At 65.1% G+C, this 57,671-nt stretch carries 48 protein-coding genes (2 of these 48 running past the window's edge); 27 read left to right on the top strand and 21 right to left on the bottom strand.

Annotated features, from left to right (window positions below; all coding sequences use genetic code 11):
• Positions 1-741 carry the end of a carboxyl transferase domain-containing protein gene (locus R4P57_RS10590; RefSeq protein WP_317802814.1) on the top strand. The gene continues 4,737 nt to the left of window position 1, outside the view, so only the last 741 of its 5,478 coding nucleotides appear in the window; its start codon lies off the left edge, out of view; its stop codon occupies positions 739-741.
• A 141-nt stretch (positions 742-882) separates the two neighbouring features.
• On the opposite strand, the gene R4P57_RS10585 is transcribed toward R4P57_RS10590, so the two are convergent.
• Genes R4P57_RS10585 through R4P57_RS10575 form a run of 3 tightly spaced genes read right to left on the bottom strand, consistent with a single transcriptional unit; the run spans position 883 to position 4,283 of the window.
• Entirely contained in the window at positions 883-1,767 is an 885-nt protein-coding gene (locus R4P57_RS10585) for a pseudouridine synthase (protein ID WP_317802768.1), read from the bottom strand.
• Between the two features lie 2 nt (positions 1,768-1,769).
• Positions 1,770-2,612, bottom strand: a complete 843-nt coding sequence (locus R4P57_RS10580) for a rhodanese-related sulfurtransferase (RefSeq protein WP_317802767.1) — start codon at positions 2,610-2,612, stop codon at positions 1,770-1,772.
• An 18-nt stretch (positions 2,613-2,630) separates the two neighbouring features.
• Complete coding sequence (locus R4P57_RS10575; RefSeq protein WP_317802766.1) at positions 2,631-4,283, bottom strand: alkaline phosphatase D family protein; 1,653 nt, start codon at positions 4,281-4,283, stop codon at positions 2,631-2,633.
• 127 nt (positions 4,284-4,410) lie between these two features.
• On the opposite strand from R4P57_RS10575, the gene R4P57_RS10570 reads away from it, so the two are divergent.
• Positions 4,411-5,883, top strand: a complete 1,473-nt coding sequence (locus R4P57_RS10570; protein WP_317802765.1) for a cryptochrome/photolyase family protein — start codon at positions 4,411-4,413, stop codon at positions 5,881-5,883.
• 484 nt (positions 5,884-6,367) lie between these two features.
• Positions 6,368-7,798, top strand: coding sequence for an HNH endonuclease signature motif containing protein (locus R4P57_RS10565; RefSeq protein WP_317802764.1), 1,431 nt, complete (start codon positions 6,368-6,370; stop codon positions 7,796-7,798).
• Positions 7,799-7,973: 175 nt separating this feature from the next.
• On the opposite strand, the gene R4P57_RS10560 is transcribed toward R4P57_RS10565, so the two are convergent.
• Entirely contained in the window at positions 7,974-9,023 is a 1,050-nt protein-coding gene (locus R4P57_RS10560) for an iron-siderophore ABC transporter substrate-binding protein (protein ID WP_317802763.1), read from the bottom strand.
• 101 nt (positions 9,024-9,124) lie between these two features.
• Between R4P57_RS10560 and R4P57_RS10555 the strand changes: the two genes are divergently transcribed.
• Together R4P57_RS10555 and R4P57_RS10550 are read left to right on the top strand one after the other, a co-directional pair.
• Positions 9,125-9,949, top strand: coding sequence for an SDR family oxidoreductase (locus R4P57_RS10555; protein ID WP_317802762.1), 825 nt, complete (start codon positions 9,125-9,127; stop codon positions 9,947-9,949).
• Positions 9,946-10,440: an SRPBCC family protein gene (locus R4P57_RS10550; RefSeq protein ID WP_317802761.1), complete on the top strand. Its 495-nt coding sequence runs from the start codon at positions 9,946-9,948 to the stop codon at positions 10,438-10,440. Before R4P57_RS10555 ends, R4P57_RS10550 begins: the two co-directional genes overlap by 4 nt.
• Positions 10,441-10,443: 3 nt before the next feature.
• Here R4P57_RS10550 and R4P57_RS10545 read toward each other — a convergent pair whose 3' ends face one another.
• Positions 10,444-10,953, bottom strand: coding sequence for a mycothiol transferase (locus R4P57_RS10545; protein WP_317802760.1), 510 nt, complete (start codon positions 10,951-10,953; stop codon positions 10,444-10,446).
• A 100-nt stretch (positions 10,954-11,053) separates the two neighbouring features.
• Between R4P57_RS10545 and R4P57_RS10540 the strand changes: the two genes are divergently transcribed.
• Positions 11,054-12,088 (top strand): NADPH:quinone reductase, encoded by a 1,035-nt coding sequence (locus tag R4P57_RS10540; RefSeq protein WP_317802759.1) that lies wholly within the window; start codon positions 11,054-11,056, stop codon positions 12,086-12,088.
• A gap of 1 nt (position 12,089) precedes the next feature.
• On the opposite strand, the gene R4P57_RS10535 is transcribed toward R4P57_RS10540, so the two are convergent.
• Positions 12,090-12,563, bottom strand: a complete 474-nt coding sequence (locus R4P57_RS10535) for a phosphoribosyltransferase (RefSeq protein ID WP_317802758.1) — start codon at positions 12,561-12,563, stop codon at positions 12,090-12,092.
• 83 nt (positions 12,564-12,646) lie between these two features.
• Between R4P57_RS10535 and R4P57_RS10530 the strand changes: the two genes are divergently transcribed.
• The 3 genes from R4P57_RS10530 to R4P57_RS10520 all read left to right on the top strand — a co-directional run bounded on the left by R4P57_RS10530 (position 12,647) and on the right by R4P57_RS10520 (position 15,340).
• Positions 12,647-13,315 (top strand): class I SAM-dependent methyltransferase, encoded by a 669-nt coding sequence (locus tag R4P57_RS10530; protein WP_317802757.1) that lies wholly within the window; start codon positions 12,647-12,649, stop codon positions 13,313-13,315.
• Between the two features lie 9 nt (positions 13,316-13,324).
• Positions 13,325-13,687, top strand: coding sequence for a VanZ family protein (locus tag R4P57_RS10525; RefSeq protein ID WP_317802756.1), 363 nt, complete (start codon positions 13,325-13,327; stop codon positions 13,685-13,687).
• A gap of 153 nt (positions 13,688-13,840) precedes the next feature.
• Entirely contained in the window at positions 13,841-15,340 is a 1,500-nt protein-coding gene (locus R4P57_RS10520; protein WP_317802813.1) for a stealth family protein, read from the top strand.
• Here the strand turns inward: R4P57_RS10520 and R4P57_RS10515 are convergent.
• Positions 15,337-16,248, bottom strand: coding sequence for a phosphodiesterase (locus tag R4P57_RS10515; RefSeq protein WP_317802812.1), 912 nt, complete (start codon positions 16,246-16,248; stop codon positions 15,337-15,339). The two genes, R4P57_RS10520 and R4P57_RS10515, sit on opposite strands and share 4 nt — an antisense overlap.
• 178 nt (positions 16,249-16,426) lie before the next feature.
• Between R4P57_RS10515 and R4P57_RS10510 the strand changes: the two genes are divergently transcribed.
• Positions 16,427-17,236, top strand: a complete 810-nt coding sequence (locus tag R4P57_RS10510) for an alpha/beta hydrolase (protein ID WP_317802755.1) — start codon at positions 16,427-16,429, stop codon at positions 17,234-17,236.
• An 80-nt stretch (positions 17,237-17,316) separates the two neighbouring features.
• Here R4P57_RS10510 and R4P57_RS10505 read toward each other — a convergent pair whose 3' ends face one another.
• Together R4P57_RS10505 and R4P57_RS10500 are read right to left on the bottom strand one after the other, a co-directional pair.
• On the bottom strand, positions 17,317-18,444 hold the full coding sequence (locus tag R4P57_RS10505; protein WP_317802754.1) for an acyl-CoA dehydrogenase family protein: 1,128 nt from the start codon (positions 18,442-18,444) through the stop codon (positions 17,317-17,319).
• A 16-nt stretch (positions 18,445-18,460) separates the two neighbouring features.
• Positions 18,461-19,636, bottom strand: a complete 1,176-nt coding sequence (locus tag R4P57_RS10500) for an acyl-CoA dehydrogenase family protein (protein WP_032403843.1) — start codon at positions 19,634-19,636, stop codon at positions 18,461-18,463.
• Positions 19,637-19,714: 78 nt separating this feature from the next.
• Between R4P57_RS10500 and R4P57_RS10495 the strand changes: the two genes are divergently transcribed.
• From R4P57_RS10495 to R4P57_RS10480, 4 genes are read left to right on the top strand one after another with little or no spacing between them, the layout of a single operon-like run.
• A complete protein-coding gene (locus R4P57_RS10495; RefSeq protein WP_317802753.1) occupies positions 19,715-20,269 on the top strand; it encodes a histidine phosphatase family protein in 555 nt (184 codons plus the stop codon).
• A gap of 14 nt (positions 20,270-20,283) precedes the next feature.
• A complete protein-coding gene (locus tag R4P57_RS10490) occupies positions 20,284-20,766 on the top strand; it encodes a RidA family protein (protein WP_317802752.1) in 483 nt (160 codons plus the stop codon).
• A gap of 39 nt (positions 20,767-20,805) precedes the next feature.
• On the top strand, positions 20,806-22,296 hold the full coding sequence (locus R4P57_RS10485) for an ABC transporter permease subunit (RefSeq protein ID WP_317802751.1): 1,491 nt from the start codon (positions 20,806-20,808) through the stop codon (positions 22,294-22,296).
• Complete coding sequence (locus R4P57_RS10480; protein WP_317802750.1) at positions 22,293-23,039, top strand: amino acid ABC transporter ATP-binding protein; 747 nt, start codon at positions 22,293-22,295, stop codon at positions 23,037-23,039. Before R4P57_RS10485 ends, R4P57_RS10480 begins: the two co-directional genes overlap by 4 nt.
• A 108-nt stretch (positions 23,040-23,147) precedes the next feature.
• Here the strand turns inward: R4P57_RS10480 and R4P57_RS10475 are convergent, their stop codons facing one another.
• The 4 genes from R4P57_RS10475 to R4P57_RS10460 form a co-directional block, all read right to left on the bottom strand.
• Complete coding sequence (locus R4P57_RS10475; RefSeq protein ID WP_317802749.1) at positions 23,148-25,211, bottom strand: xanthine dehydrogenase family protein molybdopterin-binding subunit; 2,064 nt, start codon at positions 25,209-25,211, stop codon at positions 23,148-23,150.
• Positions 25,208-26,203 carry a xanthine dehydrogenase family protein subunit M gene (locus R4P57_RS10470; RefSeq protein ID WP_317802748.1) on the bottom strand — a complete coding sequence of 332 codons (996 nt, stop codon included), beginning with the start codon at positions 26,201-26,203 and terminating at the stop codon, positions 25,208-25,210. Before R4P57_RS10470 ends, R4P57_RS10475 begins: the two co-directional genes overlap by 4 nt.
• The gene (locus R4P57_RS10465) at positions 26,200-26,700 is read right to left on the bottom strand and encodes a 2Fe-2S iron-sulfur cluster-binding protein (protein WP_317802747.1); all 501 of its coding nucleotides are present in this window, start codon (positions 26,698-26,700) and stop codon (positions 26,200-26,202) included. The genes R4P57_RS10470 and R4P57_RS10465 overlap by 4 nt, the downstream gene beginning before the upstream one ends.
• 98 nt (positions 26,701-26,798) lie before the next feature.
• The gene (locus R4P57_RS10460) at positions 26,799-28,607 is read right to left on the bottom strand and encodes a DEAD/DEAH box helicase (protein ID WP_411742342.1); all 1,809 of its coding nucleotides are present in this window, start codon (positions 28,605-28,607) and stop codon (positions 26,799-26,801) included.
• A gap of 277 nt (positions 28,608-28,884) precedes the next feature.
• On the opposite strand from R4P57_RS10460, the gene R4P57_RS10455 reads away from it, so the two are divergent.
• Positions 28,885-30,672 (top strand): long-chain fatty acid--CoA ligase, encoded by a 1,788-nt coding sequence (locus R4P57_RS10455; protein ID WP_317802746.1) that lies wholly within the window; start codon positions 28,885-28,887, stop codon positions 30,670-30,672.
• 60 nt (positions 30,673-30,732) lie between these two features.
• Here R4P57_RS10455 and R4P57_RS10450 read toward each other — a convergent pair whose 3' ends face one another.
• The gene (locus R4P57_RS10450; RefSeq protein WP_317802745.1) at positions 30,733-31,350 is read right to left on the bottom strand and encodes an alpha/beta hydrolase; all 618 of its coding nucleotides are present in this window, start codon (positions 31,348-31,350) and stop codon (positions 30,733-30,735) included.
• An 80-nt stretch (positions 31,351-31,430) separates the two neighbouring features.
• Here R4P57_RS10450 and R4P57_RS10445 point away from each other — a divergent pair, with 80 nt between their 5' ends.
• Positions 31,431-34,880 (top strand): TM0106 family RecB-like putative nuclease, encoded by a 3,450-nt coding sequence (locus tag R4P57_RS10445; protein ID WP_317802810.1) that lies wholly within the window; start codon positions 31,431-31,433, stop codon positions 34,878-34,880.
• Here R4P57_RS10445 and R4P57_RS10440 read toward each other — a convergent pair.
• Both R4P57_RS10440 and R4P57_RS10435 read right to left on the bottom strand, forming a co-directional pair.
• A complete protein-coding gene (locus R4P57_RS10440) occupies positions 34,850-36,064 on the bottom strand; it encodes an alanine racemase (RefSeq protein WP_317802744.1) in 1,215 nt (404 codons plus the stop codon). The genes R4P57_RS10445 and R4P57_RS10440 overlap by 31 nt on opposite strands.
• Positions 36,065-36,154: 90 nt before the next feature.
• Positions 36,155-36,796: a TetR/AcrR family transcriptional regulator gene (locus R4P57_RS10435; RefSeq protein WP_317802743.1), complete on the bottom strand. Its 642-nt coding sequence runs from the start codon at positions 36,794-36,796 to the stop codon at positions 36,155-36,157.
• A 100-nt stretch (positions 36,797-36,896) separates the two neighbouring features.
• Between R4P57_RS10435 and R4P57_RS10430 the strand changes: the two genes are divergently transcribed.
• Complete coding sequence (locus R4P57_RS10430) at positions 36,897-38,210, top strand: D-arabinono-1,4-lactone oxidase (protein ID WP_317802742.1); 1,314 nt, start codon at positions 36,897-36,899, stop codon at positions 38,208-38,210.
• Between the two features lie 19 nt (positions 38,211-38,229).
• Positions 38,230-39,717 carry a molybdopterin-dependent oxidoreductase gene (locus tag R4P57_RS10425; protein WP_317802741.1) on the top strand — a complete coding sequence of 496 codons (1,488 nt, stop codon included), beginning with the start codon at positions 38,230-38,232 and terminating at the stop codon, positions 39,715-39,717.
• Positions 39,718-39,785: 68 nt separating this feature from the next.
• Here R4P57_RS10425 and R4P57_RS10420 read toward each other — a convergent pair whose 3' ends face one another.
• Both R4P57_RS10420 and R4P57_RS10415 read right to left on the bottom strand, forming a co-directional pair.
• The gene (locus R4P57_RS10420; RefSeq protein ID WP_317802740.1) at positions 39,786-40,727 is read right to left on the bottom strand and encodes an adenosine deaminase; all 942 of its coding nucleotides are present in this window, start codon (positions 40,725-40,727) and stop codon (positions 39,786-39,788) included.
• Between the two features lie 10 nt (positions 40,728-40,737).
• Positions 40,738-41,529, bottom strand: coding sequence for an enoyl-CoA hydratase/isomerase family protein (locus R4P57_RS10415; RefSeq protein WP_317802739.1), 792 nt, complete (start codon positions 41,527-41,529; stop codon positions 40,738-40,740).
• Positions 41,530-41,618: 89 nt separating this feature from the next.
• Between R4P57_RS10415 and R4P57_RS10410 the strand changes: the two genes are divergently transcribed.
• On the top strand, positions 41,619-42,764 hold the full coding sequence (locus R4P57_RS10410; RefSeq protein WP_317802738.1) for an acyl-CoA dehydrogenase family protein: 1,146 nt from the start codon (positions 41,619-41,621) through the stop codon (positions 42,762-42,764).
• 61 nt (positions 42,765-42,825) lie between these two features.
• Here R4P57_RS10410 and R4P57_RS10405 read toward each other — a convergent pair whose 3' ends face one another.
• The 3 genes from R4P57_RS10405 to R4P57_RS10395 form a co-directional block, all read right to left on the bottom strand.
• Positions 42,826-44,280 carry a DHA2 family efflux MFS transporter permease subunit gene (locus tag R4P57_RS10405; RefSeq protein WP_317802737.1) on the bottom strand — a complete coding sequence of 485 codons (1,455 nt, stop codon included), beginning with the start codon at positions 44,278-44,280 and terminating at the stop codon, positions 42,826-42,828.
• Entirely contained in the window at positions 44,277-44,894 is a 618-nt protein-coding gene (locus R4P57_RS10400) for a PadR family transcriptional regulator (RefSeq protein ID WP_317802736.1), read from the bottom strand. Before R4P57_RS10400 ends, R4P57_RS10405 begins: the two co-directional genes overlap by 4 nt.
• Positions 44,895-45,170: 276 nt before the next feature.
• Positions 45,171-45,374 (bottom strand): cold-shock protein, encoded by a 204-nt coding sequence (locus R4P57_RS10395; protein ID WP_008714360.1) that lies wholly within the window; start codon positions 45,372-45,374, stop codon positions 45,171-45,173.
• A 173-nt stretch (positions 45,375-45,547) separates the two neighbouring features.
• Between R4P57_RS10395 and R4P57_RS10390 the strand changes: the two genes are divergently transcribed.
• From R4P57_RS10390 to R4P57_RS10355, 8 genes are all read left to right on the top strand, one after another.
• Entirely contained in the window at positions 45,548-46,300 is a 753-nt protein-coding gene (locus tag R4P57_RS10390) for a GNAT family N-acetyltransferase (RefSeq protein WP_317802735.1), read from the top strand.
• 56 nt (positions 46,301-46,356) lie between these two features.
• On the top strand, positions 46,357-47,373 hold the full coding sequence (locus R4P57_RS10385) for a glutathione S-transferase family protein (RefSeq protein WP_317802734.1): 1,017 nt from the start codon (positions 46,357-46,359) through the stop codon (positions 47,371-47,373).
• Between the two features lie 47 nt (positions 47,374-47,420).
• Positions 47,421-48,140, top strand: coding sequence for a hypothetical protein (locus tag R4P57_RS10380; RefSeq protein WP_317802733.1), 720 nt, complete (start codon positions 47,421-47,423; stop codon positions 48,138-48,140).
• Positions 48,141-48,183: 43 nt separating this feature from the next.
• Positions 48,184-49,023, top strand: a complete 840-nt coding sequence (locus R4P57_RS10375; RefSeq protein WP_317802732.1) for an LLM class F420-dependent oxidoreductase — start codon at positions 48,184-48,186, stop codon at positions 49,021-49,023.
• Positions 49,024-49,146: 123 nt separating this feature from the next.
• Positions 49,147-50,187 (top strand): ABC transporter ATP-binding protein, encoded by a 1,041-nt coding sequence (locus tag R4P57_RS10370; RefSeq protein WP_317802731.1) that lies wholly within the window; start codon positions 49,147-49,149, stop codon positions 50,185-50,187.
• A complete protein-coding gene (locus R4P57_RS10365; protein ID WP_317802730.1) occupies positions 50,184-50,954 on the top strand; it encodes an ABC transporter permease in 771 nt (256 codons plus the stop codon). Before R4P57_RS10370 ends, R4P57_RS10365 begins: the two co-directional genes overlap by 4 nt.
• A gap of 258 nt (positions 50,955-51,212) precedes the next feature.
• Positions 51,213-54,947, top strand: coding sequence for an ABC transporter ATP-binding protein (locus tag R4P57_RS10360; RefSeq protein WP_317802809.1), 3,735 nt, complete (start codon positions 51,213-51,215; stop codon positions 54,945-54,947).
• Positions 54,948-55,057: 110 nt separating this feature from the next.
• Positions 55,058-57,671 carry the 5' portion of a multifunctional oxoglutarate decarboxylase/oxoglutarate dehydrogenase thiamine pyrophosphate-binding subunit/dihydrolipoyllysine-residue succinyltransferase subunit gene (locus R4P57_RS10355; RefSeq protein ID WP_317802729.1) on the top strand. It continues 1,208 nt past the right edge of the window, so the window shows 2,614 of its 3,822 coding nt (coding positions 1-2,614); the start codon lies at positions 55,058-55,060; its stop codon lies off the right edge, out of view.

The raw sequence follows: 57,671 nt of genomic DNA, 5'->3' as shown, positions 1-57,671 counted from the left end.
TCCGTGGTGTTCGACGCCCACCTCGCCGGCATCCCCGTCAGCGTCATCGGCATCGAATCGCGGGCCATCCCCCGCAAGGGCTGGTTCCCGTCCGACGGCCCCGATCAGTGGACCTCGGGCACCCTGTTCCCGAACTCGTCGAAGAAGACAGCACGCGCCATCAACGCAGCCAGCGGAAGCCGGCCGATCGTGGTGCTGGCCAACCTCTCCGGCTTCGACGGATCACCGGAATCGCTGCGTAACATCCAGCTCGAATACGGTGCCGAGATCGGCCGTGCCATCGTCAACTTCGACGGACCGGTTGTGTTCTGTGTCGTATCGCGTTACCACGGAGGCGCTTTCGTGGTGTTCTCCGGAGCGCTCAACGACAACATGGAGGTCCTCGCAGTGGAGGGCTCCTTCGCCTCCGTGCTCGGTGGTGCCCCGGCAGCAGCAGTGGTGTTCACCCGCGACGTCAACGCCCGCACCGCAGCGGATCCGACCGTCAAGGAACTCGAGACTGCGCTGAACACCGCCACCGGCGACGCCACCCGCTCGGCCCTGCGCGTCGAGCTCGCCACCGTGCGAGCGAACGCCCGCAACGCCAAACTGGGTGAAGTGGCAGCCGAATTCGAGGCAATCCACAACATCCAGCGTGCGCAGAACGTCGGATCGGTGCACCACATCGTCCCCGCCGCCGAACTACGCCCGCAGCTGGTCGCCGCAATCGAACGCGGAATGGCGCGGTCGCTGGCGAAGTAGGGCCTGGCTGGACGCGAACGCGCGTGCGTTTGCTGGATGCTCGCGGCATGGTTACCTATTCCGCGAGCGTCTGGCGAATGCGCGCGCGTTTGTCGGGTCGGGAGCAGAGTGGGCCAGCGAGCGGGAGCCGGCGACGACGACTCAGGGCATAAGGGACTGGAGGGTTCGGGCGCTGACGAAGCGCCGCGGTTCGCCGGTGAGTGGGTCCGTGAAGTTCAGAGCCCGGGCGAGAAGCTGCAACGGCCGGGTGAAGTCGTCGGCCGGGACTGATGTGTACATCGGATAGTACGGGTCGTTCACGATGGGAATTCCCAACGACGACAGGTGGATTCGAAGCTGGTGGGTCTTGCCCGTCTTGGGGAAGAGTCGATATCGGGCGGACGTGCCGAACGTGTCGACCAGTTCGATCAGGGTCTCACTGTTCGGCTCCCCCGGCTCCTCGTATGCCGTCATGACCCCGTGCTCTTTGAGGATTCGACTTCGCACGACGCGCGGAAACTCCAGCGCTGCATCGAATCCCGCAACTGCCTCGTATTCCTTGGTGACCTTGCGCGAGGAGAAGAGTTCCTGATACGGCCGTCGGGCATGCTTGGTCTTGGTGAAGAGCAACACCCCGGCGGTGGCGCGATCGAGTCGGTGCGCGGGCGTCAGGTCCGGGCAATCGAAGTGCCTGCGGAGCCGCACTGTCGCTGTTTCGGTGACGTGCCGGCCGCGCGGGATGGTGGCGAGGAAGTGCGGCTTGTCGACCACCAGCAGATCGTCGTCCTCGTGCAGGATGCCGATCTCGAACGGCACCGGAACTTCCTGCGCTGGAACGCGATAGAAGTACACCTGGCTGCCGGCGCGGTACCGCGTATCGACGGAGATGGGCCTGCTCTTCTCGTCGACCACTTCGGCGTCGAACACGGCCCTCCGCCAGTCGTCGTCGGGCATCTCACGTTCGAGATACTCCACGATGGTGGTGGCCGAATCACCATGCGGCAACAGCAGTCTCAGCGGAGCGAGACCGTCCCGGAAGGGCAGCATCGTCAGGCGCAGTCGAGGCAGATCAACCGCAGACCACGGCCGGCGTCGCCGTCGAAGTCCTGGTACCGGGACGTCGGATTGCCGCAGGCACTGCAGCGACCGATGACGGCGGTGTGGTCGGAGAAGTTCTGCGCCATCCGCTTGTCGAAGACGAACAGCGAACCCTCCCAGAGCGCGTCGTCGCCGAAAGTCTCTGCATACCGAACGATTCCGCCGTCGAGCTGATACACCTCTTCGAACCCACGGGCGACCATCAAGGACGAGAGCACTTCGCACCGCACTCCCCCGGTGCAGTACGTGACCACAGGGGACTGCTTCAGATGGTCGTAGGCACCGGAATCGAGTTGGGAGACGAAATCCTTGGTCGTCTCGACGTCGGGCACCACCGCATTCTTGAACTTGCCGATCTCCGCCTCGAAGGCGTTGCGGCCGTCGAAGAAGACGACGTCCTCGCCGCGGGAATCGACGAGCTCGTGCACCTGCTCCGGGCTCAGATGGGTGCCGCCGCCCACCACTCCGTCGGCGTCGACCTTCAACTCACCGGGGGCACCGAACGTGACGATCTCGTTCCGTACCCGCACGCTCAGGCGCGGGAAGTCGTTGCCCAGTCCCTCGGACCACTTGATGTCGGCCGTCGCAAAAGCGGGATAGCTGCGGGTGCCGCGGACGTACCTCTTGACGTCGTCGACGTCACCGCCGACCGTCGCGTTGATCCCGTGCTCCGAGATGAGGATGCGTCCGGTCAGGTTGTTGGACGCGGCCAGCGTCTGTTGCCACAGCCGGATCGCTTCGGGATCGGGTAGCGGAGTGAAGACGTAGAACAGGACGATTTTCGGTACAGCCACGCCGACCAGTATGGCGCGCTATCCGGCAGGCGGTGCCGCCGCCCGGACACGCTGGGTGCCCGAGTCGACGGTGAAGCCCGCTCCCCAGTACACGCCGGTCTGCGGATCCTCCTTGGCGGTGAGGAACCAATGGTCCATCCGAGCGGCCGATCGGGTGACCTCGAAGACGCCGAAACCGTGACTGTCGAGGTCCACGAACTTCACGTGCTGGTTGAGCGCCTTGAACGCCTCCTCGGCGACGCGGCCCAGCGTGTGCGGCGGAGTACGCGTCAGGTCGTCGATGTTGGCCGAGCTCACCGAGGTGACGACGAGCTCCGTGGCAGCGGGCTCGGTGGTTGCGTACTGCGCCGCGTCGAGGGGTACCTCGCAGGCCCATGCCGAGTGGATGTCGCCGGTGATGAAGACAGTGTTGTCGACGCCGGCGTCGACAATGGCACCGAGCAGCTTGCGGCGGTCGGCGGTGTAGCCGTCCCACGGATCGGCGTTGTACGGCAGACCGCCCTCCGGGATCCCAAGAAGCGAGGTGACTGCTCTGGCCGCGTCCCGATCGAGCGGAGGAATCAGCGTGGGCGTGATCATCACCGGGTTGCCGACGATCTTCCACTGCGTCGGCGACGACACGATGCCGTCGGTGAGCCACTGCATCTGCTCCGCGCCGGTGATGGTCCGGTTGGGCGAATCGACCTCGGGCCCGTTGAACGGCAACACCTGCTGCGAGCGGTAGGTCCGCAGATCCAGCATCGACAGCTCGAGAAGGTTGCCGAACCGGAGCCTGCGGTACAGGTGACGGTTGGTCGCGGTGCCTGCGGCGCGCACCGGCATCCACTCGTAGTACGCCTTCTCCGAATTGGCTTTGCGGGTGTACCAATCACCCTCGGTGGCCGGTGTGTGGTTCTCGGCACCGCCGTCGTACGCATCGTTTGCGGACTCGTGGTCGTCCCACGTGCAGATCCACGGCACGTCGACGTGCGCGGCCTGCAGATCGGGATCGGACTTGTACTGACCGTGGCGCTGACGGTAGTCGGCGAGCGTGACGATCTCGTGGGTGGGCGAATGCTGCCGGATCACCCCGTCGCGGCCCGGGAACCCGCCTGTCTCGTACTCGTAGATGTAGTCACCGAGATGGACGATGGCGTCCAGGTCTCCTCTGGCAGCAAGATGCCGATAGGCACCGAAGTAGCCCGACTCCCAGTTGGAGCACGAGACGACTCCGAAGCGCATCGAATCGATGTCGGCATCGTTGGCCGGAGCGGTGTGCGTGGTGCCGACGGCCGATGCCGCGTCGCTCGTCCGGAAGTCGTAGAAGTACGTGGTGTCTGCAGCGAGGCCGTCCACGTCGACCTTGACGGTGTGATCGGTGTCCGGACCGGTGGAGACGGTTCCGGAGGAGACGACGTCACCCATGTCTGCGCTGCGGGATATCCGCCACGTCACCGATACCTGCGGGCCGACGCCGGAACCCGGGGTGGCGTCGGGCGTGGGGGTGAGCCGAGTCCAGAGGACGATCGCGTCGGGCAACGGATCTCCCGACGCCACCCCGTGCAGAAAGCCTCGATCGCTGCCCTGCGCGTGTGCGGTGGCCGGCAGTGTCGTGACGACTCCGGCCACCGCGACGGCCACCGACGACGAGCGAAGAAACGTCCTTCTGGAAAGCGCAGACTCAGCGTGCATCGGGTCAGTCCATGCGATGGATGGTCGGTGGTCAAGTAAGGCGCACCTGGGTCGGCCACAGTGTTCACCGGCCGGCCATGTGCCGGATGCTGGTTTGCCGGAGCGGAGGCGGGAGAACACTCCGAGAATGGACGCTCTGTGGTTGTTCGGTGATCAGCTCGGTTCGCACTTTCATTCGGTCGACGCGCATGCCGAGCGAGACGTGCTGATGATCGAGTCCCGGCGCGTGTTCCGGCGTCGGCGATACCACCGACAGAAGCTGCATCTCGTGTTGTCGGGCATGCGTCATCTGGCCGACGAGCTGGGCGATCGCGTCACCTACCTGCAGACCGAGACGTATCGCGAAGGGTTGGCCGAGTACGGCAAACCCGTCGTGGTGTTCGAGCCCACCTCGCACGCGGCGGAGAAGTTCGTCGCCGCACTGCACGAGGAGGGCCTGGTCTCGGAGATTCTGCCGACCCCGATGTTCGCGCTTCCCCGCGCCGATTTCGCGGAGTGGGCAGCCGAGCGCGGCACATTTCGGATGGAGACGTTCTACCGCGAGCAGCGCAAGAAGTTCGGGGTGTTGATGGACGGTTCCGAACCGGTCTCCGGAAAGTGGAACCTCGACGCCGAGAACCAGTCGCCGCCGCCGAAGGGACGTCTGACCCTCGGCGTGGAGGAACCGTGGTGGCCGACCGAGGACGCCATCGACGAGCACGTGCGCGCCGACCTCGACGACTGGGACCTCGACACCGTAGGAGTGGACGGGCCCCGAGTGTTCGCGGTGACGGAGTCGGAGGCGTCGGAGGCGTTGGCACACTTCGTGAATTACCGCTTGGACGATTTCGGCAAGTACGAGGACGCGGTGATGGCCGACGACTGGACGATGTCGCACTCACTGCTCTCGGTTCCGCTGAACCTCGGCCTGCTGCAACCACTGGACGTGGCGCACGCAGCCGAGGAGGCCCACCGAGACGGCACGCCGCTGGCGAGCGTGGAGGGTTTCGTTCGGCAGATCCTCGGCTGGCGCGAGTACGTGTGGCACCTGTACTGGCATCTGGGGCCGGAGTATCTCGAACGCAACAAGCTCGAAGCCCATGAGCCACTACCGAATTGGCTGACGGACTTGGATGGTGATGCCGTGGTGGCGAAATGCCTGTCCAGCACTGTGGACGGCGTGCGCGAGCGCGGCTGGGTGCACCACATACCTCGACTGATGATCCTGGGAAACTTTGCGCTGCAACATGCCTGGGATCCGCGAGCGTTGACCGACTGGTTCGCAACGGCTTTCGTCGACGGGTTCGCCTGGGTGATGCCGGTGAACGTGATCGGCATGAGCCAGCATGCGGACGGCGGCGTGATTGCGACCAAGCCCTACGCCTCGGGCGGGGCATATCTGAACCGCATGACCGATTACTGCAAGCCGTGCGAATTCAACCCGAAAAAGCGACTGGGCGACGACGCCTGCCCCTTCACCGCCGGCTACTGGGCTTTCGTCCACCGGCACCGCGAGATGTTGGCGCTCAATCACCGCACGGCGCGGCAGGTGTCGTCGATGAACAGACTCAGCGACCTCGAGCAGGTGTTGGAACAGGAGCGGCAGCGCGAGGTGTACTGATGCGCCGGATGCCTGAACCGAGGATTTCCGAACTTCGAGAGCGTCGCGCTCTGTGACGAATCGCCGCCGCGGTCGCCACCACTTTCGCTCTTCGCTATTGCGATGCAACTGGAACGACGCGCCAACTGGGGTGCGACGAAACGCCACATCGGTCCGATGGCCGTACGTTGGGCGAATCTGCATGCGCGACGCTCCCCACATGGTCGCGGACCGCCCGCGCGGCAGATGAACCGCCACGAAGACACCCAAGTAACGCCAGCGGCGGATGGGAAAGAGTTGGCGCTGGTCATATTAGGCGTAAGAAATCGAAATAGTCACCGCGCTGCTCGGACTGGAATCGCTGCAGCGATCACCATCTGGAAACGGGCTCCGCGCTCCTACCACAAGCTACCGACAAGTTCTGATTCGCGAATCTTTATGCACACCAATAGTTTTCGATTGCACTATCATTGCGTATCGAACACCCGTTCGATACACTTGGTCCATGACGACGGGGATCTGGCAACTGAGCGAGAGTGAACTCCTCGCCGACGCTGCCGCGGTCTCCCACAAAATCCAACTGCTCGAAGCCCGGCGGATCGCCCTCGTCGGCGAGATCGACACCCGCGTCTCCCGCGAAAAACTCGGCTTCCCCGGTCCCGCCGGCTGGCTGACCTCCACCACCCTGCTCTCGCCCTCCAAAGCCAACAAGATCGTCGCCCTGGGCCGCGGCATGAAGAACTTCCCCGACATCGCCGACGCCGTCAACACAGGCGTCATGACCGTCGACCACGCCGCCCTGATCCTCACCTTCGCAGAAACACCCCCGAAGAACCTCCCGCAAGTCGGGCAGGACATCGCCCGTAAGGCCATGATCAAGGCTGCGACCGGACCGCAAGCGCGTACCGGCCGCATCCGCGAAGCGATCACCAAGCTCAGCGACAGATTCGGCGGCAACAAACCACCTCCAGAAGACACCGACCGCAACGAACTCTTCGCCTCCAAGACCTTGAACGGCCGGTTGGTACTCAAAGGAGACGTCGATGCGATCACCGGAGAAAAACTCCTCACCGCACTCTCACCCCTGACCGAACCCCGACCCGCCGCCGACGGCACCGAAGACGACCGCAGCCCCGCCAGGCGCCGAGCCGACGCCTTCGGGCACATCCTCGACCAATACCTCGCCTCCAGTAACCGCCCCATCGAAGGCGGTGAACGCCCGCACCTGAACCTGCACATCCGGTTGCAGGACCTCACCGACCTCCAGAGCCGCGGCGACGAAGACGACATCACCGACGACGAAACCTCACGCGCAGCAACAGAATCCGGAACCGACACAGTCGATCCGGTCGACATCAACACCGGCGTACCGATTCACCCCGACACGGCAGAGTCAGACACCGGAACCGCCCACACTGACAGTGACACCGGCAGTGACACCGGCAGTGACCGCTGTGCAGCGGATCCTGGCGCGTATCGCGACTTGTTCGGCGACGGCACCACGGTCGGGTGGCTGCCGTGGATGGGACCGCTCTCCCGCAACACCTCCCGCCAGTTGGCGTGTGATTGTGTCCTCACTGCCATCGTGATGGACGAGCACGGCAACCCGTTGAACCTCGCCCGCACCGCACGCACCGTCACCGCCAAACAACGCAAAGCCCTCATCGCCCGCGATCACGGTTGCGCCTTCCCCGGCTGCGGAAAACCCGCCGCCTGGACCGAAGGACATCACATCTGGCACTGGGGCGACGGCGGCCCCACCGACATGAACAACCTCGTCCTGCTCTGCGGATTCCACCACCGCCTCATGCACCACTCCGACTGGGAAGTGTTCATCGGCGAAGACAACCACCCCTGGTTCGTACCACCGGCCACCGTCGACCCCTACCGACAACCCCGACCATCCCACGCCCGCGCAGGCCCCCACATCGCCTGAGCCCGCCCACACGCCATCCACCAACGACACCAGCCCCGCACCGAGAACACGGTGCGGGGCTGGACGAGATTGTTCGACAGGCTGATTCGGTCGAATCAAGGATCAAACACCGCGGTCGTGCCACATCACCTCGAGCAGGTGTTGGAACAGGAACGACAGCGCGAGGTCTACTGACCTAGTTCGCGTCGAGCTTCGCGATCGCCTCGTCGATCATCGGCACGTATCGCTCGAGTGCCCACGGCACCGTCAGGGGATTGATGATGGACGAGCCGGTGACGAACGACTGATTCGTCGGTGCCACGACCGAGCCACGGGATACCGCCGGAATCTGCTGGTATGCAGGCTGATTCTCGGTTTCGGTGCGGTTCTGGGGATCCGAGTAGAAGGTGAAGATCAGGTCCGAGTCGTTCAACAGATTCGCGTTCTCCAAACCGATGACCGCCGAGTCGGTGCCCTCGGTCTCGTCGAGGGTGTTCACCACCGGATCGACCTGCAACCCGAGCGCGCGGACCATCGCGACGCGCTGCTCGTCGGCGAGGAACACCCCGAGCGTCCCCGGACCGGTGTTGTAGATGTACGAGAAGCTCACCCCCGCGTATTCGGGGTGCTCGCTGGTGGCGTCGGCGAAGCGTGCCTTGATCTTGTCGATCTCCTCCGCTGCCTTCTGCTCCTCACCCATCGCCTTGCCGATGACGGTGATCTGGTCGTCCCAGGTGATCGTCCACGGCTGCTCCTCGTAGGCGACCACCGGCGCGAACTCGCTCATCTTGTCGAACTGATCCTGCGTCACTCCCGACCACGGAGCCAGGATGAGATCCGGTTCGAGGGCAGCAACGGCTTCGATGTTGAGTTCGGTTCCACCGGTGAATTGTTCGGGAAGTTCGGCACCCAGCTCGGTGACTGTGTCGTGAACCCACGGCAGATACCCCGATTCGTCGGCACCCCACGAGTACTCCTCGACGCCGACCGGGACGGTACCCAGCGCGATCGCCGTCTCGGCCGAGCCCTGACCGAGAGTCACGATGCGCTCGGGCTTCTCGGTGATGACGGCCTGCCCCAGAGCCGAATCGATGGTGACGGCGGCAAAGTCGCCATCACCGGCCTGTTCGGGCTCGGCAGTATCGGCAGACGAGCACCCACCGACCACCAGGGCCGACACAGCGAGCGCGGACAGCAGGGACGCACGGCGAGCGAAACGTCGACCGGCCGTTGGAGCAGAGAACATGGATACCTCTCGACAGACTGGCGGGTTAGAAGTAAGTAAAGGCTAACCTACAAGAGCGGCTCGAATGCACTGCACAGCGGGCGTTCGCTACGGTGGGAGCCATGAGCCTTCCTCGTCCCGCCCCTGATCGGACAGCCGTCGTGACCGGAGCGTCCTCGGGAATCGGAGCCGCGATCGCCCGCGTGCTCGCATCCCGCGGCCATGGCGTCACCCTCGTCGCCCGGCGTGCCGACAAGCTCGAAGAGTTGGCACAGGAGATCCGAGCACGGGGAGTCCGAGCCGAAGTGCTCGCAGCAGACCTGTCCGATCGCAGCGCTCGCGCCGAACTACTCGGCCGCATCACCGAACTCGGCCTGATCCCGGACATTCTGATCAACAACGCCGGGCTTTCCACACTCGGTCCGGTAGCAGAATCGGATCCGGATGCGGAAATGAACATGATCGAGGTCGACGTGGTGGCCGTCGCGGACCTCTGTACCCGTTTCCTCCCCGGAATGACCGAACGCCGACGCGGCGCACTGCTCAACGTCGCCTCGACCGCCGCATTCCAGCCCCTACCCGGACAGGCGGGCTACGGCGCATGCAAGGCGTTCGTGCTCTCCTACACCCAGTCTCTGACCGGCGAACTGCGCGGAACGGGAGTGACCGCGACCGCGCTGTGCCCCGGACCGGTGCAGACCGGATTCGGTGAGGCCGCGGGCTTCGCGAAAGACGATGCAGAGAAGGCACTTCCATCGATCATGTGGGTGTCGGCAGAAACGGTGGCCAGAACTGCCGTCGACGACATGGCCAAGGGACGCATGGTATCGATTCCCGGGCCCGCCAACCGCATCGGATCGATCTTCGCGCAGATCACCCCGCGGACACTGTTGGTGCCCATGCTCACTCGTATTCATCCCGGTCTGAAGAATGGTGCAACGTCGTGAAACGCGAACTCCTGGTCTCCGACAGTATCGTCGTGAACGCCGACGCCGACACTCTCTACGCTGCGATCAGCGACCCCACCAAGATGGGGCAGTGGAGCCCAGAGAACACCGGTGCCACCGTGCACGAACCTCGCGAGAGTGCCTACGTGGGAATGGTGTTCGACGGAACCAACAAGCGCGGCCGGGCGAAATGGGTCACTCGCTGCACCGTGACTGCCGCCGACCCGGGCAAGACCTTCGAATTCCGCGTCCACGCCATCGGCAAGAGCGCTCCGAAGATCAAGGGCGCGAACGCAACCTGGCGATACGACTTCGAGCCGGCCGCGGGCGGTACGAAAGTCACCGAAACCTGGACCGACGACCGGACGAGGTGGCCCGACGCGTTGGCCCTCGTGTTCGACAAGATCGTCACCAGCGGTAAGACGTTCCCGCAGTTCCAACGTCGCAACATCCGTAAGACGCTGGAGAACCTGCAGAAGCTATACGCCTGACGGCTAGGCCTGCCGGATATACAGGCCGAGAACGTACGACGCCTGCCCCGCGTGCTGGAGGTCGTCGGACAGGACCGAGACCAGCCTGGTACCCAGGGTGACCGGCGGGTTCCAGTTCTCGTCGACGATCCGGTCCAGATCGTCGGCCCCGACACTGCCCAGGTACGCAATGGTTTTCGAGTGCACAGCGTCGTAGTACTCGCGCAGTAGCTCAGCACTCGAGGCGACCTCCGCGACGTCGGAGGAGGACTGGCCGTACCCGATATCGGACTTGTCGAACGGGAGGCCGAAGCGCTCGAACCACGAGTCCGACGTCCAGACCTGTTCGCTCCCGGCCACACCCGCGATGTGGTCGTCCTGCACCCGGGTGAGGTGCCACACCAACCAGGCGATGCTGTTGGCATCGGCGTCCGGTCGATAGGTCAACGCAGCCGCGGGAATGTCGTCCAATACCGAGTGGACGAGTTCTTTGATTCGGCCGAACGCGTCGGTGAGCACTTCGTTGTGATTCATAAAAGATCCATCTCTTCTCTGACAGCACTGATGACCACTCATGCTTACCCCGATGTGGCCGCAGGGAACATCGGGGCGGCCCGAGCGCGTTGGACCTGACATGACTGCTCCAGCAATTGTGTACACCCGCACCGGCGATTCGTCCGTCCTGGAACTGAAAGATCGTGAGGTGACCGAGCCCGCCGCAGGCGAAGTGCGCGTTCGCATCGTGGTCTCGGGCGTCAATCCAACGGACTGGAAGAACCGAACCGGCTCCGGGCCGGGTGAGAAGCTGGCATTCGACGAGGTGGTACCGAACCAGGACGGTGCCGGAGTGGTCGACGCAGTCGGCCCCGAGGTCGACGGCGTCTCCGTCGGAGATCGCGTCTGGGTGTACCTGGCCCAGCATCAGCGCCCAACCGGAACAGCGCAGTCTTTTGCAATCCTGCCCGCCTCCCGGGTGGTTCCTCTGCCCGACGGAGTCGGTTTCGATGTGGGTGCGAGCCTCGGAGTACCCGCGATGACAGCGCACCGCGCACTGACGGTCTCCGAGGACGGACCCACGCGGCTGCACCCGGGCGCGTTGGACGGCAAGTCGGTCCTCGTCGCCGGTGGTGCAGGCGCTGTCGGTCATGCTGCGATTCAGTTGGCCCGATGGGCGGGTGCGACGGTGGTGACGACGGTCAGCGGACCGGAGAAGGGCGCGCTGGCCACCGCTGCCGGCGCTCACCACGTTGTCGACTACAAGGCAGGCGACGCCGCCGCCGAGATCCGCGAATTGATTCCCGCAGGGATCGATCTCGTGGTCGAGGTGGCTCCCTCACAGAACGCCGCGCTCAATGCCGCCGTGGGAGCGAACCGCGCCTCGGTTGCCATCTACGCCAACAACGGCGGCGATACCGTGACCCTCGACGTCCGGCCGAACATGGTGCTCAACACTCGCTACCAGTTCGTGCTGCTCTACACCGTCGGCGACGAGGCACTGCGGAACGCCGAGGCGGACGTCAGCGCGGCTGCAGCAGCAGGTGTGCTCGAGGTGGGCGAAGCCACCGGCCTACCGCTGCACCGCTACTCGCTGAGCGAGACCGCAGCAGCACACGACGCCGTCGAGAACGGTGCGGTCGGCAAGGTGCTGATCGACGTCTCCAGCGAATAACTCAGGTGATGACCGGCAACGTGGACCACGGAAAATTGATCCATTTGTCGGTCTCTCGCCACGAATAGTCGGGCTGCACAATGGTTCTGGGCTTGGTGTAGATCACGGCCGACCGCACGTCGGGGGTGTGCGCCTTCAACAGGTCGATGACCAGAGCCAGGGTGCGGCCGGAATCGGCGACATCGTCGACGACGAGCAACTTCTTGCCGACGATCGAGTCGGTATCCAGAAGAGGTTCGAGGACAACGGGATCGGGCAGCGTCTCCTCGATGTCGGAGTAGAACTCGACATTGAGGGTGCCTGCGGCCTTGACGCCCATCGCGTAGGAAATCGCACCCGCGGGGATGAGTCCGCCGCGAGCGATCGCGATGACGATGTCCGGGACGAAGCCGTCGTCGACGATCTGCTTGGTGAGTTCGCGCGAGGCGTCCCCGAACGTCGCCCAGGTCAGTACTTCGCGTTCCGGTTCGGTCATGGGGCATCACTCTACCCAAAAACTACTTTGCTGCTCCAGCAAAATTGTTTGCGTAAGTCGTCGCAAACGGGCAGTCTCGAACCATGGCCGACCACACGCACGCTCACACTCATGCCGCCGACCGGACCCCCGCAGAGCCGGATTTCGAGAACGGTGCCTTCGACGAAGCATTCTGGGACGACCTCTACAACCAGCGCACCGCCATCTGGAGCGGAAATCCCAACGCCGTGTTGGTTCAGGAAGCGTCCGTGCTGACTCCGGGACGCGCCCTGGACATCGGTTGCGGGGAAGGTGCCGACTCTCTGTGGCTGGCCGGTGAAGGCTGGAACGTCACCGGCGTCGATATCTCCGATGTCGCCCTCGGCCGCGCTCGCGCAGCACAACAGGCCCTCGAACCGCTCACCCTCGCGGTGAACTGGCAGCAGGAAGACGTTCTGGACTGGACTCCCCCGGCCGCGGCGTTCGATCTGGTGTCGGTGCACTTCCTGCAGGTGCCACCGGACGAACTGGAATTGACCACCCGCAGGTTCGCCGCAGCGGTCGCACCGAAGGGGCGTCTGCTGATCGTCGGCCACAGTCCCAGCGACAGCCATGCGTCACAGCATCCGGCCAAGCACAGGCTGTTCGCACCGGAACCGGTCGTCTCTGCGGCGGGCGACGGGTTCGAGGTGATCCACGCCGAACATCGCACCCGTACGACGCCGGACGGCGATGAGCGCATCGACACGGTCGTGGTGCTGCAGCGCCGGTAAACTCGGGCGGTGTTCTCACAGTCGACGTATCGAATTCCCCTGGCAGTCACGTTCGTCGTCGCCTTGATCGTGCTGTTCACCCCTGCGTCCGGGGTGCCCTCGGGTTTCGAGCACAGCGACAAGATCATTCACTTCGCGCTGTTCGCTGCTCTCGCGTACACCTCGCGCATGGCCGGCATCGACTGGATCAGGACCGCACTGTGGGTGCTGGCGTTCGCAGTGGTGTCGGAGTTCCTGCAGGCGATCCTGCCTCTGGGACGCTCCGGATCGATCGCCGACGCTCTCGCCGACGCCGCCGGAGTTGCTGTGGGCCTGGTCGCAGCGAGTCGGGTTCTTCCGCAGCGCGTCGAACAAGCCTCGGACCTGCACTAGACTGACCGAGCACCGAGGTTCCTCGGCCAGCGCGCACACTCCGGAAGGAACGCCATCACCTCGTCTTCTGCCCCGCACGATATCTACCTCGTTCCACCGGAGCACGAGACCAACGATGCCGCCACCCGAGAGTCTGCAGCATCCGCCGCACGCCTGAGCGAACGATCCGACGTGGTCAGCCACGACGGCCGCTACGCACTGACGATCACCTCCACCACCCCGCACCAGGCGATGGTCGAGGATCTACTGTTCGTCCGCGCCGTTCTCGACGCGGCACGTATCAAGTACCTGCTCGTTCGCGGCAACGACGAACGCCCGGTCATTGCCATCGAGTTGGCGGCCCGGGACGCGTTGACCACGGCATTGGTGCACGCGTGCCGCGCCGAGCCGTTCTACTCCAAGACCGTCGACGCCCGCGGAAAGGCAGTACTGGTGGCCGACGGTTCGCTGTCGCCGTCCGCGAACGCACGAATCGTGCGCCTGTACCGACCGCGCGTCGAGCCGTTCAGCGGTCTGTACTACGGCGCGTCGACGGCAGTGCAGATCGAACTGTGGTCGTTCTCGCCGTCGGAGATCGTGCTGCCGATCGAGAACTCCCTGACCCGACGCAACATCCGTCCCGACGAGGCCGTCCGCGGCACCGTCGAACGCTTCGGCCGAACGTGGCCGACCATCGAGAACATGTTCGCCGACCACGCGTCGGACATCAATTTCGACATCGACATCGTCTTCTCCTGGGTCGACGGCTCCTCGGCCGAATTCCAGGCGCAGCGCGCGCGACGGATGGCGAACTACGTCGTCGGTGAGGGTGACGATTCCGCTGCCCGTTATCGGCAGATCGACGAACTGAAGTACGCGCTGCGGTCGATCCACCTCTACGCACCATGGATCAGGCGCATCTTCGTCGCTACCGACTCGCCGAGGCCTGCGTGGCTGGCCGACCATCCCAAGGTGACGTTCGTGCCGAGCGAGGCCTTCTTCGTCGACACATCCGTTCTGCCGACCCACAATTCGCAGGCCGTCGAAAGCCAGCTGCACCACATCCCCGGATTGTCCGAGCACTTCCTGTACTCGAACGACGACATGTTCTTCGGTCGACCGGTCAGCCCGTCGATGTTCTTCTCCCCCGGCGGAATCAGCATGTTCATCGAAGCGACAACGCGAATCGGGTTGGGCTACAGCGACGCCGACCGCAGCGGCTTCGAGAACGCGGCGCGCGTGAACCGTCGAATCCTGCAGGACCGATTCGGGATGACCACCACCCGGCATCTCGAACATGCAGCAACCCCGTTGCGGCGCAGCGTGATGCAGGAAATGGAAAACGAATTTCCGGACGAGTTCGCCTCCACTGCAGCGAGCGCGTTCCGAGCGAGTACCAACATCTCGGTGACGAACTCGTTGTACCACTACTACGCACTGATGAGCGGACGCGCGGTGGTGCAGAAGGACGCGAAGGTTCGGTACATCGACACCACGTCCGTGGCCGGCCTCGAACTGATGGAGAAGCTGCTCCCCAAGCGATCTGTCGACTTCTTCTGCCTCAACGACGGCAGCTTCCCGGAAGTCGATCTGGACCTGCGCACCCGTACCGTGACTCAGTTCCTGGACAAGTACTTCCCCATCGTCGCGCCGTGGGAACGCGAACAGCGCTAGGCGTCGCTGAACGTCTTCCGTCGAGCACTGTCTGCGATGGTGACTCCCGCTTCGCTCAACCTGCGAGCGGTCTCCTGAGCCGAGACCGGCTCTCCCACAGTGTCGTACGAACCCGTCGGCACCACCGAATGCACGACGGTGTTCTCGTAGACGTGGACCAGGTTGTACCCCTGGGCACCGTCGCGGCCACGCAATCCACCTGCGGGCACGTTCAAATCCTGCGTATAGCACGTGGCCGACGCGACCGACACGGGAATACCCGCGAACGTGGCCGTCGTCGAATAGTGCAGGTGCCCAGCAAGAATGGACCGCACATCGGTTCCGCGCAGCACGTCGGCCAGCCGAGGCTGATCGATCAGCTCGACCAGCACCGCGAGATCGAGCACGGTCGGTACCGGCGGATGATGCATCGCGAGAATGGTTCCGAACTCGGCGGGGGTCGCGAGAGTGTCTGCCAGCCAGGCCAATTGCTCGTCACCGAGCGCGCCGTGGTGCCTGCCCGGGACCGTCGTGTCGAGGGTGACGATACGAAGACCGTCGACGTCGTGAACCCGGTCGATCGACTGCCCGGTCGGTTCGGCATCGAGAAGCTTCTGCCGGAACATCGCACGGTCGTCGTGATTGCCCATCGCCCAGACGATCTGCGCGCCCAGTTCCTCGGCCACCGGCTCGACAAGGGCCCGCAACTTCTCGTACGCCCCCGGCTCGCCCTTGTCCGTCAGGTCTCCGGTGAACACCAGCGCATCGGGGCGAACACCGGAGTTGCGCACGTCGGTCATCACCTGCTCGAGCCGCAGCTCACTGTCCACGCCGCCGTACAACCGACCGCCACCCTCGACGAGATGCGTGTCGCTGATATGCAGCAAGCAGTGATGGGGGCGTGGGTACTCGGCCATCCGAGACTTCATCGAACTCTCGCTCACGATCGGACCTACCGTTTCGCGATCGTCCGGGTCGGACGACCGCCACTGCTACAAGCCAAGCATACGAGCGTTCCCTGAGATCAAGCTGGTCGAATCTCGGGGGTGAACACCGCGCGAACTCCGAGCGTAGGACACCTTCCCCGAGGTGTGACAGATTGTGGACATGACAAAACCGACACTGAGAGCAATCCTCGCCACCGCCGGGCTGACCGCGGCATCGATGGTCGGCATGGGCGTCGCACCTGCTGCGGCCCAGGAGCTCCCGACCGTGGTGTTGGTCCACGGGGCATTCGCGGACAGCACCAGCTGGGACGGTGTGGCGGAAAATCTGCGCGGCCGCGGCTACCCGGTCGTGACGGCCGAGAACTCGCTCCGCGGCCCTGCGATCGATGCGGCGTCGGTGACCGACGTCGTGGAGAGCATCGACGGGCCGGTGATCCTGGTCGGCCACTCGTACGGCGGAACGGTGATCAGCAACGTGCACGCAGACAACGTCGAAGCCCTGGTCTACGTCGCTGCATTCATGCCCGTCGAAGGCGAACCCGTTGCACTCGAACTCGACCCGATCCGATTCCCGGTGACCGCGCTGGTACCGCCGGTGATCGGACTGTCGATCGTCGACGACGCGTCGAACATCATCGGCAAGAACGTCGACTCGTACATCACTCCCGCCCTGTTCCGGCCGTTCTTCGCCCCGGATGTCACCGAGGCGCAGGCTGCCCGGATGGCTGCACATCAGAAGACGATCGCTGCCGGTGCACTGCTCGAGCCGAGCGGTCCGCCGTCCTGGGCGCACACGCCGTCGTGGGCGTTGATCCCCCAGCAGGATCAGATCATCCCGACCTCCGCCGAGCGGTTCATGGCGCAGCGGGCGGGTGCTCAGGTGACCGAGGTGCCGGGTTCGCACGCGATCCTGGTCTCGAACCCCACGGCCGTGGCCGATCTTGTCGCCGCGGCGGATTCGGGCAGCTGACACCTCTCGAAACGACCTCGGGCCCGGCCACTTGTCGAAGGTGGCCGGGCCCGAGGCGTCTGTGCCGTGTGTACCGAGCGTCAGATCCCGATGAGATCGTGATCGGCGACCTTCGACGCAAGGATGCGCAGGTGCTCGTCGGCACCACCGAGAGTGTGCTCGATGGCCACCAGCCGACTGGTGTAGTGCCCGACGGGATATTCGGCCGTGACGCCGATCCCGCCGTGCAACTGGATGGCCTCCTGGCCGATCTTGCGACCGGACCGTGAGATCTGCAGCTTCGCGCGCGAGGCGATCGTCGGGTCGACGTTGCCGTCCGCCAACGACATCGTGGCGTAGAGACTCATGCTGCGGGCGAGTTCGAGCAGTACGTACATGTCAGCCGCACGGAAAGTGAGCGCCTGGAACTTGGCCAGCGGAACCCCGAACTGCTTGCGCGCCTTGAGGTAATCGGTGGTCAGCCGCAGCGCCTCCTCCATGGCTCCGATCGCCTCGGCGCACAGCGCGGCCTGAGCACGCACCTCGGCACCGGTGATGGCCGCTGCTGCGTTCTCGGCGGTGCCGAGCGGTTCGGCTGCGACGTCGACGAATTCGATCTGCGCGGCGCGCTGACCGTCGTGGGTGGCGTAGGACTTGCGCGTGAGACCGGTCGCGTCGGCATCGACCACGAACAGTCCTGTTCCACCGGTGGGCAGCGTGGCGCTGACGACGATCACATCTGCGCTACCGCCGTGCGGAACCGGGTTCTTGACGCCGTTGATCGACCACGATCCACCGTCCTCGGTGGCGGTGGTGGCGACCTCGACGTTGGGCCAGCGGCTGCCGGATTCGTTGTGCGCGAACGCCAACATCGACGACCCCTCGGCCACCGGCGGCAGGATCCGCGCGCGCTGATCGGCGCTGCCGAGCTCGGAGATCAACCCGCCGGGGACGAGAACGGCATCGAGAATCGGCTCCGGTGCGAGCCGTCGTCCGACCTCGGTCATCACGGCCATGATCTCCACGGGACCGGCGTCCATCCCGCCGTCTTCCTCGCTGAACGTCAGACCCAGCAGGCCGACCTCGGCCAACTGCTTCCAGACGTCGGTGCTCCAGCCCAGCTCACCGGCAACGATCTTGTTGCGCTTCTCGGTGTCGTAGGCCCGCGTGAGCACCTCACGAGTGGTGTCGCGCAGCAGCTTCTGCTCTTCGTTGAGTTCGAAATCCATGTCTTCAGATGCTCCCTTACAGTCCGAGAATCGCAGAGGCGATGATGGTGCGCTGAACCTCGTTCGAGCCGCCGTAGATCGACACCTTGCGGTAGTTGAGATACCCCGGTACCGAGCGCTGCGCCCAGCCTTCGCTCTCGATGTCCTCGCCCGCCTCGTAGGGCAGTGAGTCCGGCCCGGCAACGTCCATCAGCAATTCGGTCGTGGCCTGCTGCAGTTCCGATCCCCGCAGCTTGAGGATGGACGACGCCGGATTCGGCTTGCCGTCGTCCGAGCTGGACACCAGGCGCAGCTGAGTCAGCTCGAGGGCGAGCAATTCGTTCTCGACCTCGGCCATCTTAGCCGCGAACAAGGGGTCCTCGAGCAGCGTGCCGCTGCCGACCTTCGTCTGTGCTGCGTGCTTCTTCGCTTGTCCCAGATGCACTTTGGTGTGTCCGGCCCGGGCGACACCGGTGCGCTCGTTACCGAGCAGGAACTTGGCGTAGCTCCAACCCTGGTTCTCCTCGCCGACGAGGTTCTCCGCCGGAACGCGGACGTTGTCGAAGAAGACCTCGTTGACCTCGACACTGCCGTCGATCAGCTTGATCGGGCGCATCTCGATGCCGGGAGTGTTCAGATCGATGAGCAGGAACGAGATGCCGGCCTGCTTCTTCGGCGCGTCCGGGTTGGTGCGCACGAGCGCGAAGATCCAGTCGGCGTACTGGCCGAGCGTGGTCCACGTCTTCTGTCCGTTGACGATGTAGTCGTCGCCGTCGCGGATGGCGGTGGTGCGCAACGACGCCAGGTCCGATCCGGCCTCGGGCTCGGAGAAGCCCTGGCACCACCAGATATCGAGGTTCGCCGTCTTGGGCAGGAACTTCTCCTTGAGCTCCTGCGAGCCGAACGTCGCGATGACCGGGCCGACCATCGAGGCGTTGAACGCCAGCGGCTCCGGCACCGACGCCAACTGCATTTCGTCGAGCCAGATGTGACGCTGCACAGCGGTCCAGTCGCGGCCACCGAACTCGGCGGGCCAATGCGGCACCGCCAAGCCGTTCTCGTTGAGGATTCGCATGGTCGCAACCACCTCGTCCTTGCTCAACTCCTGACCCGTCGCGCTCTTCTCGCGAATCTCGGCGGGGACCTTCGTGGTGAAGAACGTCCGCATCTCATCACGGAACGCGGCCTCTTCTTCTGTGAGGGCAAGATTCATCGACAATCCTCCAAGCTCGTTCACGTATCTTCGTATCGACCGTACTCCCTGGTAACTCTGGGATATTCTCCGCTCACTATGACTCTTCTGGCACTGGTTCGGCACGGTGAAACGAACTGGAATCTGCACGGGCGTCTGCAGGGCTCGTCGGACATTCCTCTCAACGACACCGGCCGCGCCCAGGCCCGCGAGGCCGGCCACGAACTCGAGTACCGCCAGTGGGACCACCTCGTCAGTTCACCGTTGATCCGAGCTGCGGAAACCGCCGACATCATCGGCGCGCATCTGGGCCTGACCCGCACCGCCGAGTTCCCCGATCTGGCCGAACGACACTTCGGCGAAGCCGAAGGATTCACCGACTGGGACGCGTACTCACATTGGCCGAACGGCCGGTACCCGGGCTTGGAGCCACGCTCCGACCTGATCGTGCGTGGCGTGCGCGGCGTGGACGAGATCGCCTCGCGTTACCCGGACTCCGCGGTGATCGCCGTGGCGCACGGCGGCGTCATCCGGGCGATCTTCGACGCGATCCGGCGACGCCACTCCCCGCGGATCCTCAACGCGGGCGTCTCCACCCTCGAACACGACGGTTCTCGCTGGACCGTTCGTACCATCAACGGCATCCCGGTCTGACAGAGTTTTCCTTCATGGAGATCGAACGCCGCATCACCGAGCTCGGCTTCACGTTGCCCGGCGAGCCGACCGCTCCCCCCGGTTTCGAGTATTCGTTCGATTGGGTGCACGTGCGCGGTAACCGGGTCTTCGCCTCGGGCCATTCGCCTCTGGCGGAAGACGGAGCCCTGGCAGGCCCGTTCGGCGCGGTGCCGTCCGAGGTGAGCATGGACGTCGCCACCGACGCCGCGCGGGACTCAGCTCTAGCCGTGCTGGGCAGCCTCGCCCGTGCGATCGGTGACCTCGATCGAATCAGCGCGTGGCTGACCGTGACCGGCTCGGTCAACGCCGACCACGGCTTCACTCAGACCACCACGGTCGTCAACGGCTTCTCCGATCTGGTGCTCGCCATCTTCGGTCCGGAGATCGGTGCCCATGCCCGCACCGCACTCGGGGTGGCTGCATTGCCGATGAACAACACCGTCGTGGTGTCAGCGGAACTGGAGATCGACGGGTAGGTTTTGCTCCACTCGTACATACGGCGAAAGCGGGCGCAGATGGTGCGCAGATCGATTCTTGCTCTGGTCGCGATCCTCATCGGCATCCTGGGGTTGTCCGGCTGCACCTCGTCCTCGCAGTCGTTGCTGGACCGGGTGAAGGACGAGGGCGTACTGGTCGTCGGCACCGAGGGCACCTACAGCCCGTTCAGCTATCAGGGCGGCGACGGACAACTCACCGGGTACGACATCGACGTCATCAACGCCGTCGGAGCCGAGCTGGGCGTACGCGTCGACTTCGTGCAGACCCCGTTCGACTCGATCTTCGCCGGACTGCAATCCCAACGCTTCGACCTCATCGCCAACCAGGTCTCGATCACCCCCGCCCGCCAGTCGGCCTACGACCTGTCCACGCCCTACACGGTGTCGGAAGGCCAGATCCTCACCGCCGCAGACGACTCCACCATCACCTCTCTTGCCGACCTGGCCGGCAAGACCACCGCCCAATCCTCGACGAGCAATTGGGCGGAGGTCGCGGCGAACGCAGGTGCCAACGTCGAAGCCGTCGAGGGATTCGTTCAGGCGGTCACGCTCGTCAAGGACGGCCGCGTCGACGCCACCGTCAACGACTCCCTGGCCATCGCCGAGTACCTTCAGCAGACCGGCGACACCGGAGTGAAGATCGCCGGCGAGACCGGCGACACGACCCTGCAATCCTTCGTGGCCCGCAAGAACAGTGGCCTGATGGACGAGGTGAACACCGCCATCGACACACTGCGCGAGAACGGCACCATCGCCGAGATCTCGAACAAGTACTTCGGCAGTGACGTCGCCGCACCGACGGCCGACACCGTGGTTCCGGTGAGCGACGACGCAGCGTCGACGGCACCGTCCAAAACGCAGCTTGTTCTCGACAACCTGTGGCCGATGCTCAAAGCGACTGTCACGATGACCATTCCGCTGACCGCCATCAGCTTCGTGGTCGGACTCGTCATCGCCCTTGCGGTGGCGCTCGCGCGTATCTCGTCGATGAAGCCACTCGCCGCAGTCGCACGGTTCTACGTCTCGATCATCCGCGGCACGCCTCTGCTGCTGCAGCTGTTCATCATCTTCTACGGACTGCCGCAGTTCGGTGTCGTGATCTCACCCTTCCCGGCGGCTGTCGTCGCGTTCTCGTTGAACGTGGGTGGCTATGCAGCCGAAGTCATCCGCGCCGCGATACTGAGTGTCCCCAAGGGCCAGTGGGAGGCGGCCCAGACCATCGGGATGGGATACCGAACCACGCTGCAGCGCATCGTGCTTCCGCAGGCACTGCGCACCGCGGTACCACCGTTGTCGAACACACTGATCTCGCTGGTCAAGGACACCTCGCTCGCATCGACCATCCTGGTCACCGAGCTGCTGCGCGTCGCACAACTCGCGGCGGCACCGACCTTCGACTTCTTCACGCTCTACACCGTTGCAGCGCTGTACTACTGGGTGATCTGCATCGTTCTCTCGTTCTTCCAAGGCAAGCTCGAAGTCCGACTCGACAGGTACGTGGCGAAATGACAGACCTGCTGGAAGTATCCGCACTGAAGAAGTCGTTCGGGCCGATGGAGGTGTTGAAGGACATCTCGTTCACCGTGCCGTCCGGCACCGTCACCGTCATCATCGGACCGTCCGGATCAGGCAAGACCACGGTGCTGCGCACACTGAACGCACTCGATCAGGCCGACGCAGGCATCATCCGTATCGGGGACGTGTCAGTGGATTTCGCTCAGCCCGTCGGCGCTCCGCAACTGCGTCACTTCCGCGCCCAGAGCGGCATGGTCTTCCAGAGCCACAACCTGTTTCCGCACAAGACGGTGCTGCAGAACATCATCGAGGGACCGGTGATCGTGCAGAAGCGCGCGAAGGACGACGCCATACGCGACGCGCACGCAATCCTCGACCAGATCGGTCTCGACGCCAAGTCCGACCAGTACCCGTTCCAGCTTTCCGGAGGCCAACAACAACGCGTCGGAATCGCCCGAGCTCTCGCCCTACGCCCCAAGCTGATGCTGTTCGACGAGCCCACCTCGGCCCTCGATCCCGAGCTCGTAGGCGAGGTACTGGCCGTCATCAAAGGCCTTGCCGCGCAGGGCTGGACGATGGTGATCGTCACCCACGAAATTCGCTTCGCCCAGCAGGTCGCCGATCAGGTGCTGTTCATCGAAAACGGCGTCGTGCTCGAACGAGGGACGCCAGAGCAGGTTCTGGTGAACCCGACGGAACCCCGCACCCGACAATTCCTGCAGCGAATTCTGGCGTAGAGGGGCTGCGCCCCCTGTGAGTGGAGCCTGCGGAACGAATCCATCGAGGCATGTGAGTGGAAATTCGTAGCCCACTACGAATTTCCATGCACATGCGGCGAAGCCGCTCTAGAGGTGCGGTAGCACCTTGTCCAGGGTGATCGGCAAATCGCGGACTCGGACGCCCGTGGCGTTGTAGACCGCGTTACCGATGGCCGCCGAGGATCCGACTGCGCCTATCTCACCGATTCCCTTGCCGCCCATCGGCGCGAGTTCGGTGTCGACCTCCTCGACCCACACGGCCTCGAGATCGGTGACGTCCGCGCACGCCGGGATGTGGTACTCAGCGAGATCGTGGTTGGCGAACCCGCCGAACTCGTGATCGGTGACGCCGTTCTCCATCAGCGCCATACCGAGTCCGAACGTCATGCCACCGATGAGCTGAGACTTCGCCAACCGCGGATTCATCACCGCGCCGATGCCGAATACCCCGAGCATCCGACGCACCCGCACCTCACCGGTGTCGATGTCGACCGCCACCTCGGCGAACTGAGCGCCGAACGCCATGCGCGCCAGCTCCTTCTGCCCCTCGACGTCATCGGTGGTGTCGGCCTCGGCCGAGTTTCCCGGCTCGTACGAACCCTGAGCTTTCAAGGAGTGGCAGACCTTGGTGACGGCCCAGCCCCACGACGAGGTACCCGAGGACCCACCGGCTCCGGGAGCCGTCGGGAGCGCACTGTCTCCCAGTGCCAGAACCACGGTGTCCGCGTCCACCTCCAGAGCATCGGCCGCGATCTGGCGCAGTACGGTGCGCGCACCGGTTCCGATGTCCGACGCAGCGAGGGACACCGTGATGGTGCCGTCCTGCTCCACTCGCGCCGACGCGGTACTCGGTGAGATCAACACCGGGTAGCTGGCCGTCGCAACTCCCATGCCGACCAGGGTGTTGCCTTCTCGACGCTGACCGGGCGCGGAATCGCGGCGGTCCCACCCGAACTTCTCGGCACCGTCGCGAAGGCACTGCACCACGCTGCGTGAGCTGAACGGGTTGCCACTGGCGGGATCGACGTCCGGCTCGTTGCGGATGCGCAATTCGATCGGATCGATACCGGTGGCCACGGCCAGTTCGTCGATGGCCGTCTCGACGGCGAACATGCCGGGCGCTTCGCCGGGTGCCCGCATCCATCGCGGCGTTCCGACGTCCAGCTGTGCGAGCCGGTGGGTGGTGCGACGGTTCGGTGCCGCGTAGATGTGCCGAGTCGATTCCGACGTCTGCTCACAGAACTCGAAGATCGTGCTGGTCTGCTGAAACGAATCGTGCGTGATCGACTGCAGCGTGCCGGCCGAATCAGCGCCCAGTCGAACGTGATTGAGCGTCGGGGTTCGGTAGCCGACGACATCGAAGAGAGCCTGCCTCGGCAGCACCAATTTGACGGTGCGGCCGGTGGCTCGCGCGGCCATCGCAGCAAGGATCACGTTGGGCCGAGTACTGCCCTTGGCTCCGAATCCGCCGCCGACGTTCTCCGCGATCACGCGAACGCTCTCGGGCTCGAGGTCGAATGCTGTGGCGAGGTCGCCCTGAACACCCGCCGGTGCCTGCGTCGAATCCCACACCGTCAGAACGCCGTCGGACCACTGCGCCGTGGTGGCATGCGGCTCCATCGGACTGTTGTGCATCGGCGCGGTGGAGTACCAGTTGTCGACGAGGTGCTCGGCCGATGCCAGCGCCGCGTCGGGATCGCCGACGGTCACGTCGGTGGGAAACCCCGCGTTGACGGACTCGGGTGCGTACAGCGTGCTGTGCTCGGCCGTCAGACTGTTGTCGGGCGAGCGGACATCGGCGTAGCGCACGTGCACTCGGGCTGCGGCGGCGCGGGCGTCCTGGAGGGTGTCGGCCACGACGACGGCAACGATCTGACCTCGATAGGCGACAGTGTTCGACTGCAGCACATGCAGTTCGGCGTCCTCGAGGCTTACCAACTTCTCCGCGTTGCCGTGCCACAGGAGGGCATGCACCGAGGGGTCGGAATCGAGTTCGACGTGCTCGACCGTTCCGGCGGGAACTGTCGCAGGCACATACCAGGCATACAGCTGCCCGACGGCCGGCGGCTGTTCCGCGGCGTATCGCGCCCGGCCGGTGACCTTCGCGATCGATTCGGTGCGCTGAATCGGCTGTCCGATCGATGCAGTCATGACCGATCTCCCGAATCTGTGAGTTCCACCAGGGTGCGGGCGACGAGGTTGGTCACCAGTGGAATCTTGAATGCGTTGTCGCGCAACGGCTCTGCCGCGTCGAGTTCCAGTGCGATCGCCCGCCGGAACGACGCCTCGTCGGCGGCCGCGCCGAGCAGCGTGTGCTCGGCAGTGCGAGCCCGCCACGGCTTGTGTGCGACACCGCCCAGCGCGATCGACACCCCGCGCACGATCCCGTCCTCGACATCGACAGTGGCAGCGACAGAGGCGATCGCAAAGGCGTAGGACTGCCGGTCCCGCACCTTGCGGTAGGTGGACACGGTGCCGTCCGACGGTGCCGGTATCTCGATGGCCGTGACGATTTCGTCCCGCGCGACCGTGTTGTCGCGCTCGGGCGCGTCACCGGGGAGCCGGTAGAAGTCATCGATCGCGAGGGTGCGCTCCCCGTCGACTCCGCGCACGACCACGCGTGCGTCGAGAGCCGACAGCGCGACCGCCATGTCGGAGGGATGCGTCGCCACGCACGCCGCAGAGGCTCCCAGGATCGCGAGATTCCTGTGCTCACCCGTTCGGGCCGGGCAGCCGGAACCGGGTTCGCGTTTGTTGCACGGCTTCGATGCATCCATGAAGTACATGCACCGGGTGCGCTGGAACAGATTTCCGCCGGTGGTGGCCATGTTGCGCAACTGACCCGAGGCTCCGGAGAGCACCGCCCGTGAGAGCACCGGATAGCGCTGACGCACCACCGGGTGCACCGCGAGATCACTGTTGGTCACACCGGAACCGACACGAAGCGAACCGTCGTCCGATACATCGATGTCGCGCAACGGAAGTCGCGTCACGTCGATCAGCGTCGTCGGGCCGACGACACCGAGCTTCATCAGGTCGACGAGGTTGGTTCCCCCGCCGAGCAACATCGCGTTCTCGTTTTCGGCGAGGCGGGCCACGGCGTCGTCGACGGCGGTGGCTGCGTCGTACTCGAAGGTCTTCATGATGCGTCCCGTACGGCCGACACGATATTGCAGTAGGCACCACAACGACAGAGGTTGCCGCTCATACGTTCTCGAACTTCATCGGAATCGAGTTCGACGTCGGCGGCCTCGATGTCCTCGGTAACCGCGCTTGGCCAACCCTGCTTCGCCTCTTCGATCACCGCCACCGCCGAACAGATCTGCCCGGATGTGCAGTACCCGCACTGGAACGCGTCACGATCGACGAATGCCTGCTGCACGGGATGCAGTACGTCACCGTCGGCCAATCCCTCGACCGTGGTGATGTCGCGATCCTGTTGCGCAACCGCGAACGTCAGACAGCTGTTGATCCGCCGACCGTCGACCAACACCGTGCAGGCTCCGCACTGCCCGTGGTCACACCCCTTCTTGGCACCGATCAGGTCGAGGTTCTCCCGGAGCGCATCGAGCAGGGTGGATCGGGTGTCGCAGTCGATCTCGTGATCGGTCCCGTTGACACGAAGGGTGACGTTGGTCATGACCGGGTGGATACCCGCGGCCTCTGCCACCAAACGCTCGAACCCGGGGTCGTGCGCGGAACTTCGTAGTGGGCTACGAAGTGCCGCGCACGTGCGCGCTAGCGCTTGCCCTTGAACTTTCCGCCGCCGCTGCGTCCGGGAGGACCGGAATCTGGTTGCAGTTGAATCAACACGCCACTGATGCGGGTGCGGCGCAAGGCCTCGACCGTCTCGTCGGCGAGGTCGGCCGGCAGCTCCACCAACGAGTGGTCGGGACGAATGCTGATGTGGCCGAAGTCGCTTCGACGCAGACCGCCCTCGTTGGCGATGGCACCGACGATCGCTCCCGGGGCGACGTGATGCCGCTTGCCGACGCTGATGCGGTACGTCGCCATCTCCTGGCCCGTCTTGCGGTGATGCGAACTGGCCGCGTCCTCGTCGAACGTGCGCGGCGGCCGCGGTTCGCGTGGCTCGCGCGGTGCCCGCGGCGGGGCAGGCGGTTCGGGCTTGAGCAAGAACGCTTCGCCGTCGCGGGACTGAATGGCCAGCGCCGCTGCGATGTCGACCAACGGCACGTCGTGCTCGCGCTCGTAGTCCTCGATGAGACGACGGAACAGCGCCAGATTCTCGTTGCCCAGGCTCTCGGTGATGGAGTCCTTGAACTTCGTCACGCGCTGCGCGTTGACGTCGTCGACGCTCGGGAGCTGCATCTCGGTGATCGGCTGACGCGTCGCACGCTCGATGGCCTTGAGCAGGTGTCGCTCGCGCGGTGCGACGAACAGCAGAGCCTGACCGGCGCGACCGGCGCGACCGGTACGACCGATGCGGTGCACGTAGGACTCGGTGTCGTGCGGGATGTCGTAGTTGATGACGTGCGAGATGCGGTCGACGTCGAGACCGCGGGCCGCGACGTCGGTGGCCACCAGGATGTCGATCTGACCGTTCTTGAGCTGACCGATGGTGCGTTCACGCTGGGCCTGCACGATGTCGCCGTTGATCGCAGCGGCCGAGAAGCCCCGTGCGCGTAGCTTTTCGGCGAGTTCCTCGGTGGCCTGCTTGGTGCGCACGAACATGATCATGGCCTCGAACTCTTCGACCTCGAAGATTCGAGTCAGTGCCTCGAGCTTGCGCTGATGAGCCACCTGGACGTACCGCTGGGTGATGTTCGGTGCCGTCGACGTCTTGGTCTTGACGGTGATCTCCACCGGATCGTGCAGGTACTGCTTGGAGATCTTGCGGATCGCGGCAGGCATCGTGGCCGAGAACAACGCCACCTGCTTGTACTCCGGGGTATCGGAGAGGATGCGCTCGACGTCTTCCTGGAAGCCCATCTTGAGCATCTCGTCGGCCTCGTCGAGCACCAGGTACTCGAGCCCGGACAGGTCGAGGGTGCCCTTTTCGAGATGGTCGATGACACGACCGGGGGTACCGACGATGATCTGCGCGCCCTTGCGCAGACCCGAGAGCTGAATGCCGTACGCCTGACCGCCGTAGATCGGCAGAATGTGCAGACCGGGAATGTGGGTGGCGTACTTACCGAATGCCTCGGCGACCTGGAGCGCGAGCTCGCGCGTCGGGGCCAGCACCAGCGCCTGCGGTACCCGGCGTGACACGTCCAGCCGGGACAGGATCGGCACCGCGAACGCGGCGGTCTTGCCGGTTCCGGTCTGCGCGAGGCCGACGACATCGTTGCCTGCCATCAGCGGCGGGATGGTGGCAGCCTGAATGGGCGACGGGCTTTCGTAGCCGACATCGCGGAGGGCCTTCAGGACCCGCTCGTCGATCCCGAGATCGGCGAAGGTGATGTCGTCACCGGTCGCCGAGGACGACTCGCTCGCGCTGACCGGAGCGGAGGCGGACTCCTGAGGGGTCGAATTCGTCTCGTCGGACGTCACGGCGGCATCCTGTTCAGTTTCTGAAGTGCTCATATGTCGACAGAGTTTAGTACCTGCCCGGGCACTACGAACCCTTCTACGCTGATCAGGTGACGAAAACGGCCGAGACGGCATGCGGTGCGAGCGGCCTCACACCGGCGACGCGACCACCGAACGCGACAGCAGGCGGTTAAGTTGTACCCCGAGTCACACTCAACTCCCCCAGACTCGCGGCAAAGTCGACAAACCGGACACCCCGGATGGTGCGCCACGGCCTCGAATGTGATGAAATGCACAACTACCACGCTATTTTTCCGTAAGGGGTCCAGCAGTGCGCGAATATTCTGTGCCGGCGTCGTTCACCATTCCTGACGACGCATCCATGGCCGACACCGTCTACAGGTACGAGAAGGAATCACCGAACTTCGTTCCGTTCCAACGTCTGGTGAACGGCAACTGGACCGATGTCACCGCAGCTCGGTTCGCGTCGGAGGTCGCGGCAGCAGCCAAGGGACTGATCGCCTCCGGTATCGAACTCGGCGACCGGGTCGCCATCCTCAGCGCGACGCGCTACGAGTGGGTCGTCCTCGACTACGCCATCTGGTCCGCAGGCGGATGCACCGTCGCGATCTACGAGACCTCCTCCGCCGACCAGGCGCAGTGGATTCTCGAGGACTCCGCCACCAAGCTGCTCGTCGTCGAGACCGCAGCGCACTCCTCGAACCTCAAAGAGGTCACCGAAGGTGCCAAGGATCTGCGTGAGGTGCTGCAGATCGACGCCGGAGCCATCGAAGAGCTGACCACCCGCGGCGCCGGGGTCAGCGACGAGGATCTGCATGCGCGACGCCATCAGGTCAGCGCGGCATCGCCCGCGACCCTGATCTACACCTCGGGCACCACCGGCCGACCCAAGGGCGTTCAGCTCACGCACGCCAACTTCTACGCCGAGGTTCAGGCCACCCAGATCGCGCTGCACGACTCGATGAAGGAGGGCAACCGCACACTGATGTTCCTCCCGATGGCGCACGTGTTCGCCCGCGCCGTGTCCTTCGGCTCGTTCGAGTCCAAGGTCACCGTCGGACACACCTCGGACGTGACGACGCTGGTGGATCAGTTCGCCGTGTTCAAGCCGAACTTCATCCTGTCGGTGCCGCGCGTGTTCGAGAAGGTCTACAACTCCGCCAAGCAGAAGGCACACGACGGCGGCAAGGGTTCCATCTTCGACAAGGCCGCCGCGACGGCCATCGAGTGGAGCGAGGCCCAGGAGAAGGGCGGAGCCGGGCTGGTTCTGAACCTCAAGCACACGGTGTTCGACAAGCTCGTGTACTCCAAGCTGCGAGCAGCACTCGGCGGCAACTGCACCCGCGCGGTCTCCGGCGGCGGACCTCTCGGTGCCCGCCTCGGCCACTTCTTCCGCGGTGCGGGCGTCCCGGTCTACGAGGGCTACGGACTGACCGAGACCAGCGCGGCGATCACCGTCAACACCACCAAGGAACAGCGCGTCGGCACCGTCGGCAAGCCCATCGACGGTCACTCGGTGAAGGTCGCCGAAGACGGTGAGCTGCTGCTCAAGGGACCGGTCGTGTTCAGCGGCTACTGGCACAACGAGAAGGCCACGGCCGAGGCCATCGTCGACGGCTGGTTCCACACCGGCGACCTCGGCGCGATCGACCAGGAAGGTTACGTCTCGATCACCGGCCGCAAGAAGGAGATCATCGTGACCGCGGGCGGCAAGAACGTCGCCCCCGCAGTGCTCGAGGACGCCCTCCGCGCGAACGCGATCATCAGCCAGTGCCTCGTCGTCGGCGACGCCAAGCCGTTCATCGGTGCCCTGATCACCCTCGACCCAGAGGCCATGCCGGGCTGGCTCCAACGGCACGATCTGGCTACGGAAATCCCCTTCGCCGAACTGTCGAAGAACGCCGACCTGGTCGCCGAGATCGACAAGGCCGTCGCCGAGGCCAACAAGAAGGTCTCGAACCCCGAGCAGATCAAGAAGTACACGATCCTCGAGAACGACTTCACCGTCGAGACCGGTGAGCTCACCCCGACGATGAAGCTCAAGCGCAACATCATTCACGCCGAGCGCGGCAGCGACATCGAAGCCATCTACTCGTAAGACCCGTACACGAAGAATGGGCCCGGCGCGATCTCGCGCCGGGCCCTTTCTCGTCCGATGTCAGGACATGTGGTCGTCGAGGAACTCCGCCACCACAGAGGTCACCTGCAGGTGGATCTTCTCGTGCAGCAGGTCGTGGCCACCGTCCTCGAATTCGCGCAGGGACGCGTCGGGAACACCACCGATCCACTCCCGGACTGCATCGACCGGGGCCAACCGGTCGTCGACGCCGTGCACGGCGAGGATCGGGATGACGTTGTCGGCGAGGTCGTTCGCCGAACCCGTCACCGACTTCGGGGTACCGCACAGCACGGCACACCGCACCGCCTCCGGATGTGCGCCGAGGGCTGCGATCGCCGTTGCCGCACCCAACGAATGACCCATCAGTGCGAACGACAACTCGGGATGCTCTGCCTCGGCGATATCGAGCAGTTGCAGCGCGTTCTGCGCGAGGCCGGGAATCTGCGCCGCATCGGTCAGTTCCCCCTCGGTGAGGCCGTGGCCCACGTGATCGACCGCCCAGACGTCGACTCCGCGGCCGTTCAATACCCGAGCGAACCGGTGATAGTGGCCGCTGTTCTGCCCGAGACCGTGCAGAAATACAAGACCGAAACGAGCATCGGGAACAGTCCAGTTTCGGTAGTGGACAGCACCGGTAGCTCCGTCGAAAAATGGCATTAGGTCATTTTGCCTCGTCCCGTCGGCTTCCGCGCGCAACGTGACCGGAGCCGCCCTCGGCGATGGCTAGGGTTGCGCGTGTGTTCCTCCTCGGCGATCAGGTCATCTACAGCGCCAGCGACCTCGCGGCGGCAGCGTCCTGCGAATTCGGGTTGTTGCGCCGACTCGACGGGTTGACCGGACTGATCCCCCGGGCCACTGCCACTCCGGACCCGATGCTCGACCGCACCTCTGCACTCGGATTCGAGCACGAACGCCGACAGCTCGAGACATTCCAGCAGCGGTTCCCCGGCGGCGTTCTGACGATGGACCGACCGGGACGCACCGCACAGGAACTGGCCGACGCGGCCTGGGGGACGTTCACCGCCCTCACCTCCCGCACACCCGTGGTCTATCAGGCCACCTTCTTCGACGGCCGATTTCTCGGTTTCTGCGACTTCCTGGTGGCCGAGGGCGACCGGTACGCCGTGTACGACACCAAGCTGTCGCGGCACGCGAAGGTTCCGGCACTGCTGCAACTGGCGGCCTACGCGGACGCGCTGCGGTCCGGCGGGATCACTCCGAGCGACGAGGTACACCTGATGCTCGGCGACGGCAGCGACTCCGCGCACTCGCTCGCCGAGATCGTTCCGGTCTACCGACAGTCCAGGGAACACCTGCAACACATACTCGACGAACACCACGCCGAGGGCACCGTCGCCGACTGGTTCGACTCGCGCTACTCCGGCTGCGGGCAGTGCGAGGCATGCACGGTCGAGGTGGAACAGCACCGCGACCTGGTTCTCGTCGCCGGCATGCGCGCGAGCACCAGGGACAGACTGCTCGACGCAGGCATCTCGACGGTCGACGAACTCGCTGCATCGACCGGGGGCGTGGACGGCATGTCGTCGCGCACACTGACGAATCTGCGAGCTCAGGCCGAGCTTCAGGTTCGCCAGGAACACAGCGGCGACGCCGAATTCGAGATCTTCGACGCCGAGGCACTCGGCGTGATCCCCGAGCCCGATCCGGGCGACATCTTCTTCGACTTCGAGGGCGACCCGTTGTGGGCCGAGGCGGGCAGTACCGAGTGGGGACTCGAGTACCTGTTCGGTGTCTACACCGCAGACGGCGATTTCCTCCCGTTCTGGGCGCACGATCGCGCGCAGGAACGCCGCGCACTGATCGACTTCCTCGACTACGTGACCACCCGTCGCACGGCCTACCCGAACATGCACGTCTACCACTACGCACCGTACGAGAAGACCGCGCTGCTGCGCCTCGCCGGACGCTACGGCGTAGGTGAGGACGCGGTCGACGACCTGCTGCGGGACAACGTTCTGGTGGACCTCTATCCGGTCGTGCGATCTGCGGTGCGCATCGGAACCAGGTCCTACAGCATCAAGAAGCTCGAACCCCTGTACATGCCCGCAGCCCGCGACGGAGACGTCACCGACGCGGCCGCGTCGATCGTCGAATACGCGAACTGGTGCGATCTGCGAGACCAGGGCAAGGACGCCGAGGCTGCTGCGCTGCTCGCCGATATCGCCGAGTACAACCGCACCGACTGCGAATCGACGCTGCGACTGCGGGATTGGTTACTCGAGCGCGCGTCGGATGCCGGTGTGCACCCGCGCGCGACGCAGCACCTCGAGCTCGAAGACGGTGCCGTCGACACTGCGAGCCCGCTCGAGCTCGAACTCGCCGACTACGCCGGTCTGCCGTGGGAGCGCACCTCGACGCAACAGGCCGTCGCACTGTTCTCCGGTTCCATCGGGTATCACCGACGCGAACGAAAGCCGTTCTGGTGGGAGCACTTCGATCGGCTGACCCACCCGCTGGACGAGTGGGCCGACGCGGCCGACGTGCTGAAGGTCGAGCGCGCCGAACTGGTGCACGACTGGATGAAAACGGCACCGAAGCAACGGGTGCTGCGACGGCAACTCAAGCTGCTGGGGCACCTGAGCAACGGCGTCCTGTCGAGCTCGAAGGTCAAGCTGCTCTACGACGACCCGGCCCCGGAGGGATTGCCGAAGCAGCAGCCGACCCATCGCGCAACCACGACGGTCGAGATCGTGCAGGCGGGCTACGAGGGCACCCTCGACATGGTGGTGGTGCAGGAGAACCTACGCAAGGGGGTGGACGAGTACCCCGACTTCCCCATCGCCACCGCACCGGAACCGCCCCCGGCGACCAAGTATCTGGAGCAGGCGATCGTTGCCGTCGCTGCCGAGGTCGACGCCGCACTGCCGCACCTACCACGCACGGCCGTCGCCGATCTGCTGACGCTCTCGCCACCCCGAACCCGTTCCGGCACCGGCCTTCCCGAGGTGCGCGCCGGCGACTACGCGACGGCCGTCACGGCGGCGCTGCTCGATCTGGACCACTCCTACGTCGCCGTGCAGGGGCCGCCCGGGACCGGAAAGACGTACACCGCCGCACGGGTGATCGCCGAATTGGTCGGTGTCCATCACTGGAAGGTCGGCGTGGTGGGCCAGTCGCATCACGTGGTGAACAATCTGCTGGACACCATCGTGGCGGCAGGCGTCGACCCGGGCCGGGTGGGCAAGAAGGCACCGACAGCCCACACCGTCGTGGACCCTGCTGAGTACTCCCGCTTCGTCACCGAGGCCGAGGACGGCTGCATCATCGGCGGTACCGCCTGGGACTTCTCCAACCCCGGCCGCATCCCGCCCGAGTCGCTCGATCTGCTGGTCATCGACGAGGCCGGGCAATTCTCGCTGGCCAACACCATCGCCGTCTCGGTGTCCGCACGCAACCTGCTGCTGCTCGGCGACCCGGCACAGCTTCCGCAGGTCAGCCAGGGCACCCACCCCGAACCCGTCGACGAGTCGGCTCTGGGCTGGATCACCAGCGGTCACCCGACGCTGCCCGCCGACCGCGGGTACTTCCTGGCCACGACGTGGCGGATGCATCCCGATCTGTGCGCGGCGGTCTCGGCGCTGTCCTACGAGGGCAAACTCGAGTCCAACAGTGCTGTTACACAAGCCCGTTCGCTGGAGTCGCTCGCACCGGGACTGCACACCGTCTACCTCGACCACCACGGCAATGCCACCGACTCGGTGGAGGAAGCCGACGAGATCGTCACCCGCGTACAGAATCTGCTGGGTCGACTGTGGAGCGACCCCCAGTCCTTCGAGGGTGCGCGGCCCATGCACCAGGGCGACTTCCTGGTCGTCGCGGCCTACAACGCGCAGGTGGCCGTCATCGTCGAACGACTCGCGGCCGCCGGACTCGACGAGGTCGCGGTGGGCACCGTCGACAAGTTCCAGGGACGACAGGCACCGGTGGTGCTGATCTCGATGGCCGCGTCGGCGATCGACGACGTTCCGCGAGGCATGGGATTCCTGTTGTCCCGCAACAGACTCAACGTCGCCGTCTCGCGAGGCCAATGGGCCGCGATACTGATCCGGTCGCGGGCACTGACCCGGTACCTGCCGTCGACCCCGGCCGGACTGGTCACTCTCGGCACCTTCATGAGCCTGTGCGAGAACGGGATTCAGCCAAAGGCCATACCCTCGCCACGATAAGTGGGGACCGCCTCGACGGACCCGTCGGCGTGCACCAGATGCAGGGTGTCGAATCGCTCGCACAGCTCGCCCGCCTTGGCATGCCGGAACCAGACGCGATCACCGATCCGGATCTCCCCCGCTCCGCTCACCGGAGTCTGCACCTCGCCCGCACCCTCGTTACGCAGCAACTTCAGACCGGACGTCACCACGCCCCTAGCCTTTGTCGACCAGGCGACCGGCCGCGGGGACCTCGACGCCGACACCGGACCCGACGCGATGTAGCCACCACCGAACAGCGTGGCGATCTGCGGCGTCGGCTTGCGCACCGCGGGCAGCGCGAAGAACAGCGAGGGCTCGGCCGAGAATGCACGATACCGATCGAACAACGTCGGCGCGAACAAGCCCGATCCCGCGGTCACCTCGGTGACGACCGGATCTGCTGCCGAGAAGTCGATCGACCCGGTACCGCCACTGTTGACGATCTCGATCCGACCGACGGCAGCAGACACGGCCTCGACCACCGCCGTTCTGCGCGTGGAGATCTCACGGGACGACAGCGACTTCATCCATTCCACCGCAAGATTGGAATCGGGCACACCGGCGATCTGAGCCTCGTAGAACATCAGACCGACCACCCGGAACCCACGTGCATGCGCCGCCCGCGCGAAGGTGGCGACCTGCTCGGGTTCGCGCAGCGGCGAACGTCTGACACCGACGTGCAGCGGCCCGATCCGCAGCGAGGCATCCACGTCGATACAGATACGTGGCTTGAGAAGATCGCTCTCGGTGGCGTCGCGCACGATGTCCAGCTGTGCGACGTCGTCGACCATCAACGTGATGCGTCCCGACAGAACCCGATCGTTGACGACCTCGGCGAGCGCGGTGCGATCGACCGACGGGTACCCCATCAGGATGTCCTCCACGCCGTGGCGTGCCAACCAGATCGCCTCACGCAGGGAGTACGCCATGACCCCGCTCACGCCATCGGCCGCGAGCACCCGATCCAGTACCGCCCGGCACCGAACCGACTTGCTCGCGATCCTGATCGGCACCCCGTCCGCCCGTGCCTGCAGCGCTGCAGCATTGGCATCGAGGGCCGCGGAATCAACTGCAGCCAAGGGTGATTCGAGCCCCTCGGTGGCAGCGGCGATACGGGACAGTGGTGTCGTGTCGGTGGTTGCGACACCGGCGATCGAACTCATGCGGCGTATTCCTTCGTCGTCGTTGCCAGGCCTACACAGTCAAACACTCCGCAGCCCAGAAGTCCCAGCGAGCATCAGCCACGCCGGTCCTCAGCAGTCCAGGGCCTTGCCCGCGATCAGCCCCGACAGGTCGTCGATCTGCGCCAGCACCTCGAGATCGTCGCCGTCGACCAACCACCGCAGCACCAGCCCGTCGAGGGTGGCCATCCCGAAACGCGCGATCGACGCCACCGGCTCCAGCCATCGCGTCCCGGTGTGGGCGGAACACTTCTCGAAGAACAACCGGGCCTCGGAGTCTCGAATTCGATACTGCCCACTGGCGATCTCGGCGGCCGAAGCGGACCCGAGCGCGCGATGACGCAACAGATAGGTCTTGATCTCGTAGGCGAGCAACTGCCGATCCGGCGACTTCTCGATCAGCAACCACACCGCGCTCAGACCGCCGTGCACCAGCTCTCGCAGACCACGAACGCCCGGGAGCTCGCGCGTGCCCACGGCACTGTCCAACGCGGCGTGCAGAATCTCGGTGACGTCGACGATGAGGTGCTCCCCCATCGCGATCACCAGATCCTGCTTGGTCTCGAAGTAGTACTGCACGATGCCCTTGGTGACCTCGGCATGCTCCGAGAGAGCACGCACGGTCAGGGACTCGATGCCGACCCGCTCGGCGACATCGATCGCAGACTGCACCAGTTGTGCGCGTCGCACATCAGCGGGCAGCCTCGATTGCATGACCCGATCCTAGGGCGCGGGCGAGTTCTGTGCCTCGGATTGCCCCAGGGGAGCTCGGTGCGGAACGGCCCCTCGGTATCGGCAGTGCAATAGTGATCGGATGAGCGCGCGGTCGTGGCAGAACTGGGCAGGTAATCAGCACGCTTTTCCGGCGAGCCGCGAAGAACCCACGTCGGTGGACGAGCTGCGCGCCGTGCTGGCGGGTGCCGTCGAACGATCTCGCACGGTGCGGTGCGTCGGGGCCGGCCATTCCTTCACTCCGATCGCGGTGACCGACGGCGTCCAGATCGGCCTGGATTCGCTGCGCGGCATCGAATCTGTCATCGGTGCCCAGGACGGTTCCGCCCGGGTGACAGTGCTCGCAGGCACCCGGCTGCGCGAGCTGACCGCGCGGTTGTGGGACCTCGGCCTGGCCATGACCAACCTCGGCGACATCGACGAACAGTCCGTCGCCGGAGCCATCTCCACGGGTACCCACGGAACCGGAGGACGCTTCGGCGGCATCGCCACCCAGGTGCATGCGCTCGAGCTGATGACCGCGGACGGCGAACTCGTGCAGTGCTCCCGCTACGAGAATGCGGAATTGTTCGACGCCGCCCGCATCGGCCTCGGTGCGCTCGGCGTCATCACCCGGGTCACGCTCGACTGCGTTCCGGCCTTCGCCCTAAGGGCCGTCGAGGAGCCGTCGACGCTGCGGGGAACGCTCGAGAATCTCGACGCGACCATCGCAGGCGTCGACCACTTCGAGTTCTACTGGTTTCCGCACACCGACCGCGTCCTGACCAAACGCAACACCCGGCTACCCGGTGACACGCGGCTGAAGCCGCTGGGAAAGGTGCGCTCGTATCTCGACGACGAGCTGTTGTCCAACACGGTCTTCGAGGGTCTCAACCGTATGGTGACGCGAATGCCGGCCCTGATTCCCCGGGTCAACGCGGTCTCGGCCCGAGCGCTGTCGGCTCGCGAGCACACCGATCGCTCGTACCGGGTGTTCGCGTCGTCGCGGACGGTCAAGTTCGTCGAGATGGAATATGCCGTGCCCGCGTCGGAGATCGGGTGGGTGCTGCGCGAGGTGGATCGCTGGCTCGAGCGGTCTGCGATATCCATCGCGTTCCCCGTGGAAGTGCGCTTCGCGGCGGCCGACGACATCTGGCTCTCCACCGCGTACGGACGCCCGACGGCCTACATCGCCGTGCACCAGTACCACCGCCGCGATCACCGCGAGTACTTCGACGCCGTCGAGGCCATCTGCCGCAGCGTCGACGGGCGTCCGCACTGGGGAAAACTGCACTCCCTGAGCGGCGACGAACTGCGCGATACCTACGAACACTTCGACGACTTCCTGCGTGTTCGCGATTCGATGGACCCGAGAAAGCTGTTCGGCAGCGAGTACCTCGAGCGTCTGCTGAACTGATTCGCTTACATTGGAGCGAGTGAGCACAGGAAAACGCGCGCTGTCCGGCATCATCGCCGCCGGAGTGGTCCTCGGCGTCGGTGAATTGATCGCCGTCCCCATCGGACCGAACTCGTCACCGCTGACCGCCGTCGGGTCCTCGGCCGTCGACAACAGTCCGGCCCCGATTCGCGAGTGGGCCATCGACACGTTCGGTACCTCCGACAAGCTCGCCCTATTCGTCGGCATGGCGGTGGTGATCGGAGCCATCGCCGCGGCGGCAGGAATCGCCCGCAAGCCGATCGGTGCCGTCGTGTTCGCCGCCCTGGGCGTTGTGGGCGTACTCGCGGCAGTGACTCGACCCGACGCGACGGCCCTGTACGCGGTTCCGACCATCGGCGGCGTCATCGTGGGCATAGTCGTGCTGCACGCCCTCATCGGTGCCGCCGCGCCTGCGACCGAGGGCATGACCCGACGCAGCTTCCTCACCCTCGCCGCCGGTGCCGCGGTACTCGGCGTCGTTGCCGGAACAGCCGGACGGATGCTGACCTCGGCCCGCGCAGTCACCGCAGATCGACTCGGCTTCATGCTGCCCACGCCGACCCCGCAACCCCCGATACCGGCGGGGGCCGACCTGAAGATCGACGGCCTCGCGTCGTACATCACCCCGAACGACGACTTCTACCGCATCGACACCGCGTTGGTCGTGCCGCGCGTGGCGTCCGAGGACTGGTCGCTACGCATCCACGGCATGGTGGACCGCGAGATCGAGCTGACGTTCGCCGACCTCGCGCAGCGCCAGGCAGTGGAGAAGACGGTCACCCTGACCTGTGTGTCCAACATCGTCGGCGGCGATCTCGTGGGCAACGCAACGTGGATCGGCTACCCGCTCAAGGACATACTCGAAGAAGCAGGCATCTCCCCCGACGCCGACATGGCGCTGTCGTCGAGCAGTGACGCCTTCACCGCGGGTACTCCCCTCGAGGTGCTACTGGACGGTCGCGACGCCCTGCTCGCCGTCGGCATGAACGGCGCACCGCTGCCCGTCGAACACGGCTACCCGGCGCGACTCGTCGTCCCCGGCCTGTACGGATACGTCTCGGCAACCAAATGGGTCACCGACATCGAGATCACCCGCTTCGACCGCGTGACGGCATATTGGACCGACCGCGGTTGGGGCGCTCTCGGACCGATCAAGACGGCCTCGCGAATCGACACCCCACGATCGGGCAGTTCCGTGCCCGCCGGGCGGACGGTGATCGCGGGCGTCGCCTGGGACCAGCACACCGGTATCGACGGCGTGGAAGTGCAAGTGGACGAGGGTAACTGGGTGCCGACAACACTGTCGGAGGAGTACTCGAAGGACACGTGGCGGCAATGGACGGTGGAACTGGACCTACCCGCAGGCCAACACTCGATCCGAGCGCGCGCCACCAACTCCGCAGGTGAGCTGCAGACCAACAAGACTGCCGACACCGTTCCCGACGGTGCCACCGGCTACCCGCGGATCTCGGTGACGGCGAGCTGATCTGGGTAACCGGGTCGTTCCTGCAGGCTCCACTCCTAGTAATCGGGTCGTTCCTGCAGGCTCCACTCCTACCGCTTCACGAAACTCGCACGGATCGAGTTCTCGGCCAGCTGCTTTCGCTCGGCCGCGGTGAGGCCCATTCCCGCTTCGAGGGCAGAGAAGTTGTCGTCGACGTAGCCACCGAAGTAGGCGGGATCGTCGGAGTTGATCGATACCGACAGGCCGCGCCCGAGCATCTGCCGCAGCGGTAGCTGCTCGACGGTGTCGATCACCTTGAGCCGGACGTTGGACAGCGGGCACACGGTGAGCGGAATCTGTTCTCCGACAAGACGATTCACCAGTGCCTCGTCTTCGAGGCACCGCACTCCGTGGTCGATGCGCTCGACCTTCAGCAGGTCCAGTGCCTGCCAGATGTAGTCCGGCGGACCTTCCTCACCGGCGTGGGCGACGACGTGCAGTCCCTCGGCGCGCGCCTTGGCGAACACGTCCACGAACAGCGACGGCGGATAGCCCACCTCGGCGGAATCGAGACCGAGCCCGATGATCGGAGCCTGCATCGCCAACAGATCGTCCAGCAGCTGGTTGGCATGCAGCACCGGCTTGTCGCGCAGGATCGACGCGATCAACCCACTGGTGACACCGAATTCGCGCTCGCTGGATGCGCAGGCGTCGGCCAATCCGTCGACGACGGCCTCGAGGGGGACACCGCGCTCGGTGTGCGCCTGCGGATCGAAGAAGATCTCCGCGTGCGTCACCCCGGCCTGCGCGGTGCGGCGAAAGTAGGCCCGGGCAAGATCGGCGAAATCCTCTGCGGTCTGCAGCACGGCCATGTTCGCGTAGTACAGATCCAGGAACGACTGCAGGTCGGTGAACTCGTACTTCGCCTGCAATTCATCGATGTCGTTGTACGGCAACGACAATCCGTTGCGCTCCGCGAGCTCGAATATCAGCGGAGGTTCGAGTGACCCCTCGATGTGCAGGTGCAGTTCGGCCAGCTGATCAGTACTCACTCACCCGATGCTACTTGCCCGTGTACGTCGCCTTCCCCGGACCGACCTCGAGGAAGCTCTTCACCGCGCCCCGCAGATCATCGGTCTCGAACAGCGCGCCGGAGACCTCCGAGGTGATTTCGTCCGCGTGGGCCACACCACCCGAACGCCAGGCTGCCACAATCTGTTTCGTTGCGGCATGCGCGACGGTGGGGCCGTCGGCCAGTCGATGAGTCAGCGCGAGCGCCGCGGCGTCGACATCGTCGTGAATCTGATTGACCACGCCCCACTCCTTCAACGTCTGCGCGTCGTACAGGTCACCGGTCATGACGAGCTCGCGAGCCCGACCCGAACCGGCCCGCTCGGCGAGACGCTGCGGCCCACCCATCGACGGCGTCAACCCGACGACGGTCTCGACCAGACCGAACTTGGCCTTGGGACCGGCGAGAATGATGTCGCACGCCAGCGAGATCTCGAACGCCGCAGTGAGCGTCAAGCCGTGCGCGGCGTAGATCACCGGGCAGGGCAACGCCTCGAGCGGATGGGCAATCTGTGCGAACAACCCACGCCACAGATCCGCGCCCTGCGCGGCGGACAGGCCCTCGAAGACATGCACGTCGACGCCTGCCGAGTTCACCTTGCCCTCGGCGCGCAGCAGTACCGCCCGCGGAGGTCGCGCGACGAGATCGGCGATATCGGCGGCCACTGCGTCGAACATGGCCTGATCGAACAGATTGAGCGGGCCGTGGTCGAAGGTGAGGACGGCGACCTCCGCGCCGGCTGCGGTGGTGGATCGAACGAGCGAAGTGGGTGCGTCAGCCATGGTTCGCATAGTGCCACACCCGTCCGAGGACCTTGTTACCACCGAGTATTGTGCGCAGGAAAGTGAACGTTACCGAGAGGAACACCTAGATGAAGCGCAGTCTGTTCGAGTCCGACCACGAGGACTTCCGCGCATCGGTTCGAGAGTTCGTCACCCGAACCATCACGCCGGTCGAGGAGAAGCTCGTCGAACAGCGGTACATCGACCGCGAGATCTGGCTCGAAGCCGGACGCAACGGCTTCCTGGGCCTCGAGGTACCGGAGGAATACGGCGGCAGCGGAGCCGAGGACTACCGATTCAACGCCGTCCTCGGCGAGGAACTCTCCCGCTCGAGTGCAGCGGTGGCGTCGTGCTTCGGTATTCACGTCGACATCGTCGCGCCCTACCTGGTCAAGCTCACCACCGAGGAGCAGAAGAAGCGCTGGCTGCCCGGCTTCTGCAGCGGCGAGATCCTCACCGCGATCGCGATGACGGAACCCTCCGGCGGCTCCGACCTGGCCGCACTGAAGACCACTGCCGTCAAGGACGGCGACGACTTCATCATCAACGGCTCCAAGACGTTCATCACCAACGGCAACTCCGCAGACCTCGTCATCGTCGCCACCCGCACGACGCCGGAGAAGAAGGCCAAGGGCATCACGCTCTTCGCCGTCGAGAACGGCACCGAAGGATTCTCCCGCGGCCGCAAGCTCGACAAGGTCGGCCAGCCCGAATCCGACACGGCCGAACTGTTCTTCGAGAACGTGCGTGTCCCGAGCTCGAACATGATCGGTGAATTCGACGGCGGCTTCATCCACATGATGCAGCTACTCCCCCAGGAACGCATCAGCTGCTCGGTGGCCAACCTCGGACACGTTCGCCCCATCCTCGAAGAGACACTGCAGTACGCCAAGGACCGCAAGGCTTTCGGTCAGCAGATCGGCTCACTGCAGTGGAACAAGTTCCTGCTCGCCGAGCTCGTCACCAAACTCGATGTGGCACAGGCGTACATCGACAACTGCATCGCCGCGCACGGCATCGGTGAGCTGACGGCCATCGACGCCGCCAAGGCCAAATGGTGGAGCTCGCAGGTGCAGAACGAAATCCTCGACCACTGCGTCCAGCTGCACGGCGGCTATGGATTCATGAACGAATACCGCGCCGCCCGCGCGTGGAAAGACGCTCGCGTGACGAAGATCTGGGCCGGATCGAACGAGATCATGAAGGAACTGATCGGACGTGACCTGGGCCTGTAGAGCGGCTTCGCCGCATGTGCACGGAACTTCGTAGTGGGCTACGAAGTTCCGTGCACATGGGCTACTTGAAGGCAGGCCTGGCGTAGAAGCAGACCGCAATCATGCCGACGATCAACACGGCGGCGGGCAGAATCAGCGACTGCGCCATTGCGGTCGTGAAACCGTCACGCAGCATTTCGGGTACTCGGCCGGCAAATTCGTTTGCCCCCGAATCCGATCCACCGGTAGGTAGTTCGGCGGCCAAGCGCGATTGGATGAGCGCGCCGATACCCGCACTACCGAGCACGGAGCCGATCATGCGGGTGGTGTTGTAGATACCCGAACCCGCGCCTGCCTGACTCATCGGCAGGTTGCGAGTTGCGGTGGCCGCCAACGGAGACCAGATCAACGCGTTCGCCACACCCATCGCCGCGATGGGCAGAAGCAGCTTCCAGATCGCCGTGGTGGGCGTCATCTCGTATGCGAACCACAGCAGTGCCGCGGCCAGAATGAACAGTCCCGAACCAGCGATGTAGCGGGGATGGGTCTTGTCGACGAGTTTGCCGATGTTCGGTGCGAGCAGCCCGGTCAGCAGGGCCATCGGCACGAACAGCAAAGCCGAACGGGTCGGGGTGAGTCCGGTGACGCTCTGCGCGTAGAACATGATCGGCAGCATCATGCCGGACATCGCGAAACCCATTGCGGCGATACCGATATTGGAGAGCGAGAAGTTGCGATCACGGAAGAGCGCCAACGGGACCAGCGGTTCGCTCTTGTTCACCGCCTGCCAGTAGACGAACCCGGCGAAGACGAGCACTCCGATGCCGATGAGGATCCAGATACCCGTCCCCCAGTCGTACTTCTGACCTTCCTGGATGCCGAACACGATGCAGAACAGTCCGATTGCGCTCAGTGCGACGCCGAGCAGATCGAACTTGTGGTCGTTGGTGGGCAACACCGGAACGAACTTCAGCGCCAACGCAATTGCGATCACGCCGACCGGCAGATTGATGAAGAAGATCCACTCCCAGCCGAGGGAGTCGACCAGGACGCCACCGAGGATCGGGCCGACGAGGGTCGCCACACCGGCGACGGCACCCCACGCGCCCATGGCCGTTCCGCGCTTCTCGGCGGGGAACACCCGAGTGATCACGGCCATCGTCTGCGGGGTGATCATCGCAGCACCGATGCCCTGGACTGCCCGAGCCGCGATGAGCATCTCGATCGACCCGGAGAGGCCACACCATGCCGATGCGAGCGTGAACAGGACGAGGCCGGCGATGTAGAGGTTTCTGGGACCGAACTTGTCACCGAGACGCCCGGTGACGAGCAGCGGCACCGCATACGCCAGCAGATACGCGCTGGTCACCCAGATGACGTTGTTGATGTCGGTGTTCAGGCCCGCGAGGATGGCCGGCTGAGCGACTGCCACGATGGTGGTATCGACCAGAATCATGAAGAAGCCAAGGCACAGCGCCCACAGGGCGGGCCAGGGCTTGATCTCTCGTTGTGGCGGAGCGGTCTCGACGACGTTCATGTGCTCTCCTGGTTCCGATCCGTCAGTGTCGTGTGATGTGCGGAAATGTCGTGCGGCCACGGGAGCTCGCCGCTGTCGATACGATCGATGTACCGGGTCAACCAGCTCACCTCTGCGGACTGCATGTGGTGGAGGTAATCGATTCCGGCCCAATAGATTTCGGAGACCTTCCGGTCTGCGGCAAGCTGCTGATAGCCGGCCAGCTCCGCGATCTCCTCGGCCAGGTCTTCGATGCGGCCGCGGAGAAGGGCGACGGCCTCGGACGCCGACAGGTTGTGCATCTCGGACAGACCGAGAACGAACTGCGGATACTCGCGCACCGGAGTTCGAAGAATCTCCGCAAGTCGATCGGTGAGCACTCGACGTCCAGCGGGCGTGATCTCGTAGGTCGTGCGTTCCGGACGGTTGCCACCGCGGTCCGTCCCCACCTCGGCGACCAGCTCACGCTCGTGCAGTCTGGTCACCGCGTGATACAGCGATCCGGGGCGGATCTTGACGATGCGATCCTCTTTGCGCGACAACAGAAGTTGATACATCTCGTAGGGATGCATCGGACCTTCCGACAGCAAGGCGAGCACCGATACGCCCAGGGGATTCACCGCTCCATCCCGCATCGGTTCACACCCCCAGTCTGATATTCCGCTCGAATTATTCCAACTGGAATATATGGGCACCGACTGATGCAAAGCAACCCGGACATTCCTCCGACCTGGGGATCTATCGGACATACAACGCACACAGGGCACCGACCGAGGTCGATGCCCTGTGAAACAGACGAAGGCCGGATACTCGGAATTTCTTCCGTGTATCCGGCCTTGTCACCGAATTTCTGGCGGAACTTACTTCGAGAAGCTCACTCCACCAGGAGAAGTCGGGTTACGAAGCTTGAATCAGATGGCGCGGACGCCGGTAGCCTGGGGGCCCTTCTGACCCTGGCCCACCTCGAACTCCACGCGCTGGCCCTCGTCGAGCGACTTGAAGCCGCTACCCTGAATCTCCGAGTAATGAACGAAAACGTCCGGTCCGCCACCATCCTGCTCGATGAAGCCGAAGCCCTTTTCGCCGTTGAACCACTTCACACTGCCCTGCGTCATTCTGTAAACCTTCTGTAAGCGAGCTAGATCTTCACGTCGAAGCTCTAATCTCAAAAGTGAGTCTGCCATCAATTGGCGCTGAGCGAAACACCGGGGGCAAAAAAGTTCGAAAGATTGCTTTTGGACGGTGAAACCGGAACGTCGCCCAGCGCGTCTGTAGCTAGGGTTCAGACGTGGATCTCCCCCTTCTCGATGCCGGCCCGTTCGATCCCCACCGACTCGACATCGTCCGCCTGGCCTGGTGTCGCCGATTGCAGATGGACGATCGCGCCCTCGACACCGACGCCGACCGCGTCGAACATGTCGCTGCCACCGAGGACATCACCGTGCTGCGACTGGCCGAGACCACCGTGATCGTCGGTCCGTCCTGGGCCGTGAGTGCCTCGCGCGCGATCAGCGGCCGGGCGAGTGCGGACCGAACTTGGATCTCGTCGCTGCTGGGCGACCGTGCGGCGCACTACGAGATCGGCACCCACACGCTGGCCTACGGCTCGGACATCGGCCACACCATCGACGTACACGACCCGCTGATCTCCCACGATGCGGAGCACGCGCGCAACCTCGCTGCGCACTCCAGTGACGCCGACGTGACCGAAGCATTCGGCGAGCCGGTCTCGCGGAACTGGTTCACACTGCTCGGCGACGACCGTCCGGCCGACTCGGCGTACTCGCTCGCCTCGGCCGGCTACTCCGAGGAGCAGCTGATCCTGGCCGACATGCGTGTACTGACGGACCCGGACCATCGCCGACGGGGCCACGCCCAGGTGGTCGGCAGGCTGGCGACCAACGACGCCATCGACGACGGCCTGATTCCACAGTGGCGATCGCGACCCGAGAACGCCATTGCTCGACGCCTCGCCGCGCGGCTGGGTTACGTGGAGATCGGCGCGTGTCATACCGCCGTACCGCGCGCTGATCGAGATTGAGTCGGCTCCGAACTGGGTAGCGTCGACAGCACAGATCGATGCGAGGAGTGAACAACATGGCCGACGATGCCGCCTACGTGAAGCCGGGTAAGGAATTCACGCGCGACACCAACTACATTCCGACGCGGATCACCGCGGACGGGCGGGACGGCTATCCAGTGGAGCCGGGGCGGTACCGCCTGATCGCCGCCCGCGCCTGCCCGTGGGCCCATCGGTCCATCATCGTTCGCCGACTACTCGGACTCGAAGACGTTCTGTCCCTTGGCATTCCGGGACCGACCCACGACCCCCGCAGCTGGGACTTCCAGGAGGAGCCCGGCGGCGTCGACTCGGTGCTGCAGATCCCGAGATTGCAGGACGCCTTTTTCGCCCGCTTCCCCGACTACGAACGCGGCATCACCGTCCCCGCCATCGTCGACGTCCCCACAGGCCAGGTCGTCACCAACGACTACCCACAGATCACGCTCGACCTGTCCACCGAATGGACGCAGTACCACCGCGAGGGCGCGCCCGATCTCTACCCCGAGGCGCTGCGCAGCGAGATAGACGAAGTTGCCGAACTGGTGTTCAAGGACGTCAACAACGGCGTCTATCGCTGCGGATTCGCCGGCTCCCAAGAGGCGTACGAGAAGGCCTACGACCGACTGTTCGCCCGCCTCGACTGGCTCGTCGAACGCCTGTCCACCCAGCGCTACCTCGTCGGCGACCACATCACCGAAGCCGACGTACGCCTGTTCACCACCCTGGTGCGCTTCGATCCCGTCTACCACGGCCACTTCAAGTGCAATCGCAGCAAACTCACCGAGATGCCGGTGCTGTGGAACTACGCGCGCGACCTGTTCCAGACCCCCGGGTTCGGCGACACCGTCGACTTCGACCACATCAAGCGGCACTACTACGAGGTGCACACCGACATCAATCCGTCGGGCATCGTGCCCAAGGGCCCGGACCTGACCGGATGGCTCGAACCCCACGGCCGCGAATCCCTGAGAGGATCACCCTTCGGCGACGGCACCGCTCCCCCACCACCGAAGCCCGACGAGCTGGTACCGCCCGACCACTGGGTGCGCTGAACCTGCGGATCGACCGGCCACCACACTCGCGACCGAAAGAAGAATCGATGGCAGGCAAGAAGGACGACGCACAGGTCGAGGTCTCCAGCGGAGGCAAGCTCGAACGCGCGCTGGTCAACATCCTCGACAACGCCAGCCGCCTACAGGGACCCGCCGTCGACAAATACGTCGCGCACGTGCGTCGAGCACACCCCTACGACACCCCGGCACAGATCATCGAACGCCTCGAGAAGCGGTTCCTGCTCGCGGTCACCGGCAGCGGCTCGGCGGTGGGCGGTGCCGCGGCGATCCCGGGCGTCGGGACCGTCGCCTCGCTCGCCGCGGTGGGTGCCGAAACCGCGTTCTTCATCGAGTCCTCGGCGCTGCTGACACTGTCGGTCGCGTCCGTGCACGGCATTCCCGTCGAGAACCACCAGCAACGACGCGCCCTGGTGCTGTCGATCGCCCTCGGCGAATCGGGCATGCAGATCGTGCAACGAACTGTCGGCAAGACCGCCAAGAACTGGGGACCGCTGATCACCTCCCGCGTCCCGGGCGGCTCGATGGCGACCATGAACAAGTCGCTGGTGAAGAAGTTCATCACCAAGTACCTCGCCAAGCGCAGCGCGCTGTTGGTCGGCAAGATGCTCCCCGCCGGAATCGGCGCAGCGATCGGCGGCGCGGGCAACCGCGCGGTCGGCAAGGGCGTCATCAAGAACGCCCGCGACGCATTCGGTCCGCCGCCGGCCAGGTTCCCGGAGAACCGCATCATCGAGCCGGACCAATGAGCGCTCGCGGAATCTTCGCGAGTCCGACGCGTTGACTCCGAACATGACTTCCACACCTGAACTCGGCACGTACGGCGTCTGGCGACTGCACTCGGCGTTCACACCCGAACTGTCCCGGGCGATCGAATCCTTCGGCTACGGCACGATCTGGCTGGGCGGCTCGCCGCCGGCGGACCTGACCACCACCGAGGAGATTCTCGACGCCACCGAGACGGTCGTCGTCGCGACCGGCATCGTCAACATCTGGTCGGACGCAGCGGCCGACGTCGCCGCGTCGTACCACCGGTTGGAGAGCAAGCACCCGGGCCGTTTCGTCCTCGGAATCGGCGCAGGCCACCCCGAGGCGACGCAGGAATACACCAAGCCGTACGACGCTCTGGTGACGTACCTCGACGCTCTCGACGAGGCCGGAGTCCCGGTGGAGCGACGCGTCCTCGCTGCTCTCGGCCCGAAGGTGCTCGCGCTGGCGGCCGACCGGACCGCAGGCGCGCACCCGTACCTGACCACCCCCGAGCACACCCGTGAAGCGCGAGAAGCACTGGGACCGAACAAGATTCTGGCACCCGAGCACAAGGTCGTCCTGGAGTCGGATCCGGAGAAGGCGCGCTCGATCGGCCGGCCACCGGTCAACAACCCCTACCTGCACCTGCGCAACTACACCAACAATCTGAACCGACTCGGCTACTCCGACGAGGAGATCGGCGACGGTGGCAGCGACCGACTGATCGACGCGTTGGTGGCGCACGGTTCCGCCGACGCGATCGCAGCCCGATTGAACGAGCACGTCGACGCGGGTGCGTCGCACGTGACACTGCACTCGCTGCCCGACATGGCCGATCCGCTCGAGACCTACCGAGAGATCGCCGCCGCGCTGCATCGCTGACGCCGGAGTGGCTCGCGCGCGAGCGGTCGCACCGGATGTCGGTCGCACCCCGTAGCCTCGGGTACCGGTTGCCGCGCGCAGCCGGTACATGAGGCGTTCGACGGCAAGGGGGAATGCGCACAGATGACCAGCTACCCGGGAGCGGCGCTCGAAGCGCAGGCACTGACCAAGCAATTCGGCACTGTTCGCGCAGTCTCGGACCTGAGCTTCGCCGTTCCACGCGGAACCGTCACCGGATTCCTCGGCCCCAACGGGTCGGGCAAGTCGACGACACTGCGCATGCTTCTCGGGCTCGTTGCACCCACCTCCGGCGTCGGCCTCGTCAACGGCGCTCCGTTCCGCACGGCAACCCACCCGGCCCGCACGGTGGGAGCCGTCCTCGACTCGCTGAGCCTGCACCCCAAGCGCAGCGCTGCTCATCACCTGAAGATCTACACCGCCGCGATCGGCGTACCCGACAGTCGCGCCCTGGACGTACTGCACCTGGTCGGCCTCGGCGACGCCGCCGACCGCGCGGCAGGCGGCTTCTCCCTCGGTATGCGTCAACGCCTGACGTTGGCGACGGCACTGCTCGGGGATCCGGAAATCCTCGTGCTCGACGAACCCGCGAACGGTCTCGACCCCGAAGGGATCGCCTGGCTACGCGACTTCCTGAAGGCATTCGCTGCGTCAGGGCGCACCGTGCTGGTGTCGAGTCACATCCTGCGCGAGATCGAGCAGACCGTCGACAATCTGGTGATCGTCAGCGCCGGAGCACTCGTGTATCAGGGTTCCATCGCGCAACTGCGGTCGACGCGTCCGAGCCGCGTACTCGTGGCCGCATCGGACCCGGCGGCCTTGGCATTGGCGTTGGCATCGAGTGGGTTCAACGACAGCCAACTGCTGCCCGACGGACGCATCGGCGTCGCTGGTACCGACGCGGCCACGATCGCCCGCATCGCTGCCGACGCCCAGGTGACGATCTTCGGGACCACCAGTGAACATGTCGACCTCGAGCAGGTGTTCCTGTCGATGACCGCGGGTCAGTACAACGCCGCACCCGTTCAGCAGAATCCGTACGGCGGGCCGCCGCAGGGTTACGGCCCGCCGCCGGGTCATCACCAGGGCTACGGCCCGCCGCAGAATTACGCTCCGCCGCAGAACTGGAACGGGGGCCCGCGATGAACGCGTTGCTGACGTCGGAGATCCGCAAGGTCACGACACTGAAGTTCTGGTGGGCACTGGCGATCGCTCCGATCGTCGTCGGAATCTTCGCATCCGTCATCACGTCGGTGATCGCGAACCAGCTGGGCGAATTCGAGGAGGACCTGGACATCTCCGGCGGGGTCGCCTCGATCGGCCTGTACGTCGCCGCCGGTGCCGCGATTCTGTTCGCCGGCATCTTCGGTGCCGTCAACACCGGAACCGAATTCCGCCACCAGACCATCACCACCAGTTTCCTCACAGCTCGCGGTCGAGACGGGGTGATCGCGGCCAAACTCATCGTCACTGCGCTGTTCGGCCTCGGATACGGCCTGGTGGTGCTGCTGGCCAGCTTGATCTGCCTGCTGATCTTCAACGAGCGGACAGTGCTGCTCGACGGCGCGTTCATCGGCGTGGTGGCGTCGTGCCTCCTCGCGGTCGTGCTGTGGTCGATGATCGGTGCCGGCCTGGGTCTGCTGCTCAAATCTCCGACGTGGGCCGCGATCGTGCTCGTCGCCTGGCTGCCGTTCGGCGAGGGTCTGGTCTCGCTGATCCTGTTCGGTCTCGGGCTCGGATCGGTCGCCGTGGCGCTGCCGTCGAACCTGACTCTGCCGACCATGGCGGCGACTCAACTCGACGACGCGGGCGACCTGGCGTCGTGGCCGTGGGCACCGCTCGGACTCGTGCTGTGGGCGGTGATCCTCACCGGCGTCGGCTGGTTCCTGGCCCGCTCCCGCGACATCGGCTGAGGTCGGCGCCGGGAGTGGAGCCTGCGGAACGACCCAGACAGGCAGGAGTGGAGCCTGCGGAACGACCCGGATCGGCGGTCCCTGGGTTCGCAGGCCAACCCTGTCGGTACTCGGGTCTACCGTGGTGAATCGATGGCACACAGTAATGCGGTGAAAGACCGAGCAGCGGCACCCGGACGCAGCGCGTCGACACTCGACAGCGCAGAACCCGCGTCGAGTACCCGGCGTGGGTGGATCAGACGCCTGATCGCGCAGTGCATGCTGCATCGACGTACCGCACTCGGAGCCCTGGGCGTGACGATGATCGCCGCGGTCATCGACATCTCGTTCCCGCTGCTCACCAGAGTGGCGATCGACGACGCGACCGCAGGCAAGGGCGAGAAGATCGCCACCGTCGCCGCCGCCATCGCACTGTTGGGTCTGGTGCGCTTCGCGTGCCAATTCGGTCGACGCATGCTCGCCGGCCGGCTCTCGATCGACGTCCAGCACGATCTACGCCTCGACCTGCTCGCGTCACTGCAGCGGCTCGACGGGCGCAAGCAGGACGAGATCCGTACCGGCCAGGTCGTCTCGAGATCGATCACCGACCTACAACTGGTGCAGGGGCTGCTGGCCATGGTGCCGCTGTCGGCGGGAGCCGTCCTGCAGTTCGTGCTGGCGCTGGTGGTGATGGCGTATCTGTCGCCGCTGCTCACCGTTGTCGCGGTACTCATCGTTCCTGCTGTCAGCATCGTGGTCTACCGAATACGGCCCACTCTCTTCGCGGCCACCTGGTCGGCGCAGCAACGCGCCGCCGATCTGGCACAACATGTCGAGGAGACGGTCACCGGCGTTCGAGTCGTCAAAGGCTTCGGACAGGAAGCCCGCGCGGTGGATCGCATCGAGACACTGGGGCGCACGCTGTTCGCCGAGCGCATGCGATCGGCGAAGATCAACTCGCGGTTCGCACCGTCGATGGCCACCATTCCTCAGCTCGGACTCGTCGGAGTCATCGCCCTCGGCGGCTATCTGGCCCTGCAGGGCAGCATCACGATCGGCACGTTTCTGGCCTTCGCCACCTACGTCGCAACCCTGTCCGCCGTGACCCGCACCGTCTCCTCGGTGGTGATCATGGCTCAGCTCTCCCGCGCGGCAGTCGAGCGCGTCTACGAGGTGGTCGACACCGAGCCGTCCGACCCGGAACCGGCCGAACCCGTCGCGTTGCCCGGCGGCCCCCTCGGAGTCCGTATCTCCGAGGTGACCTTCGGATTCGAGCCCGAACGCGACGTGCTCACCGGCCTGAACCTGACCGTCTCGCCCGGCGAGACGGTGGCCGTCGTCGGCCATGCGGGCTCCGGAAAGACCGCGCTCGCCCTGCTGCTCCCCCGCTTCTACCGCCCCGCTCGGGGACAGATTGCGCTGACGTCCGACGGAACGTCCATCGATATCGACGACCTCGACTCGACGTCGCTACGCGAGGCGGTCTCGCTGGTGTTCGACGAGCCGTTCCTCTTCTCCGACACCATCGCCGCCAACATCGCTCTCGGCAGGCCTGACGCCACGGCGGAGGAGATCGAGCACGCGGCGCGGCTGGCGCAGGCCTCGACCTTCATCGACGCGCTGCCCGAGGGATACGACAGCCTCGTCGGTGAGCGCGGACTCACGCTGTCCGGAGGCCAGCGCCAACGCATCGCACTGGCCCGCGCTCTTCTCGTCGAGCCCCGAATTCTGATCCTCGACGACGCCACCTCCGCCGTGGACGCCGAGACCGAGGCCGCCATCTTCGACGCGTTGCGGGGCGTCCGCACGCGCGCGACTCTCGTTCTCGCTCATCGCCGCTCGACTCTGACGCTGGCCGACCGCGTCGCCGTCCTCGACAACGGCCGCATCATCGACACCGGAACGGTCGACGAACTTGATCAGCGTTGTCCGTTGTTCCGTGCCCTGCTGGCCGGCGGAGACGGCGAACTCGACGATGATCGCGGCGCGGAGCCGGCCGTAGAACCGTCCGCCGACACGCTCTGGCCCGACACGTCTCCTGAGTCGACGGTCGCACCCGGGGCAGCCGCGACACCCGCGCCCGGAGGCGGAGGTGGTCACGGAACAGCGATGGCCGGGGCATTCGGCTCACTCGCACCCACACCGGCCATCTCCCAGGCAGTCGCGGCCCTGCCGCCTGCGACCGAGGACCCGGGCACATCGGGATCCGAGCTGCGTCGACCCGACCCGGAGTTCCGGCTGTCGAGACTGCTGAGCCCGGTGCGCTTGTTGCTGGCTGCCGTGGTGGTGCTCCTCGCGCTCGACTCACTGGCCTCGATCGCCTTCCCCTCACTCGTTCGCTACGCGGTGGACAGCGGAGTGGCGAGTGGAGATTCGAACACCCTGTGGATTGCCACCTCGATCGGTGTCGTGCTGGCAGCGGCGAGTTGGTTCGTCGTCTGCTGGACGACGGTCATGACCGCGCGGGCAGGCGAGCGAGTGCTCTTCGGACTCCGGGTGCGCAGCTACGCACACATTCAGCGGCTCGGCCTGGACTACTACGAACGCGAGCTGTCGGGTCGCATCATGACTCGAATGACCACCGACGTCGATGCGCTGTCTTCGTTCATCCAGACCGGAGCCTCGACCGCGGTGGTGAGTGTGCTGACCATCGTCGGCATCGCCGCGGCACTGCTCGTCACCGACCCGGCACTCGGACTGGTGGCGCTGGCTGTGGTGCCGCCCCTCGCCGTGTCCACAGTGATCTTCCGGCGCATCTCCTCGGCCGCGTACTCGACGTCCCGCGAGCGCATCTCGATCGTCAACGCCGACTTCCAGGAGAACGTCACGGGACTGCGAGCGGCACAGGCGTACCGGCGCGAGGAGTACGCCGCATCCCGGTTCGCCGAACGCTCCGACCGCTACCGGGCGAGCCGAATGCGATCGCAGACCGCGATCTCGGTGTTCTTCCCCCTCATCACGTTGCTCTCCGACGTCGCCCTCGCCGTCGTCGTGTTCGTCGGCGCACATCAGATCGCCACCGGCACCACCACCGCGGGCACCCTCGTCGCGTTCGTGCTCTATCTCGGGCTGCTCTTCGGACCGATCCAGCAGCTCTCGCAGGTGTTCGACGGTTACCAGCAGGCACGTGTCGGTGTCGGCCGCATCGGGGATCTGCTGCGCACTACCAGCTCCATCGAAACTGCCACCGCCGCGCACTCCACCGTCCTCCCCGGCGGACGTCTACGCGCCGACATCGATCTCGTCGACGTCGGTTTCCGCTACGCCGGAGCCCACACCGACGCGCTGCGTGAGGTAAATCTCACGATCCCCGCCGGCACCACCGTGGCGCTGGTCGGGCGCACCGGAGCGGGCAAATCCACCGTGGTGAAATTGCTGGCCCGCTTCTACGATCCGACCTCCGGATCGGTGCGCGTGGGCGGCCACGATCTACGCGATTATCGCCTCTCTGACTACCGGCACCGCCTCGGCGTCGTACCGCAGGAAGCGCACCTCTTCACCGGAACCGTCGCGTCGAACATCGCCTACGGCAGGCCCGACGCCACCCGTGCCGACATCGAGAACGCGGCCCGCTCGGTGGGCGCTCTGAGCACCATCGCTGCACTTCGCGGCGGTATGCACCAACCCGTCGGCGAGCGTGGGCAAGGGCTGTCCGCGGGTCAACGACAGCTGATCGCACTGGCCAGGGCCGAGCTGGTCGACCCCGATCTTCTGCTGCTCGACGAGGCCACCGCCACGCTCGATCCCGCGACCGAACGCACCGTGCTCGCAGCCAGCAGTGCCGTCGCACGCACCCGCACCGCAGTGGTCGTCGCGCACCGCTTGGCGACCGCCGCACGAGCGGACCTGATCGTGGTGGTCGACGGCGGCCGTATCGTGGAAGTAGGTCGACATTCGGAGCTCCGCACGCGGGGCGGGTTCTACGCGCAGCTCTGGACTGCAGCCGAAACGAACCGAGGGAATAATTCGATAGTCCAAGGTGTCATCGACAACGAGGCCGATGGTTACCGGTGAGTACATATCACAGCTACGTCCCGGACGCACGTGAGCTGGACCAAAGGTCTAGCCTGGACACGTACGCGCGCTGAACGGGAACGAAGACAGAAACGAGGCGAACTACTGCCGTGAGCAGCAGCTCTACTACCCAATTCGGACAAAATCAATGGCTGGTCGACGAGATGTACCAGCGATTCAAGCAGGACCCTTCATCCGTCGACGCGAGCTGGCACGAGTTTCTGACCGGTTACGACCCCGAAGCAGTGACCGACGAGACCGCCGGATCCAACGGTGCTGCCGGTAACGGCGCAGCCTCGAACGGTAGTTCGGCCAAGTCCGCTCCCCCAGCAGCACCCGCGCCTCCCGCCAAGCCTGCCGCCTCGACTCCACAGAAGGACAGCGCTCCCAAGGCCGACGCTCCGAAGACCGCAGCACCCAAGGCCGCTCCGAACGCCGCCGCTCCCAAGGCCGAGGCCTCGAAGCCTGCCGCTTCCGCCAAGCCTTCCGAGAAGAAGGCAGCGCCGGCCAAATCCGCTCCCGCAAAGCCCGCCGCAGCCGAGTTCGGTGAAGAGTCGAGCAAGATTCTGCGCGGCGCTGCTGCAGCGGTGGCGAAGAACATGTCCGCCTCGTTGCAGATTCCGACCGCGACCAGCGTGCGTGCCATCCCGGCCAAGCTGATGGTCGACAACCGTCTCGTGATCAACAACCATCTCGCTCGCACTCGCGGCGGCAAGATCTCGTTCACGCACCTGCTCGGCTATGCCATCGTGCAGGCCGTCAAGGCGTTCCCGAACATGAACCGCCACTTCGCCGAGGTCGACGGCAAGCCGAACGCCGTCACTCCGGCAGCGATCAACCTCGGTCTCGCGATCGACCTGCCCGGCAAGGACGGCAACCGTTCCCTCGTCGTCGCCGCCATCAAGAACACACAGGACTTCACGTTCACGCAGTTCTACAACGCGTACGAGGACATCGTGCGGCGCGCTCGAGACGGCAAGCTCACCGGTGAGGACTTCCAGGGCGTCACCATCTCGCTGACCAACCCCGGTGGAATCGGAACCGTGCACTCGGTGCCGCGTCTGATGAACGGTCAGGGAGCCATCATCGGGGCCGGTGCCATGGAGTACCCGGCCGAGTTCCAGGGAGCCAGCGACGAGCGTCTCGCCGAGTTCGGCGTCGGCAAGCTCATGACGCTGACCTCGACGTACGACCACCGCATCATTCAGGGTGCGGAGTCGGGCGACTTCCTCAAGACGATCCACAACCTGTTGATCAGCGACGAGTTCTACGACGAGCTGTTCCACTCGCTCAAGATCCCCTACGAGCCCATTCGCTGGCGCAAGGATCTGCCCGAGGGCACGGTCGACAAGAACACCCGCGTGCTCGAGCTCATCGCGGCGTACCGCAACCGCGGTCACCTCATGGCCGACACCGATCCGTTGCAGTTCACCAAGGACAAGTTCCGGATGCACCCGGACCTCGACGTGATCAGCCACGACCTCACGCTGTGGGACCTCGACCGCGAGTTCAAGGTCGGCGGATTCCACGGCCGGGACAAGATGAAGCTGCGGGACGTGCTCAGCGTGCTGCGCGACTCGTACTGCCGCCACGTCGGCGTCGAGTACACCCACATCCTCGAGACCGAGCAGGTCTCGTGGCTGCAGGAGCGCGTCGAGGCAAAGCACGTCAAACCGACTGTGGCGCAACAGAAGTACATCCTGAGCAAGCTCAACGCGGCCGAGGCGTTCGAGACCTTCCTGCAGACAAAGTACGTCGGTCAGAAGCGCTTCTCGCTCGAAGGCGCGGAAGCGGTCATTCCGATGATGGATTCCGTCATCGACCAGAGCGCCGAGTACGCCCTCGACGAGGTCGTCATCGGTATGCCGCACCGCGGCCGACTGAACGTGCTCGCCAACATCGTCGGCAAGCCCTACTCGAAGATCTTCACCGAGTTCGAGGGCAACATGAACCCGGCAGCCGCACACGGCTCCGGCGACGTGAAGTACCACCTCGGTGCCGAGGGCACGTACATCCAGATGTTCGGTGACAACGACATCAAGGTCTCGCTCACCGCGAACCCGTCGCACCTCGAAGCCGTCGACCCCGTCCTCGAAGGACTCGTTCGCGCCAAGCAGGATCTGCACGACAAGGGCACCGGCCAGGGTGGCTACTCCGTCCTGCCGCTGATGCTGCACGGAGATGCTGCATTCGCCGGCCAGGGCGTCGTCGCCGAGACGCTGAACCTGTCCGATCTGCGGGGCTACCGCACCGGCGGCACCGTGCACATCGTCGTCAACAACCAGGTCGGCTTCACCACCTCACCGGAGTTCTCGCGTTCGTCCGAGTACTGCACCGATGTGGCGAAGATGATCGCCGCGCCGATCTTCCACGTCAACGGCGACGACCCCGAGGCGTGCGCCTGGGTCGCTCAGCTGGCAGTGGACTTCCGTCAGAAGTTCCACAAGGACGTCGTCATCGACATGATCTGCTACCGCCGTCGCGGTCACAACGAGGGCGACGACCCCTCGATGACGCAGCCCGCGATGTACGACGTGATCGACACCAAGCGCAGCGTCCGCAAGAGCTACACCGAGTCGCTGATCGGCCGCGGTGACATCTCGCTCAAGGAAGCCGAGGACGCACTCCGCGACTACCAGGGCCAGCTCGAACGCGTCTTCAACGAGGTACGCGAACTCGAGAAGTACACCCCTGAGCCCAGCGAGTCCGTCGAGCTCGACCAGC

It is taken from the genome of Rhodococcus sp. IEGM 1330 (genome assembly GCF_033142445.1).
Classification (GTDB): Bacteria; Actinomycetota; Actinomycetes; order Mycobacteriales; family Mycobacteriaceae; genus Rhodococcoides.
This window is presented reverse-complemented; position numbering and strand designations above follow the sequence as displayed.

Coding starts and splice junctions, on each gene's coding strand:
- R4P57_RS10585 (WP_317802768.1), bottom strand. CDS start 1,767: ATGCTGCCCTTCCGGGACGGTCTCGCTCCGCTGAGACTGCTGTTGCCG.
- R4P57_RS10575 (WP_317802766.1), bottom strand. CDS start 4,283: ATGCACGCTGAGTCTGCGCTTTCCAGAAGGACGTTTCTTCGCTCGTCG.
- R4P57_RS10570 (WP_317802765.1), top strand. CDS start 4,411: ATGGACGCTCTGTGGTTGTTCGGTGATCAGCTCGGTTCGCACTTTCAT.
- R4P57_RS10565 (WP_317802764.1), top strand. CDS start 6,368: ATGACGACGGGGATCTGGCAACTGAGCGAGAGTGAACTCCTCGCCGAC.
- R4P57_RS10560 (WP_317802763.1), bottom strand. CDS start 9,023: ATGTTCTCTGCTCCAACGGCCGGTCGACGTTTCGCTCGCCGTGCGTCC.
- R4P57_RS10555 (WP_317802762.1), top strand. CDS start 9,125: ATGAGCCTTCCTCGTCCCGCCCCTGATCGGACAGCCGTCGTGACCGGA.
- R4P57_RS10545 (WP_317802760.1), bottom strand. CDS start 10,953: ATGAATCACAACGAAGTGCTCACCGACGCGTTCGGCCGAATCAAAGAA.
- R4P57_RS10540 (WP_317802759.1), top strand. CDS start 11,054: ATGACTGCTCCAGCAATTGTGTACACCCGCACCGGCGATTCGTCCGTC.
- R4P57_RS10535 (WP_317802758.1), bottom strand. CDS start 12,563: ATGACCGAACCGGAACGCGAAGTACTGACCTGGGCGACGTTCGGGGAC.
- R4P57_RS10530 (WP_317802757.1), top strand. CDS start 12,647: ATGGCCGACCACACGCACGCTCACACTCATGCCGCCGACCGGACCCCC.
- R4P57_RS10515 (WP_317802812.1), bottom strand. CDS start 16,248: ATGAAGTCTCGGATGGCCGAGTACCCACGCCCCCATCACTGCTTGCTG.
- R4P57_RS10510 (WP_317802755.1), top strand. CDS start 16,427: ATGACAAAACCGACACTGAGAGCAATCCTCGCCACCGCCGGGCTGACC.
- R4P57_RS10505 (WP_317802754.1), bottom strand. CDS start 18,444: ATGGATTTCGAACTCAACGAAGAGCAGAAGCTGCTGCGCGACACCACT.
- R4P57_RS10500 (WP_032403843.1), bottom strand. CDS start 19,636: ATGAATCTTGCCCTCACAGAAGAAGAGGCCGCGTTCCGTGATGAGATG.
- R4P57_RS10495 (WP_317802753.1), top strand. CDS start 19,715: ATGACTCTTCTGGCACTGGTTCGGCACGGTGAAACGAACTGGAATCTG.
- R4P57_RS10490 (WP_317802752.1), top strand. CDS start 20,284: ATGGAGATCGAACGCCGCATCACCGAGCTCGGCTTCACGTTGCCCGGC.
- R4P57_RS10485 (WP_317802751.1), top strand. CDS start 20,806: ATGGTGCGCAGATCGATTCTTGCTCTGGTCGCGATCCTCATCGGCATC.
- R4P57_RS10480 (WP_317802750.1), top strand. CDS start 22,293: ATGACAGACCTGCTGGAAGTATCCGCACTGAAGAAGTCGTTCGGGCCG.
- R4P57_RS10475 (WP_317802749.1), bottom strand. CDS start 25,211: ATGACTGCATCGATCGGACAGCCGATTCAGCGCACCGAATCGATCGCG.
- R4P57_RS10470 (WP_317802748.1), bottom strand. CDS start 26,203: ATGAAGACCTTCGAGTACGACGCAGCCACCGCCGTCGACGACGCCGTG.
- R4P57_RS10465 (WP_317802747.1), bottom strand. CDS start 26,700: ATGACCAACGTCACCCTTCGTGTCAACGGGACCGATCACGAGATCGAC.
- R4P57_RS10460 (WP_411742342.1), bottom strand. CDS start 28,607: ATGAGCACTTCAGAAACTGAACAGGATGCCGCCGTGACGTCCGACGAG.
- R4P57_RS10450 (WP_317802745.1), bottom strand. CDS start 31,350: ATGCCATTTTTCGACGGAGCTACCGGTGCTGTCCACTACCGAAACTGG.
- R4P57_RS10440 (WP_317802744.1), bottom strand. CDS start 36,064: ATGAGTTCGATCGCCGGTGTCGCAACCACCGACACGACACCACTGTCC.
- R4P57_RS10435 (WP_317802743.1), bottom strand. CDS start 36,796: ATGCAATCGAGGCTGCCCGCTGATGTGCGACGCGCACAACTGGTGCAG.
- R4P57_RS10430 (WP_317802742.1), top strand. CDS start 36,897: ATGAGCGCGCGGTCGTGGCAGAACTGGGCAGGTAATCAGCACGCTTTT.
- R4P57_RS10415 (WP_317802739.1), bottom strand. CDS start 41,529: ATGGCTGACGCACCCACTTCGCTCGTTCGATCCACCACCGCAGCCGGC.
- R4P57_RS10410 (WP_317802738.1), top strand. CDS start 41,619: ATGAAGCGCAGTCTGTTCGAGTCCGACCACGAGGACTTCCGCGCATCG.
- R4P57_RS10405 (WP_317802737.1), bottom strand. CDS start 44,280: ATGAACGTCGTCGAGACCGCTCCGCCACAACGAGAGATCAAGCCCTGG.
- R4P57_RS10400 (WP_317802736.1), bottom strand. CDS start 44,894: ATGCGGGATGGAGCGGTGAATCCCCTGGGCGTATCGGTGCTCGCCTTG.
- R4P57_RS10395 (WP_008714360.1), bottom strand. CDS start 45,374: ATGACGCAGGGCAGTGTGAAGTGGTTCAACGGCGAAAAGGGCTTCGGC.
- R4P57_RS10385 (WP_317802734.1), top strand. CDS start 46,357: ATGGCCGACGATGCCGCCTACGTGAAGCCGGGTAAGGAATTCACGCGC.
- R4P57_RS10380 (WP_317802733.1), top strand. CDS start 47,421: ATGGCAGGCAAGAAGGACGACGCACAGGTCGAGGTCTCCAGCGGAGGC.
- R4P57_RS10375 (WP_317802732.1), top strand. CDS start 48,184: ATGACTTCCACACCTGAACTCGGCACGTACGGCGTCTGGCGACTGCAC.
- R4P57_RS10370 (WP_317802731.1), top strand. CDS start 49,147: ATGACCAGCTACCCGGGAGCGGCGCTCGAAGCGCAGGCACTGACCAAG.
- R4P57_RS10365 (WP_317802730.1), top strand. CDS start 50,184: ATGAACGCGTTGCTGACGTCGGAGATCCGCAAGGTCACGACACTGAAG.
- R4P57_RS10360 (WP_317802809.1), top strand. CDS start 51,213: ATGCTGCATCGACGTACCGCACTCGGAGCCCTGGGCGTGACGATGATC.